The organism is Corynebacterium sp. HMSC078H07, assembly GCF_001812805.1.
GTDB lineage: Bacteria > Actinomycetota > Actinomycetes > Mycobacteriales > Mycobacteriaceae > Corynebacterium.
This window is the reverse complement of record NZ_KV810470.1, coordinates 40,122-97,304: the sequence shown is the minus strand read 5'-3', so window position 1 is coordinate 97,304 and position 57,183 is coordinate 40,122. Positions and strand designations below refer to the sequence as shown.

General features: G+C 59.3%; 52 protein-coding genes and 3 tRNA genes (1 of these 55 cut by a window edge). 20 read left to right on the top strand and 35 right to left on the bottom strand.

The window, feature by feature from the left end:
• The 3 genes in view from HMPREF2875_RS05650 to HMPREF2875_RS05640 are tightly spaced (at most 10 nt apart) and all read right to left on the bottom strand, a layout consistent with a single transcriptional unit that may run on beyond the window.
• On the bottom strand, positions 1–220 hold the 5' end (the start) of the coding sequence (locus HMPREF2875_RS05650; protein WP_070671090.1) for a DAK2 domain-containing protein. Its footprint begins 1,187 nt before the window's first position; only the first 220 of its 1,407 coding nucleotides appear in the window; it begins with the start codon at positions 218–220; its stop codon lies beyond the left edge, outside the window.
• Positions 221–230: 10 nt separating this feature from the next.
• Positions 231–872 (bottom strand): uracil-DNA glycosylase, encoded by a 642-nt coding sequence (locus HMPREF2875_RS05645; RefSeq protein ID WP_070671088.1) that lies wholly within the window; start codon positions 870–872, stop codon positions 231–233.
• A complete protein-coding gene (locus HMPREF2875_RS05640) occupies positions 869–1,903 on the bottom strand; it encodes a thiamine-phosphate kinase (protein ID WP_070671087.1) in 1,035 nt (344 codons plus the stop codon). Before HMPREF2875_RS05640 ends, HMPREF2875_RS05645 begins: the two co-directional genes overlap by 4 nt.
• On the opposite strand from HMPREF2875_RS05640, the gene HMPREF2875_RS05635 reads away from it, so the two are divergent.
• Positions 1,875–2,780: a DUF3515 domain-containing protein gene (locus tag HMPREF2875_RS05635; protein WP_070671085.1), complete on the top strand. Its 906-nt coding sequence runs from the start codon at positions 1,875–1,877 to the stop codon at positions 2,778–2,780. The genes HMPREF2875_RS05640 and HMPREF2875_RS05635 overlap by 29 nt on opposite strands.
• A gap of 10 nt (positions 2,781–2,790) precedes the next feature.
• Here the strand turns inward: HMPREF2875_RS05635 and HMPREF2875_RS05630 are convergent, their stop codons facing one another.
• Together HMPREF2875_RS05630 and HMPREF2875_RS05625 are read right to left on the bottom strand one after the other, a co-directional pair.
• A complete protein-coding gene (locus tag HMPREF2875_RS05630; RefSeq protein WP_070671083.1) occupies positions 2,791–3,861 on the bottom strand; it encodes a D-alanine--D-alanine ligase family protein in 1,071 nt (356 codons plus the stop codon).
• A gap of 21 nt (positions 3,862–3,882) precedes the next feature.
• Positions 3,883–4,881, bottom strand: a complete 999-nt coding sequence (locus HMPREF2875_RS05625; RefSeq protein ID WP_070671081.1) for an NAD(P)H-dependent glycerol-3-phosphate dehydrogenase — start codon at positions 4,879–4,881, stop codon at positions 3,883–3,885.
• 148 nt (positions 4,882–5,029) lie between these two features.
• Here HMPREF2875_RS05625 and HMPREF2875_RS05620 point away from each other — a divergent pair, with 148 nt between their 5' ends.
• The gene (locus tag HMPREF2875_RS05620) at positions 5,030–6,028 is read left to right on the top strand and encodes an NUDIX hydrolase (protein ID WP_070671079.1); all 999 of its coding nucleotides are present in this window, start codon (positions 5,030–5,032) and stop codon (positions 6,026–6,028) included.
• 70 nt (positions 6,029–6,098) lie between these two features.
• Here HMPREF2875_RS05620 and HMPREF2875_RS05615 read toward each other — a convergent pair whose 3' ends face one another.
• From HMPREF2875_RS05615 to leuC, 4 genes are all read right to left on the bottom strand, one after another.
• Positions 6,099–7,079, bottom strand: a complete 981-nt coding sequence (locus HMPREF2875_RS05615; protein WP_141754579.1) for a hypothetical protein — start codon at positions 7,077–7,079, stop codon at positions 6,099–6,101.
• A gap of 160 nt (positions 7,080–7,239) precedes the next feature.
• A complete protein-coding gene (locus HMPREF2875_RS13810) occupies positions 7,240–8,292 on the bottom strand; it encodes a hypothetical protein (protein WP_070671075.1) in 1,053 nt (350 codons plus the stop codon).
• A gap of 115 nt (positions 8,293–8,407) precedes the next feature.
• Positions 8,408–8,998: a 3-isopropylmalate dehydratase small subunit gene (gene leuD, locus HMPREF2875_RS05605; RefSeq protein ID WP_070671073.1), complete on the bottom strand. Its 591-nt coding sequence runs from the start codon at positions 8,996–8,998 to the stop codon at positions 8,408–8,410.
• A 46-nt stretch (positions 8,999–9,044) separates the two neighbouring features.
• Positions 9,045–10,469 carry a 3-isopropylmalate dehydratase large subunit gene (gene leuC, locus HMPREF2875_RS05600; RefSeq protein ID WP_070671071.1) on the bottom strand — a complete coding sequence of 475 codons (1,425 nt, stop codon included), beginning with the start codon at positions 10,467–10,469 and terminating at the stop codon, positions 9,045–9,047.
• A 48-nt stretch (positions 10,470–10,517) separates the two neighbouring features.
• Between leuC and HMPREF2875_RS05595 the strand changes: the two genes are divergently transcribed.
• Entirely contained in the window at positions 10,518–11,216 is a 699-nt protein-coding gene (locus HMPREF2875_RS05595; RefSeq protein WP_070671069.1) for an IclR family transcriptional regulator, read from the top strand.
• Positions 11,217–11,234: 18 nt separating this feature from the next.
• Here the strand turns inward: HMPREF2875_RS05595 and HMPREF2875_RS13925 are convergent, their stop codons facing one another.
• Positions 11,235–11,516, bottom strand: coding sequence for a hypothetical protein (locus HMPREF2875_RS13925; RefSeq protein WP_246817042.1), 282 nt, complete (start codon positions 11,514–11,516; stop codon positions 11,235–11,237).
• 606 nt (positions 11,517–12,122) lie between these two features.
• On the opposite strand from HMPREF2875_RS13925, the gene HMPREF2875_RS13235 reads away from it, so the two are divergent.
• Together HMPREF2875_RS13235 and HMPREF2875_RS05580 are read left to right on the top strand one after the other, a co-directional pair.
• Entirely contained in the window at positions 12,123–12,413 is a 291-nt protein-coding gene (locus HMPREF2875_RS13235; RefSeq protein ID WP_083311863.1) for a hypothetical protein, read from the top strand.
• 106 nt (positions 12,414–12,519) lie between these two features.
• Entirely contained in the window at positions 12,520–13,293 is a 774-nt protein-coding gene (locus HMPREF2875_RS05580) for a hypothetical protein (protein WP_070671062.1), read from the top strand.
• A 64-nt stretch (positions 13,294–13,357) separates the two neighbouring features.
• Here the strand turns inward: HMPREF2875_RS05580 and HMPREF2875_RS05575 are convergent.
• Positions 13,358–13,430: transfer RNA gene (locus tag HMPREF2875_RS05575), tRNA-Glu, on the bottom strand.
• A gap of 669 nt (positions 13,431–14,099) precedes the next feature.
• Here HMPREF2875_RS05575 and HMPREF2875_RS05570 point away from each other — a divergent pair.
• The gene (locus HMPREF2875_RS05570) at positions 14,100–14,504 is read left to right on the top strand and encodes a hypothetical protein (RefSeq protein ID WP_070671060.1); all 405 of its coding nucleotides are present in this window, start codon (positions 14,100–14,102) and stop codon (positions 14,502–14,504) included.
• A complete protein-coding gene (locus HMPREF2875_RS05565; RefSeq protein ID WP_070671058.1) occupies positions 14,497–14,826 on the top strand; it encodes a transcriptional regulator in 330 nt (109 codons plus the stop codon). The genes HMPREF2875_RS05570 and HMPREF2875_RS05565 overlap by 8 nt, the downstream gene beginning before the upstream one ends.
• On the opposite strand, the gene HMPREF2875_RS05560 is transcribed toward HMPREF2875_RS05565, so the two are convergent.
• The 4 genes from HMPREF2875_RS05560 to gltX form a co-directional block, all read right to left on the bottom strand.
• The gene (locus HMPREF2875_RS05560) at positions 14,821–15,387 is read right to left on the bottom strand and encodes an RBBP9/YdeN family alpha/beta hydrolase (protein WP_070671056.1); all 567 of its coding nucleotides are present in this window, start codon (positions 15,385–15,387) and stop codon (positions 14,821–14,823) included. The two genes, HMPREF2875_RS05565 and HMPREF2875_RS05560, sit on opposite strands and share 6 nt — an antisense overlap.
• A gap of 57 nt (positions 15,388–15,444) precedes the next feature.
• Positions 15,445–15,520 (bottom strand) — tRNA-Glu (locus HMPREF2875_RS05555).
• A gap of 56 nt (positions 15,521–15,576) precedes the next feature.
• Positions 15,577–15,648 (bottom strand) — tRNA-Gln (locus HMPREF2875_RS05550).
• Positions 15,649–15,821: 173 nt separating this feature from the next.
• Positions 15,822–17,321 (bottom strand): glutamate--tRNA ligase, encoded by a 1,500-nt coding sequence (gltX, locus tag HMPREF2875_RS05545; protein WP_083311862.1) that lies wholly within the window; start codon positions 17,319–17,321, stop codon positions 15,822–15,824.
• A gap of 165 nt (positions 17,322–17,486) precedes the next feature.
• Here gltX and HMPREF2875_RS05540 point away from each other — a divergent pair, with 165 nt between their 5' ends.
• The 8 genes from HMPREF2875_RS05540 (at position 17,487) to HMPREF2875_RS05505 (ending at position 27,547) form a co-directional block, all read left to right on the top strand.
• Positions 17,487–19,883, top strand: a complete 2,397-nt coding sequence (locus HMPREF2875_RS05540) for a choice-of-anchor M domain-containing protein (protein ID WP_070671055.1) — start codon at positions 17,487–17,489, stop codon at positions 19,881–19,883.
• A 15-nt stretch (positions 19,884–19,898) separates the two neighbouring features.
• Positions 19,899–20,993 (top strand): choice-of-anchor M domain-containing protein, encoded by a 1,095-nt coding sequence (locus tag HMPREF2875_RS05535; protein ID WP_070671053.1) that lies wholly within the window; start codon positions 19,899–19,901, stop codon positions 20,991–20,993.
• Complete coding sequence (locus HMPREF2875_RS05530) at positions 20,993–22,477, top strand: anchored repeat ABC transporter, substrate-binding protein (RefSeq protein ID WP_070671051.1); 1,485 nt, start codon at positions 20,993–20,995, stop codon at positions 22,475–22,477. The genes HMPREF2875_RS05535 and HMPREF2875_RS05530 overlap by 1 nt, the downstream gene beginning before the upstream one ends.
• 12 nt (positions 22,478–22,489) lie before the next feature.
• Positions 22,490–23,407: a choice-of-anchor M domain-containing protein gene (locus HMPREF2875_RS05525; RefSeq protein ID WP_083311861.1), complete on the top strand. Its 918-nt coding sequence runs from the start codon at positions 22,490–22,492 to the stop codon at positions 23,405–23,407.
• Positions 23,400–24,128: an anchored repeat-type ABC transporter ATP-binding subunit gene (locus HMPREF2875_RS05520; RefSeq protein WP_070671049.1), complete on the top strand. Its 729-nt coding sequence runs from the start codon at positions 23,400–23,402 to the stop codon at positions 24,126–24,128. Before HMPREF2875_RS05525 ends, HMPREF2875_RS05520 begins: the two co-directional genes overlap by 8 nt.
• Positions 24,125–25,012: an anchored repeat-type ABC transporter permease subunit gene (locus HMPREF2875_RS05515; protein WP_070671047.1), complete on the top strand. Its 888-nt coding sequence runs from the start codon at positions 24,125–24,127 to the stop codon at positions 25,010–25,012. Before HMPREF2875_RS05520 ends, HMPREF2875_RS05515 begins: the two co-directional genes overlap by 4 nt.
• Positions 25,009–26,364, top strand: coding sequence for a choice-of-anchor M domain-containing protein (locus HMPREF2875_RS05510; RefSeq protein WP_070671045.1), 1,356 nt, complete (start codon positions 25,009–25,011; stop codon positions 26,362–26,364). The genes HMPREF2875_RS05515 and HMPREF2875_RS05510 overlap by 4 nt, the downstream gene beginning before the upstream one ends.
• Before the next feature lie 79 nt (positions 26,365–26,443).
• On the top strand, positions 26,444–27,547 hold the full coding sequence (locus tag HMPREF2875_RS05505) for an isochorismate synthase (RefSeq protein ID WP_070671043.1): 1,104 nt from the start codon (positions 26,444–26,446) through the stop codon (positions 27,545–27,547).
• 2 nt (positions 27,548–27,549) lie between these two features.
• On the opposite strand, the gene HMPREF2875_RS05500 is transcribed toward HMPREF2875_RS05505, so the two are convergent.
• The 10 genes from HMPREF2875_RS05500 to HMPREF2875_RS05455 form a co-directional block, all read right to left on the bottom strand.
• Complete coding sequence (locus HMPREF2875_RS05500; protein ID WP_204100171.1) at positions 27,550–28,359, bottom strand: fumarylacetoacetate hydrolase family protein; 810 nt, start codon at positions 28,357–28,359, stop codon at positions 27,550–27,552.
• Positions 28,360–28,446: 87 nt separating this feature from the next.
• Positions 28,447–29,073, bottom strand: a complete 627-nt coding sequence (locus HMPREF2875_RS05495) for an exonuclease domain-containing protein (protein WP_070671039.1) — start codon at positions 29,071–29,073, stop codon at positions 28,447–28,449.
• Positions 29,074–30,930 (bottom strand): DUF294 nucleotidyltransferase-like domain-containing protein, encoded by a 1,857-nt coding sequence (locus tag HMPREF2875_RS05490; protein ID WP_070671037.1) that lies wholly within the window; start codon positions 30,928–30,930, stop codon positions 29,074–29,076.
• 17 nt (positions 30,931–30,947) lie between these two features.
• Positions 30,948–31,967 carry a 3-isopropylmalate dehydrogenase gene (locus HMPREF2875_RS05485; RefSeq protein ID WP_070671035.1) on the bottom strand — a complete coding sequence of 340 codons (1,020 nt, stop codon included), beginning with the start codon at positions 31,965–31,967 and terminating at the stop codon, positions 30,948–30,950.
• Between the two features lie 124 nt (positions 31,968–32,091).
• Entirely contained in the window at positions 32,092–33,678 is a 1,587-nt protein-coding gene (gene serA / locus HMPREF2875_RS05480; RefSeq protein WP_070671033.1) for a phosphoglycerate dehydrogenase, read from the bottom strand.
• Positions 33,679–33,722: 44 nt separating this feature from the next.
• Entirely contained in the window at positions 33,723–34,550 is an 828-nt protein-coding gene (locus HMPREF2875_RS05475) for a hypothetical protein (protein WP_070671376.1), read from the bottom strand.
• A 61-nt stretch (positions 34,551–34,611) separates the two neighbouring features.
• The gene (locus tag HMPREF2875_RS05470; RefSeq protein ID WP_070671032.1) at positions 34,612–36,405 is read right to left on the bottom strand and encodes a GmrSD restriction endonuclease domain-containing protein; all 1,794 of its coding nucleotides are present in this window, start codon (positions 36,403–36,405) and stop codon (positions 34,612–34,614) included.
• Between the two features lie 561 nt (positions 36,406–36,966).
• Positions 36,967–37,980: a ketol-acid reductoisomerase gene (gene ilvC / locus HMPREF2875_RS05465; RefSeq protein WP_070671030.1), complete on the bottom strand. Its 1,014-nt coding sequence runs from the start codon at positions 37,978–37,980 to the stop codon at positions 36,967–36,969.
• An 87-nt stretch (positions 37,981–38,067) separates the two neighbouring features.
• On the bottom strand, positions 38,068–38,583 hold the full coding sequence (gene ilvN / locus HMPREF2875_RS05460) for an acetolactate synthase small subunit (RefSeq protein WP_039675112.1): 516 nt from the start codon (positions 38,581–38,583) through the stop codon (positions 38,068–38,070).
• Positions 38,584–38,588: 5 nt separating this feature from the next.
• Positions 38,589–40,409: an acetolactate synthase large subunit gene (locus tag HMPREF2875_RS05455; RefSeq protein WP_070671028.1), complete on the bottom strand. Its 1,821-nt coding sequence runs from the start codon at positions 40,407–40,409 to the stop codon at positions 38,589–38,591.
• A gap of 310 nt (positions 40,410–40,719) precedes the next feature.
• Here HMPREF2875_RS05455 and HMPREF2875_RS05450 point away from each other — a divergent pair, with 310 nt between their 5' ends.
• The 3 genes from HMPREF2875_RS05450 to HMPREF2875_RS05440 are packed head-to-tail and all read left to right on the top strand — an operon-like array spanning position 40,720 to position 44,388.
• Positions 40,720–41,253: a PH domain-containing protein gene (locus HMPREF2875_RS05450; RefSeq protein WP_070671026.1), complete on the top strand. Its 534-nt coding sequence runs from the start codon at positions 40,720–40,722 to the stop codon at positions 41,251–41,253.
• A gap of 2 nt (positions 41,254–41,255) precedes the next feature.
• On the top strand, positions 41,256–43,109 hold the full coding sequence (ilvD, locus tag HMPREF2875_RS05445; RefSeq protein ID WP_070671024.1) for a dihydroxy-acid dehydratase: 1,854 nt from the start codon (positions 41,256–41,258) through the stop codon (positions 43,107–43,109).
• A 10-nt stretch (positions 43,110–43,119) separates the two neighbouring features.
• Positions 43,120–44,388, top strand: coding sequence for a glycosyltransferase 87 family protein (locus HMPREF2875_RS05440; RefSeq protein ID WP_070671023.1), 1,269 nt, complete (start codon positions 43,120–43,122; stop codon positions 44,386–44,388).
• 117 nt (positions 44,389–44,505) lie between these two features.
• Here HMPREF2875_RS05440 and HMPREF2875_RS05435 read toward each other — a convergent pair whose 3' ends face one another.
• From HMPREF2875_RS05435 to HMPREF2875_RS05420, 4 genes are all read right to left on the bottom strand, one after another.
• Positions 44,506–44,820, bottom strand: a complete 315-nt coding sequence (locus HMPREF2875_RS05435) for a transcriptional regulator (RefSeq protein ID WP_070671021.1) — start codon at positions 44,818–44,820, stop codon at positions 44,506–44,508.
• Positions 44,817–45,254: a hypothetical protein gene (locus HMPREF2875_RS05430; protein ID WP_070671019.1), complete on the bottom strand. Its 438-nt coding sequence runs from the start codon at positions 45,252–45,254 to the stop codon at positions 44,817–44,819. Before HMPREF2875_RS05430 ends, HMPREF2875_RS05435 begins: the two co-directional genes overlap by 4 nt.
• Before the next feature lie 93 nt (positions 45,255–45,347).
• Positions 45,348–46,376, bottom strand: a complete 1,029-nt coding sequence (locus tag HMPREF2875_RS05425) for a DoxX family protein (protein WP_070671018.1) — start codon at positions 46,374–46,376, stop codon at positions 45,348–45,350.
• Positions 46,377–46,404: 28 nt separating this feature from the next.
• The gene (locus HMPREF2875_RS05420) at positions 46,405–47,289 is read right to left on the bottom strand and encodes a LysR family transcriptional regulator ArgP (protein WP_070671016.1); all 885 of its coding nucleotides are present in this window, start codon (positions 47,287–47,289) and stop codon (positions 46,405–46,407) included.
• Between the two features lie 70 nt (positions 47,290–47,359).
• On the opposite strand from HMPREF2875_RS05420, the gene HMPREF2875_RS05415 reads away from it, so the two are divergent.
• Positions 47,360–48,049 (top strand): LysE/ArgO family amino acid transporter, encoded by a 690-nt coding sequence (locus HMPREF2875_RS05415; RefSeq protein ID WP_070671014.1) that lies wholly within the window; start codon positions 47,360–47,362, stop codon positions 48,047–48,049.
• Here the strand turns inward: HMPREF2875_RS05415 and HMPREF2875_RS05410 are convergent.
• The 6 genes from HMPREF2875_RS05410 to HMPREF2875_RS05385 form a co-directional block, all read right to left on the bottom strand.
• A complete protein-coding gene (locus HMPREF2875_RS05410) occupies positions 48,046–49,470 on the bottom strand; it encodes a YkvI family membrane protein (RefSeq protein ID WP_070671012.1) in 1,425 nt (474 codons plus the stop codon). The two genes, HMPREF2875_RS05415 and HMPREF2875_RS05410, sit on opposite strands and share 4 nt — an antisense overlap.
• A 197-nt stretch (positions 49,471–49,667) precedes the next feature.
• Positions 49,668–50,729: an NAD(P)-dependent alcohol dehydrogenase gene (locus tag HMPREF2875_RS05405; protein ID WP_070671010.1), complete on the bottom strand. Its 1,062-nt coding sequence runs from the start codon at positions 50,727–50,729 to the stop codon at positions 49,668–49,670.
• A 55-nt stretch (positions 50,730–50,784) separates the two neighbouring features.
• Positions 50,785–52,290, bottom strand: a complete 1,506-nt coding sequence (gatB, locus tag HMPREF2875_RS05400) for an Asp-tRNA(Asn)/Glu-tRNA(Gln) amidotransferase subunit GatB (protein WP_070671008.1) — start codon at positions 52,288–52,290, stop codon at positions 50,785–50,787.
• A gap of 43 nt (positions 52,291–52,333) precedes the next feature.
• A complete protein-coding gene (locus HMPREF2875_RS05395; RefSeq protein WP_070671006.1) occupies positions 52,334–53,932 on the bottom strand; it encodes an aspartate:alanine exchanger family transporter in 1,599 nt (532 codons plus the stop codon).
• Positions 53,933–53,964: 32 nt separating this feature from the next.
• Entirely contained in the window at positions 53,965–54,996 is a 1,032-nt protein-coding gene (locus HMPREF2875_RS05390) for a 6-phosphofructokinase (protein ID WP_070671004.1), read from the bottom strand.
• Between the two features lie 22 nt (positions 54,997–55,018).
• A complete protein-coding gene (locus tag HMPREF2875_RS05385; protein ID WP_070671002.1) occupies positions 55,019–56,392 on the bottom strand; it encodes a DHA2 family efflux MFS transporter permease subunit in 1,374 nt (457 codons plus the stop codon).
• 48 nt (positions 56,393–56,440) lie between these two features.
• Between HMPREF2875_RS05385 and HMPREF2875_RS05380 the strand changes: the two genes are divergently transcribed.
• Positions 56,441–56,764, top strand: coding sequence for a hypothetical protein (locus HMPREF2875_RS05380; protein WP_070671000.1), 324 nt, complete (start codon positions 56,441–56,443; stop codon positions 56,762–56,764).
• The last annotated feature ends 419 nt before the right edge of the window (positions 56,765–57,183 follow it).

Genomic DNA, 57,183 nt, shown 5'->3' with positions numbered 1-57,183 from the left:
CGGATCCCAGCGCCAGCGCCTCGGCCACGTCCATCTCGCCTTTATCCGCCTCCGCCAGGGCGGCCTCCATGGTGTGTGCCATGTTGGATCCGGTATCGGAATCGGGGACGGGAAACACGTTGAGCGCGTTAATCTCTGCGCGACGGCGTGTGAGTTCCTCCACGGTGCGCACTGCCCAGGCATGCAGGCCGCGCGCGTCCAACTCGGCGGGATACGACATGTGGGCTAGTTTACAAGCGCCAGTCCACGGGCGTGACGCCGCGGGCCTCAAGGGCGGCGTTGGCGCGGGAGAAGGGCTTCGAACCGAAGAATCCGCGCCGTGCTGACAACGGTGAAGGATGCGGTGAGGTAATGCACTCGGTGTCAGGAAGAAAAGCTTGGCAGCTTTGTGCATCGCGTCCCCACAGGATGGCGACAATGTCACGGCCCGCCAGCGCCCGAATAGCGGCTTCCGTGATCGGCTCCCAGCCAATGCGTCGGTGCGATCCTGCCTGACCAGGCGCCACGGTGAGAACTCGGTTGAGCAACAGCACACCCTGGTTGAACCAGGCGCGTAGGTCCCCGTCTGCACGGCCTTGAATACCCAGGTCGTCGTGAAGCTCAGCGTAAATATTCTTCAGCGACCGGGGTGCAGCCACACCTGGCCGTGTGGAGAAAGACAGGCCCATCGCATGCCCAGGGGTGGGATACGGGTCTTGGCCCACGATGAATACGCGGACCTCCTCAACTGGCAGAGACAATGCCGCGAAAACATCCTCAGCCGGGGGCAGAAAATCCCGGCCGATGCGCTGCTCGATGCGCGGAAGGTTCTCTTCCAGCGCCTCACGGATATGAGGCATCCAGGAATAGTGGATGCGCGAGGTATCAATCATGCAAAGCTCTCCCAACCACCGCTATAACGAGGTTCATCGCCCCCCACGGTAACGCCTGTTCCACGCAGGACCGTACCTATTTTTCGGAAGCCAGAAGGAGCGGCCTTGCACGTCGTGGCCAGCAGCGTGTGATCCTCACCGCCGGTGAGAACCCACTCCCATGGGTCCACGTCCAACACCGCGCCGGCGGCGGCCAGAAGTGGGTCGGGCGCAATAGCTGCCGGATCCAGGTCAATGTGCACCGACGAACGCTGCGCCATGAGGCCAACATCGCGCACCAGCCCATCAGAGTTATCCGTCATTGCGGTCGAACCGGTAGCGCGCGCAATGACGCCTCGCCCCGGGGTGAGGGTGGGGGTGCAGTGGGCGTCGACAAGCGGCCACAGATCTTCTAGTTCCTGCGGCAGTGCCCGACCGAAACGCTCGAGCAAGGCCAAACCGGCGGCAGAGTATCCAATCTTGCCGTGTGCCACGAGGGTTTGACCTGCGCGCGCCTTATCCAAGGTCAACGGTGCGCCACTGCCGCCTAGCGAACCAAGCGCCGTGACGTTGAGCACGAAGTGATCACTGCGGGTGAGATCACCTCCGACGAGCTCGGCGTTATACACTGCGCAGCGCTCGGCAATTCCCTGCGCAATGCCGCGCACAAAATTCACCGGTGTGTCTCCAGGAGCCGCAATGGCGAGGAGGGCAGCAGTGGGGCGCGCACCCATGGCTTCAATATCGGCAAAATTGCGCACAATCGCCTTCTGGCCCACCTCCGAGGCTGTGGACCAGTCGCGGCGGAAGTGGCGGCCTTCGACCATCATGTCCGTGGACGCCACAGTGCGGGAGTTGGGTGCTGCTGGGTACAGCACTGCCGCGTCGTCACCGTTAAGAGCGCTGGGCGCAGCGGCAACGATCTCATGAATGACATGCCTTTCCCCGGCTTGCTCGAGCGTGTGCGACAAACCATTCGCCTCCTTCTCAATTTTCTGGCTTCGGGGGTTAGGATATGCCCCTATGGATACCCAATTTAACCGCACCGCCATCTACGTCTCACTCGGGCTAGCCATCGCCATGGTGTTTGCGGTGTTGTTGGGCGCCAAGCTCGTCTTCACCAACGCCGCGCAGCAGCCGGTAGCCTTGCCTCCTACGCCTTTTGAGGCTGCGGACTCCCCCGAGTGTGCGCAGCTAGTGGAAGCACTTCCTGACGAGCTTCTGGGCCACCCTCGTGCCGAGCTCGCCGAGCCCGCACCAGCTGGCGCTGCCGCGTGGTCGAGCTCCTCCGAGGAGCGCGTAACGCTTCGGTGCGGCGTGGATCTGCCGCAGCAGTACACCGAGTATTCGCACACCGTTGACGTCGATGGTGAGAACTGGCTGCAGGTCATGGACGCCACCCCAGGCTCACAGCTCACCACCTGGTACACCACGGAGCGAAGCCCTTCTATCGCGGTGACGACCACAGGTAATGAGGCACCGCAGGGGCTTAGCGATGCCCTCTCGGCCCTCCCCCAGGAATCCCTACAGCCAAACCCTGCCCCGCTGTCGGCGCTTGCGTCGGGTCCGGATTCCATGTGCCCGGACCTTGAGTCGGCGCTGCCAGAATCGCTCGCAGAAGGCTACACGCGCCGCGAAGACGTGGGCGATGACAACACGTGGGTTTTTAGCTCGCCGGGCCGCGAGGAGATCGTCGTGCGCTGTGGTGTAGCCGCCCCGGAAAACTACGCTGCCGGTGTGCAGCTGCAGCAGGTCAACGAAGTGCCGTGGTTTGAGGACACCACCTTGGGCGAAGGCACGACGGCCGGCACATGGTTTGCTTTGGGCCGCGCAGACGACCTCGCGCTTTCTGCTCCCCAGGATGCCGCACATTCCGCGCTCGTGCGGCTAAGCGACGCCCTGGCAGAAGCCACGCCGGAGCAAAGCTAGGCGCGGGGCATCAACCGCGCGACAGCGCAGTGCGAATCAGCGTATCGAGAAGCTCCGCATAGCTCATACCGCCTGCGGCGAAGACTTGCGGGTACATCGAAATCGGGGTGAAGCCCGGGAAGGTATTGACCTCGTTGATGTAGTAGGTGTCGTCGGTGATGAAGAAATCCACACGGGACAGACCTGCCGCACCTAGTGCGCGGAAGGCCTCGATAGCGCGCTCGCGGATTTCGGTGGTGAGTTCCTCGCTCAGCGGTGCGGGAATTTCAGCGGAGACACCTTCATCAAGGTACTTCGCATCGAAGCCGTAGAAGCCTTCCTCGGACTCGGTGGTCCCCAGAAGCTTGGCCGGGACAGACGCTTGAAGGGTTCCATCCGGGTGTTCGAGTACGCCTACTTCAACTTCGGCGCCGCAGATTTCAGGCTCCACGAGCACCTTATCGTCAGATTCGTAGGCCAGCTTCACAGCTGCCTCAAAATCCTCCCAGGCCGAGACCTTGGAGACCCCGATGGAGGAACCACCACGTGCTGGCTTCACAAAAACGGGAAGGCCAAGGCGGTCTTTCTGGACGTCGTCCAGCGCCGTTTCTCCAGTAAGTACCACCTGCGGTGCCACGGGCAAGCCCTCAGCCACGAGGAGTTTCTTGGTGAATTCCTTGTCCATACCTACGGCCGAAGCCAACACTCCGGCACCCACGTAGGGAATGCCCGAAAGCTCGAAGAGGCCCTGCACCGTGCCGTCCTCGCCGAAAGGCCCGTGAAGGACCGGCACGATGACATCGACCTCGGTGTAATGCTCGTGGCGGGTGACATTGTGGATGCGACCACGGGTGGCCGGATTAAGAGACAGCGCAAGCTCATCGTGGAGCTCGACCTCCGGCATGCGTCCGTTGACAGACTCAAGCCCCTCACGGGTGCCCTGGGTCCACGTACCTTCACGGGTAATACCGATGGGCACAACGTCATACTTCGCCGGATCGAGGTGCTCCATGATGGCACCGGCAGAAATGCAGGACACCGAGTGCTCGGAGCTGCGCCCACCGTACACAACGGCCACGCGCACAGGTTTCGCTTCAGTCATACCCGGCAACTTTACTCGGCTTTACTCCGCCTTCTTGGTGCGACCCATCAGAGCCACGATCATATCGTCCACACTGACCCCTCGATGGCACACGCCATAGACGGCCTGGGTAATCGGCATCTCGACACCCGCGCGCTGCGCAAGGCGGAAAATCGAGTCAGAGGAAATCACGCCTTCCGCTACCTGACCGTTAGTGGCCGCCTTGGCTTCCTCCAATGTCCCGCCCTGGCCCAGGCGGTAGCCGAAGGTGCGGTTACGCGAAAGTGTTGAGCTACATGTGGCCACAAGGTCACCCATTCCAGCCAGCCCGGAGAACGTAAATGGATCTGCTCCCAGCTCCACGCCAAGGCGCGTTATCTCTGCCAAGCCGCGGGTGATGATGGTGGCCATGGTGTTATTGCCCAATCCTTTGCCGGAGGCCATACCGCAGGCGAGGGCGATGACGTTCTTGCAGGCACCGCCGATTTCTGCACCGATGACATCGGTGTTCGTATAAGGGCGGAAGTACGGCGCTGCGGCCGCGTGCTGGACTTCCTGTGCACGGTTCTCGTCGGTACAGGCAATAACGGTAGCGGCTGGTTGCTCCTGGGCCACCTCTTTGGCCAGGTTCGGCCCAGAGAGTACGGCGATACGGTCTTCTTCTACGCCTGCGGCGTCGGCGATGACCTCACTCATCAGGTTCAGCGTTTCCTTCTCCACACCCTTGGAGATGGAGACCAGCGTGGCGTCTTTAGGCAACTTGGGCGCCCAGGTTGTCAGGTTGCTACGCAAGGTCTGGGAAGGCACGCCGAAAATCACAATGGACGCACCGCTCAATGCCTGTGCGGGATCCGTCGTTGCCTCGATGCTCTCGGGCAGTGGCAGGTCCGGCAAGTAGTCAGGATTCTCGTGGCGGGTATTAATAGCTGCGGCCAGCTCTTCACGGCGTGCCCACAGACGGACCTCGTTCCCGGCGTCCGCAAAGACTTTGGCCAGCGTGGTTCCCCACGATCCAGCTCCCATGACAGCCACATTAACCATGTGCTACCTCACTTTTAGAACAGGTTTGTCGGTTTTCACCATTAAAGCACGGTCCGCTTTAGAGCACGTTCGGCGCGTAAGACTGCATCATTGTAGTCAGTGGAGGAAAATGGAATACGCGAAAAACACCGGCGTTTGAAGGAGTAGCATGCCCAAGGCAAAAAACATGCACGAAACGGACAAGGACGTTCAGTCGGAGGTGTTTATTTCCGGCCGTCACCAGGAGGTTCCTGTGGATCCGGCCGATGAGTTCAAGCGCACCACTCTCGCTGCCGGTGCCGTTTTGTGGCGTGGCGATCCGCAAGATCCGGAGGTCGCCCTCATTCACCGCCCGCGTTATGACGACTGGTCCTTGCCCAAGGGAAAGGTTGACCCGGGCGAGTCTCTTCCCACAACAGCAGCGCGCGAAATCCTTGAGGAGACGGGTTACACGGTGCGTCTGGGCAAGCTCATTGGCAAGGTAGCCTACCCGGTCCAAGGCCGTACAAAGGTGGTGTACTACTGGATGGCTCGCGTACTGGAGGGCATCTACACTCCCAACGATGAGACCGATGAGCTGCGTTGGATGAAGATTGATGAAGCCTGCGAACTACTCTCCTACGAAGTGGACACGCAGGTCCTTGCTAAAGCTCAGAAGCGCCTGCGCTTGGCACCCACGACGCGCGTGCTCTACGTTCGCCATGCCCATGCCCATCAGCGCCGTTCCTGGGAGGGAGACGATGACTTGCGCCCGCTCGATAAGAAGGGCCGCCGCCAAGCAGAGATGCTCGTGCCTATGCTTACCCCGTATCATCCCACGGCCATCTACTGCGCCCTTCCGCAGCGCTGTCAGCAGACTGCTGCTCCGCTTGCTGATGAGCTGGGGATGGACATTGCCATCAACAAGGCCTTCGGCGATGAAGTATTTGATGCCAATCCCGATGTCGCGCGCGCGGCCTTTCAGCGCGTCGTCGACGGCGGCGGAGTCCCCGTCATTGTCAGCCAGGGACTTACTATTCCCGGCATCATCGAGTCCTATGCCCCGAAGTTCATCACCACTCCGATTGAGGAGCTGAAGTTTAAGAAAGCCTCGGTCTGGGTTCTGTCCTTCAACGATGGCGAGCTCACCGGCGCGGACTACCTAGCTAGCCCACTACCAGTGCGCTAACTACTCGCTGGAAGGATTACTCACGGGGAGGCATTCCGTCTTTTGGCTCATGCCTCCGCCGCCTTCACGATTATGGCCACAGCCTGCACTGCTGCTGTGAGAGGGCACGAGCGGCAATCGCGTAACCCAACGCTGTAATGGGAAAGGCGGGGATGAAGCCGATCAACGGCATCAGCGAGAAGGCGAACTGTATCAACCCGAGCAGAACGACAATGCCCAAGGAGGTACCGAAGTTCTGGCGCACCATCTGTTGGGACAGGCTCAGGCACTGCCCCACAGAAAGGGAGGGTTCTTTGGCCTTAATGACCGGTGCTGCCCAGAACAGCACCATCGCAATAATGCCGGGGATGATGAGCACAAAGCCCACGGTGACAATAAGTCCAACGCACAGAAAGACCTTCATCAGACCAGCGACGGATTTGAACTGAAAGAAGTCTCCGAAAGTGAGTTTTTCACCGTCCATCGCCTTATTGGCGGCATGGCAAAAGTTTGCCTGCATCCACAACATGCAGGCAAACACGCAACCAAAGATTGCGCCGAACGTCAGCAGCAAGGCGACGACGCCCGCAAAATTCAAAGGCTCAGAGGCCGCGGTTGAGGAAAAGCTGCCCATAACAATGGCGCCGATGAAGGACACCGCCATCACGGCAAAATTGACCGCAAAATAGACTGCAGTAAGTATGCCCAGATGGGCAAGGACACCAACGATCCACTCCGCAGCAGCATCCCCAAAGGCTTTAAAAGATTGCCCAATAATATAACCGGGCTCTGCCTGCGGCACCCCCATCATCACTGGGGGCTGCTGCGGCCATGGCCCTTGTTGATACGGGCCGGTTGCGTTGAAGTGGTTCCCATAGGAGCCCGAGTAGTTTCCACCCCCATAGGGCCCCGGCTGATAGGGGCCACCGTGCCCTGAGTAGGGCGGCACCCCTCCTCCCTGCGCTCCATAACCAGATTGGTGTGGCCCCATGTTGGGGCTGGAGGAGCCTCCGAATCCGCCATTCCCGGCGTACCCGGATGGCCCGTCAAATCCTTCATATGGGTTGGTCATGCACTGGAGTCTATAGGGAGTTTCGGTGTCGGCGCGCTGAAGTGCCCTCCATCCCGGCAATAACAGGGGTCTATTCCCCACACAACGCAGGTGAAGTCATTCCGCCCACGACGAAAGGGGCGCCGTCTTTGACGCACGCCCCTGTCACACAATCCAGATACTAGGCCCAGCGCATGGCCGGACGCTTGCGCACGGTGCGCAAGAAAAGGACATGTCCCAAGCTCATGAGCGGAGGAGCACAGAGTATTCCAACAATGGGAATCAACATGAACAAGTTCACCAAGATCGTGAACACGAGGTAGAAAAGGAACATTTGACCGAAGTTATTCACGACAAGGTTCTTCGATTCTTTGAAGCACTCACCAATGCTCTTTTCGGGGTCTTCAGCTTTGATCACCGGTGCCGCCCAGAAAAGCACGGCCGCCACGATGCCCAGAACGATGGTAAAGGTACCGATAATAACGGCAATGATGTAGCAGATATGCACACCGAAAATACCCTTGACGTTGCCACCCTTAAAGTAGTCGCCGAAAGAGACATTTTGCCCATTAGCAATCTTGCATGAGGCGGAGACGCAGCCGGCATACATCCAAGCATTGAGAAGAATCATCAAGAGGTAAACAACGACCATAGCGAGAATGCTCAATGCCCCAAGGCCCGCAGCGCCGCCGTCGGAAAAGGTGTCAGTCGCTGGGTCATACGACGTCGCGGAAGTAGACGCAGCACCTAAGCTCAGGACCATAATGAGCAGAAAAACACCAAGGGCCACGATTGCGTAGTAAGTTAGAACAGCCAAAGCACCAGGCATAGGCTGCTTGAAATAGCCCTTGAACGCCTGACCGATGGAATCCATGGCGTCGACCGGCGAGACGGTCAGACCACCTTGCTGCTGGTAACCCGCGCCATAGCCACCTTGCTGTTGGTAGCCCGCGCCATAGCCATCTTGCTGCTGGTATCCCTGACCGAATCCGTTGGGATCCTGGTACTCCTGACCGTACATACCCTGGCTGGCACCGTAGGAGTTCTCCCCGTACGAAGTTCCGCCGTAGCCGTTGTTGCCAAAGCTACTCTGGTCGGACCCATAGGAGCCATAGGTATTTCCACCATTGGAGGCCTCGTTGCCGGACCCATAGGTTCCAGAGCTGTTCGGGCCGTTGTTTCCGCCGTGCTGATCGCTGGACGGGTCTCTATTGCTATCAAAAGGGTTGGTCATGCGGAAAACACTAACGGCACCCTGTTAGGGGTGCCATATGAGACGGGGAATACCACCCCTTTCCTACCTCAGAAGGGGTTAACGATATTTACACATTCTCACGCGATGCCGACCATTATTGTGCGCCAACTTTCGGCTTGAACGAGAGACGGCCAGCTTCGAAAGCTTCAATGTCCGCCTCGTTACGCAGGGTAAGGCCAATATCGTCGAGGCCTTCCATGAGGCGCCAACGAGTGTAGTCATCGATGTCGAACGTATAGCTGTTGCCGCCCACGGTCACGGTGCGTGCCTCAAGATCAACGCTCACCTGAGTTTCACCGGCTTCCAACTGCTTCCAAATAAGCTCAATATCCTCCTGTGCCATCAAACCGGTCAACAGCCCGGCTTTGCCGGAGTTGCCGCGGAAGATATCAGCAAAGCGCGAGGAAAATACGGCCTTGAAACCGTACTCCGCCAGCGCCCAGACTGCGTGCTCGCGGGAGGAGCCCGTGCCGAAGTCTGGACCGGCGAACAGGACTGAACCATCCTTGAATTGTGGCTGGTTGAGCACAAAGTTCTCATCCGAGCGCCAATTTGAGAACAGCCCCTCAGCAAAACCCGTGCGCTTGACAGACTTGAGGTAGCGAGCCGGAATGATCTGATCTGTATCCACGTTCGAAGCGCGCAGCGGAACACCAACACCGGTGTGGTTTACAAACTTGTCCATTGTCTTCTGCTTTCTCCCAATCTTCCTTGTACTTCCTCGTGGCTTCTTAGCCGTTGATGTCGGCCGGTGATGCCAGGTGGCCCAGAACCGCGGTGGCTGCTGCGACAGCTGGGGAGACTAGGTGGGTACGCCCGCCAGGGCCCTGACGGCCTTCGAAGTTGCGGTTGCTTGTCGACGCCGACCGTTCCCCCGGTTTCAATTGGTCCGGGTTCATGCCCAGACACATCGAACAGCCAGCCGTACGCCACTCCGCGCCAAAGTCGGTGAAGATCTTGTCCAGACCTTCTTCTTCAGCTTGGGCCTTAACTACAGCAGAGGAAGGCACAACCATCATGCGAGTATCGGCAGCAATGGTTCTACCCTTCACCACCTCGGCGGCTGCGCGCAAGTCCTCGATGCGCGCGTTAGTGCAGGAACCCAGGAACACGGTGTCGATCTGGATGTCTCGCAGCGGAGTGCCCGGCGTGAGATCCATGTAGGCCAGAGCCTTCTCGGTCGCCGCCTTCTCACCTTCATCGCCGAAGGATTCCGGGTCCGGCACTGAGGCGCTCAACGGCAGGCCCTGCCCCGGGTTAGTTCCCCAGGTAACGAACGGGGTCAGTGCGGAGCCGTCGATCTCCACGACGGTATCGAACTCAGCGCCTTCATCAGTCGGCAGCGTCTTCCAGTACTCCACGGCAGCGTCCCAGTCTTTACCCTTCGGGGCGAACTCACGCCCCTTGACGTACTCAAACGTGGTCTCATCTGGTGCTACCATGCCGGCACGGGCGCCAGCCTCAATAGACATGTTGCAAATGGTCATGCGAGCTTCCATCGACATCTTTCGAATAGCTTCGCCGCGATATTCAATAATGTGACCTTGGCCGCCGCCGGTGCCGATCTTGGCAATAATGGCAAGAATCAAGTCCTTGGCAGATACTCCTTCAGCCAGCTCACCGCTGATCTCAATGGCCATGGTCTTAAAAGGTTTCAGGGACAGCGTCTGGGTAGCCATGACGTGCTCGACTTCGGAGGTGCCAATTCCCATCGCGATGGATCCGAACGCACCGTGGGTTGAGGTGTGGGAGTCACCGCACACGATGGTCATGCCAGGTTGGGTAATGCCGAGCTGCGGGCCAACGGTGTGAACGATGCCCTGCTGAGCGTCACCCATCGCATGCAGTCGAACACCAAACTCCTCGCAGTTCTTGCGCAGGGTGGAAACCTGGGTACGGGATACCTCGTCCTTAATCTCCAGCAGGTTACCGGTCTTGATACCCACTGTAGGAACGTTATGATCTTCGGTGGCTAGGTGCAGCTCTGGGTGACGCATCGTGCGTCCAGCCAGGCGCAACCCATCAAAGGCCTGTGGGCTGGTAACTTCATGCAGGAGCTGGAAATCGATAAAGAGGAGATCTGGCTCCCCATTCTCGCCCTTGCGCACAATGTGGTCACGCCACACCTTCTCTGCCAGTGTCAGTTTCTCAGTCATAAGCCTCTCCACTTGAAATCTCAATCAATGGGACGTAGATTTCATTTTATGGGAGAGTATAGCGCAGTATCAGGAATAAAGGTATTGGATCGCGCCGTCGCAATCATGATGGCCGCAACCAACCACCCCTCCACACTCAACGAGCTCTGCGAGACCACAGGTTTACCACGAGCCACCGCCCACCGTCTGGCGACCGCACTGGAAGCACACCGCATCCTCACCCGCACCGCCGACGGCAAGTGGGGCGCGGGCCCTGCCCTGCCGGGAAACCGAGACCGCATCATCGAAACCGCAGGCCCTATCATGGAGGAACTCCTCGAGGCCACCGGTGAATCCGTCCAACTCTACGAGCTCTCTGGCACAACACGCACCTGCATCGCTACCCGCGAGCCGGAGTTTGGACTCCACAATGTGGTCCCCGTTGGCCGCCAGCTACCCCTCACGTCTGGCTCGGCAGCACGCATCTTCGCCGCATTTGGGGACGCCCATGTGGCCGACGCCCTCTTCAGCGAGCGCGATGTTGAGCTCGCACGCGAGAATGGATATTCAGAATCCATCGAAGAGCGTGAGTCTAACCTTGCCTCCGTGTCTGCTCCCGTCTTCGATGGCGCGGGGACGTTTATTGCCGTCCTCTCCGTGTCAGGCTCAGCAGATCGTTTCCGCCCATCGCCTGCGGACAAGTTTGCATCTGTGCTCATCGCCGCCTCCAAGCGGCTCACCGCCGCGCTCTCCAATGATGGCGCCTAAGGGAGCCCGGAAGGCCTGCTACACGCTCAGGCCGAAGTAGGCAGCAAGTCCACGCAGCCCTTCGGGCCCGTTACTACTCGTGGAGGAGAGCGCCTCTCCCCGTTCCTGGACCGATCGCACCACATTGGCTGGTTCACGGTGTGGACGGCGAGGCACATAGCCTTGGTGAGGCAATCGCGCGAGCTCATCCGCATGCGGCATGCGGGCATAGTTGGAGAAGGTCATGTCCTGACCATTGCGGTTGACCACGGTAATGCCCTGATAGATCCCCACCACTCCGGGGCGACCTTCAATAGACACTGGCCCGCCACTATCCCCAGGGGAAAGCGAAAAACCTGCGGCGTAGTGCATCCCTGGAAACACTCCTGGACCACGCACGGTCGGCCCACAGTGGCGTCCTGCGTAGCGGCCATCCATACACACGTTGACACCCTCCCCGGGTGGGGGTGCCATCCCGTCACCCGTCAGTGGATTTCCCCCGGAAGAAGTTCCACCTGCAAATTGGATATAGGCCAAGTCGTGGCTTGCAGCGCCAGACGGCTTAAACCATCGCAACGTACCTACGTGCTGACCGGAATCGGTATAAACCTGCCCACCATCGAGCCCACAATGGGCCGAAGTCCAAGCGCGAGTTGGCTCAACATAGCCGACACTGCATTCCGCGCCGTCCGAGGTGATAACTTTCTGCCCCTGCGTGATCTGAACCGTGGCAGTAGCGGTCGCAACTGGTGCCACCCATGGCACCATCGACACAGCAAAAGCACTCGCAACAGCGGCCAGGCTACGCGTAAGTTTCGTCGTCATGCACTTACTGTAGCACCCCCGATACCCCCGCTATTGAAACTCTAATGAAAACGCAGTTAAATGAAAATGGATTGAAACCCCCACGTTCATGAAGGAGAAGTCATGACCCACACCATCCACGAAGAGCACGCCCACACCCACGGCGAAGGCTGCGGCCACGTTGCTTTCCAGCATGGCGATCACACCGACTACGTTCACGACGGCCACATCCACCGTGAGCACGAGGGCCACTGGGATGAGTGCGAGACGTCTGAGCACCACGTTCACGAGGACCACGACCACGAGCACGGCGAGGGCTGCGGCCACGTCGCCGTCCCGCACGGCGATCACGTGGACTACCTGCACGATGGCCACCGCCACGCCGCCCACGACGGACACTGGGACGATCACTAAATCCCAACCACTTTCCACACGCTGCCCGGCTACAGCACTTCACTGAGCAGGGCAGCGTTCCCCGTTTTCCCACACCATATGGCTAGGCAGGCGTTAGTGTGGGGCCATGACTTCCTCACAGACCCCTTCCTCCGCACGCCGATTCCTCACGGCACTGACCGCCGTAGCCACCGCGGGCCTCCTCGCAACTGGCTGCTCCTCTACCACCACCGAGACCGCCGCCCCAACCACTGCCCCAGCCACCTCCGAGGCAGCAGAGCCTTCATTCAAGAACACCTACCCAGCTTTCAAGCCGCTTAACGACGATTCCCACGTCGAGGTACCTGCAGGCCCTGAGCCCACCATTCCGGGTGGCTCCGCACCAGAAGGACAAGCAGGCGCTCAGCCGCAAGCTGCGCAGCAGCAGGGCGCACAACAACCCCAAGCAGCCCAGCAGCAGGCTCCACAGACTACACCTCCCCACCTCCAGGGAGTAGAGCCCGGACAGTATGTCATGCCACCTGGAAGCCGGAAAACGATTGAATCCGCTCGTATTGGTTCCCTCAACCACATACACGAGCAGCTACCAGAGAACCAGATTAACGGCGCCAAAGTCGATGTGTTCGGCACCCCCGCCACGATGTGCCAGACAGGTGATGGCTACAACATCACCTACGTCCTTGCAGGACCAAATACCAGCTGCGATTTTGCCCGCTCGACCGCTGGCCACCTCATGAGTCTTACTACCAGCTCTTTGGAAGACCTTCGCGGATACGTTCCACCACAGATTTCCGTCACCAGTCCGGTGACCCATCAAACTTACAACCTTGCCTGCAGGACCGACGATCGCGAGATCATCCGCTGTACCGGCGGCAACAACGCCGAAATCATGATTGTCTAGAACCCTAGAAGTCGCGAAAGCAAAAAAGCGCTAAGCCATAGGAATGGCTTAGCGCTTTTCGTTGTACCCCGTACGGGATTTGAACCCGTGTTACCGGCGTGAGAGGCCGGCGTCCTAGGCCGCTAGACGAACGGGGCTCGTTTAGCTGTCCGTTGCGGACCTGCTAAACACTATAGGATCTCCGAAAGATTGCACAAATCGGCAGGTAAATACACTTATAAACAGATAAAATCCCGAACCTCGTTGCCCTGTTGTGGCTGCGGTGACTACTTGAATTCTCTCGGCCTGGGTGCGGATCGAATCAGTGGTTATTCCGCTGGCTTACCGTGGGCAGCTAAGGCCGGAACACTAGTGTGCAACGCTGGAGGTTCGGGAGGACACGTGCGCTAACAGCATGTGGTGCAAGGCTCCTACTTCGCTCGAGAGTTGGCTTTAAGAAGTTATGGATTATGGCGATGCCGCCTCGTACTATCTGCTAGAGTCGCGTCGGCGATAGTGATGATTTTCAGCTTCCGCCATCCGCTCTCCTTTCTTCCGGGAATGTCCTGTACCTGCAGTGTAAGCCCGGCGCACGCACACCGAAAGCACTTAGACCAATTGGACACTGGTTTGCCCCCTGGTCCTTAAATTCAGTTCCCTTGAACCTAGGCTCTCCCCTCACCGGTATGGGGCACAACAAGACCACTGCCCTCCTAAGCCAAGAGAAGCTCCCCCATCTTTCCTGTCAATGCTTCTCACTACATCCCTTTACTTGCACTACTTGCAAGTGTTAGTTTTGCACTAGTTGCAAGTAAGGGAGTTGAGCATTGAACGACGATCTAAAAGTCATTGAGGAAGCCCAAAAACGCACCGCCTGGACTCAAAGTCCGTGGGCGGTTGCGCTTGTCGCGCTCGGCATCGGCGGCGGTCTCGCGCTAACCAAACTGTCATGGTGGTACGGCCTCGCAGTTCTCGTACCGACCTTTATTCTGGGCTATCTCCTCAAGGACAAGATTGCGAACCCATTCGTGCGCCCCGATCCGAATATGGGGCCAAGTAACAACCGCGCGACCTGGTCACGGGTACTGCTGCCCGGTGCAATGATCATGTCCACCACCCCAACTCCGGACTCATGGCCGTGGATGGTGGTCTGCGGCGCAATTGTCTCTGCGGCAACGGCGTGGATGCTGTATGAGAACCGTAATGCCGCCGTCAAGGGCGTCAATGCCTAAGGAATCTACGCACCGTCCAGCCGAACTGGATCCAATCATCCATCCCATTAATCGGCTCAAAATCTGCGCCACGCTATTCTCCGCAGGCGCAACTGCCGGCCTTCAGATGAAGTACAGTCTGCTTGCTGACCTCACGGAACTTCCCGCCGATACGCTGTCGAAGCAGTTGAAGCATCTCGAGAACAACGGGTACGTAAGCCGTACGCGCGAGTACGGCTCCACGCGCGCGAAGGATACCGTGTGGGTCACGCTTACTGAGGCAGGGACTCGGGCCTACACACAGCACGTGGAGGCACTCAAAGCAATGACCAAGGGCCTATAGACCGCGCAGCCACTGCGTGAGGCGCTCCTCCAACTGTGGAAACTCGGTATAGCCGTCGCTTTCGAGGAAATGCCCAGCATCGTGGATGATGATGGGGGTGGCCGAGAGGGCGTCGGCAAGCTGCTGCGTTAAGTCTGGGTCCACGAGGATATCGTCAGTGGACAGGAAGACCTCTGAATGAGCAATGTGGGGCTTGATAGCAGACAGGTCGACATGTGCTTGGCCAATGAACTCGTCGAGTTCTGGAATAACGCGAAGCTTTTCCACGAACCCAGAGACGATAAAGAGACCGGGAAGCTCCCACTCGCCTTCTAATGCCGTGAGATAGTGCAGCAGGGCGATGCCGCCTAGGCTATGCGTAATGACGCAGGTATCAGCATTTGGGCGGCCGATATCGCGGCGTATTGCCTCAACCCACTCATCGAGCGTCGGCGCATTCGGGTCTGGCAACGCAATGGTATGAACAGCGTGTTGCCCATCGGCGGTCAGGCGTTGCTCGAGCCATGGGAACCAATGGCTATCAGGACTGGCTTGGTATCCATGAACGATGTAGAAGTGCATGGTTGACAATCATAGAGAAAAAGAGTGGCAAGCACCTGATGCTTGCCACTCCTTAAGTGGTACCCCGTACGGGATTTGAACCCGTGTTACCGGCGTGAGAGGCCGGCGTCCTAGGCCGCTAGACGAACGGGGCATAGAACTGTGACAACATAGTTTGACGCGAGTTACTGCGTTAAATCGCTATCACTGCTGGCCTACCAGGACTCGAACCTAGAATGACGGTACCAGAAACCGTTGTGTTGCCAATTACACCATAGGCCATTATTGCGGTGAACGTACTTGGGAATCTCCCCTCGCCGCTCGCTGCAACGGTTTATAACTATATCCAGCACACCCGATCCACACAAATCGCCAGGCTAGAGGACAATTTCGGGGCGCTGGGTCGTAACCCTAACGCCCCGAAATTACAGCCCTGTGAGACTGCTTCCGTGCTGTTACTCAGCGCTCCACGGCGTAACGGCCTGTGCCGCCTTAAGGCGCGCCAAGGTGGACTCCTTGCCCAGCAGCTCCATGGACTCAAACAGCGGCGGGGAAACCTGCTGACCGGAGATGGCTACACGCAGGGCACCGTAGGCCTTGCGGGGTTTGAGCCCGAGGTCGTCGATAAGCGCGGCGGAGAGAACCTTCTCAATCTCCTCAGTCTTCCACTCCCCGAGCTCTTCCAGCTTGGCAATAGAGACCTCGAGCGGCTGCACGGCGTCATCCTTAAGATTCTTCTTCGCGGCCTTCTCATCGAGCTTCAACTCCGCATCCGGAGTGGTGAGGAAGGACATGAGGCCGTAGGCATCCGAAAGGGTCTTGATGCGGGTCTGTACCAGGTCAGCAGCGAAAGTGAACTTCTCCTCCGGGTAATCTGCCGGGAAGTCGGTGTACTCGCTCAGGTACTCACGAAGGCGCTGCGCAAAGTCTTCCGGCTTGAGCAGACGAATATGATCGGCGTTGATGGCCTCCAACTTCTTCTGGTCGAAGCGAGCCGGGTTGCCCAGCACGTCATGCACATCGAAGTTGGCAATGAGCTCATCCACCGAGAAGATATCCTGATCCGCAGACAGCGACCAGCCCAGAAGGGACAGGTAATTGAGCATGCCCTCCGGGATGATGCCGTTGTCACGGTGATTAAACAGGTTGGATTGCGGGTCACGCTTAGACAGCTTCTTGTTGCCCTCACCCATCACGAAGGGCAGGTGGCCAAACTCCGGAGTCTGCTTAGCAATCCCCAGCTCGGTAAGTGCCTCATAGAGGGCAAGCTGGCGCGGCGTGGAGGACAGCAGATCCTCGCCACGCAGGACGTGGGTCACGCCCATCAGCGCGTCATCAACCGGATTAACCAAGGTGTAGAGCGGGGCACCATTGGAGCGAGCCACGACATAGTCTGGCTGAGTCTCCGACTTGAAGGTCATGTCGCCGCGAACCAGGTCCGTCCAGGACCAATCCTTATCCGGCATGCGCAAACGCCACACCGGTTTGCGCCCTTCCGCCTCAAAAGCATCAATCTGATCCTGGGTGAGGTCGCGGTCAAAGTTGTCGTAGCCCAGCTGCGGGTCGCGGCCGGCCGCCTTGTGGCGCTCCTGGACCTCCTCGTTGGTGGAGTATGCCGGGTAGACGTATCCGCCATCCTTGAGCTTCTGCAGGACATCGGCGTAGATATCCATACGTTGGGACTGGCGGTAGGGCTCATCAGGGCCACCAACGTTGACACCTTCGTCCCAACCCAAGCCGAGCCAGGTCAGGGAGTCAATGATGGCCTGGTAGGACTCCTCGGAGTCGCGAGCGGCATCAGTGTCCTCGATGCGGAAGATGAGCTTGCCCCCAGTGTGCCGGGCATAAGCCCAGTTGAACAGGGCCGTGCGGACCATGCCCACGTGGGGCGTGCCAGTCGGTGAAGGGCAGAAACGTACGCGGACGTCGGAAGTTTTCTCAGTCATGTTCCCCATCGTAGTTCAGCCCATCTGTCGTGCACCGCCCGCCCCACTTGGGGGTAGATGAAAGCAGTTTCCACTAATTGCATGCAGGGATTTTCCAACAACACTATAGGGAATGATAATCATTACTTATAGTGAAAATCTCCCACTAGAACTCAAGAAAGGTTTCACTCCACCGTGGCACGACTCCGCACTGTGGCGCTTCTTACCTGCGCCACCCTCCTTGCCTCCCCCGTACCTGCGCTCGCTGGCCCTGACGACGGCAAGCACGTGGCCACACAAACCCACATCGACTCACCAAAGTCGTTCTGGGAGAACAATTCCCTCACTCTAAAATCTCACTCGACGGATGCTGATCATGCACTCGACGAGACTGTGGCATGGGTAGGCAAAGGCTGGGGCCAAAACGGCAAGAACCAATACCAGTTCACTGTCCCCGAGGATCCTGCCCTTTCCTTCACAGGTCAGGCTGGAAAGACCTACTACATGGCCCCCGCTAGCGTGAACGGCACCCTCGATCCGGTCTGGATGGGTTTCGGTGCGGACACTGAGCTGCCCGTCGACGACTTCCGCGACAATATCGCCTCTCTCGACCTTCTCAGCGTCGATGGCCCAGGCGAGGTCGAAATGTTTGGCTACTACCCCGGCCCCGGCGGCCTGCAGCGCTTCTTTGGCACCACTGAAGGTGCCCCGCATTCCGCATGGCTGACCAGCGGCACGCACACTCACAATTACACGGTCTTTTCCAAGCCCGGCCGCTACGAGCTCACCTACCGAACCACCGCCCGAGACAAGAATGGCAAGCTCATTGCCTCCGAGCCGGTCACCACGTCTATCCAGGTCGGCGGCGAACGCCCGCTCAATGAGGCCACGCCGTCTTTGCGCGAGCGCTTTGACGCGGCATCGAGCGGTGACGCCTCCGCCAAGGATTACCAGCTCACCATCGCTCCGAAGAAGGACAAGGAGAAGGATGGCGATGAGAACCTCTCCTCCATCGACTTCTCCGGCGGCACGAACGGTACCCTGACACTGCTTATCGACGGCTACTTCCTCACCGACCTCCCCGTCACTGACGGCAAAGCTCACTTTGATGAGTTCCTCGGCCCCGAGGCCTCAAAGATCCAAGCCGTCTACACCCCGGAGGACGACTCACCTCGCTGGGTATCTGAGGAGCTCGACTACGCCGAGGGCGCGAAGCTCAGCACATCATCCAAGAAATCCGCCGATTCCTGGACCGAGACCTCCAACCCTCGCGAGCTTTCCTCCGGTGAGGAAATCTCCGTGTCAGATCCGAGTATCACCGCTCGCGCAGTCCCTGAAGGTGATGATGCTACGCGCATCATCGTTGAGGCTGCCGATAAGAAGCTCGACGGTTATGTCCACGGAGGATTCTTCAGCGGGGACAGCGACTACGCCGACATTCCTTTCGACGGTGTCATCACGGGCGGCCGCGCCGAGTTTGTCGTTGGTGCCGACAAGAACTTCAACGGCAACAAGGTTCGGCTCGATATCCTCCCGCACCCGACGGTGACGCAGAATTCCGGCTCCATTACCCTGACGGATTCCTTTGACTTCGGTCAAAACTACGAAGCTACCGGTGAACTCGGCAAGGAATCCACCGCGCCGGAAACGACACCGGGCGACAAGGGAGATGCCACACCTGGTTCCAGCCCCCGCAGCGGAGTCTGCGCAAACAAGAAGATTCTGGACCACGGCCACGTCGACATCACAGCCGCCCGTGACGGCGACTCCTTCGCCGCGCGTCTCAAGGATGAAACCGCCATCGTGGACAAGAAGACCGTTGAGCGCCCGCTCGATGACGTCGTCCTTGCCATCCACGACAACGCTTTGCGTGCGCGCCCAGAGGTTCTCAAGGGCAAGGAGTTTGATTACTTGGGCGAGGACAAGTTCTACCTGCTGCCGCAGACTCAAGAGCAAGGCATCATCTGGCCCGGTTACAACACCCAGAGCCTGAATTATGACGATTACAAAGACGGCACGGTGACGCTCAACATCAAGCCCACCGACATGCCGGAAGGCGGCAATGTTGGTCTCTTTACTACCGAGGGCCTTGGCAAGTCCTTTACCCCACTGGTGAATTCCGCTGAGGGTGACTATTCCATTGAGACCACCTTCGCTTCTCATACGCACACCAACTGGGCGTTCACCAAGCCGGGCATCTACAAACTCGAGATCACCTACACCGCCACCACGAAGGACGGCAAAGACATCACGTCTGCGCCCCAGGCGCTCACCGTGGCCGCTGGCGACGCCGCGATTAAGGACTGTGTGAGCGCAAAGGGCGAGGGTGGTTCCAAAGACCAGGGTGGCTCCAAAGACGAGGGCGGTTCCAAGGGCCAAGGCGGCTCCACGGGTGACGGCAAGAAGCCAGAAAACTCCAGCAAGCCCGATGCTTCCTCAAAGGACATGAAGTCCTCGAAGCCGAAGCTCCAAGGACTGTGGGGCCTCGTACTTCCTGTTGTTCTCGCCATCGTCTTCCAAGGCTTCCTCAACTTCTACAACGACCACCGCCAGGACATCACGGCCCGTCTCAACGGGCTCTTTCGCCGCTAGATAAGGAGTTTCACCGTGAACTTTATCTCTCACCGCACGGCTGCCGCCCCCGTGGCGGCAACGGCCTCACTATCCCTCATGCTCATGGCTTCCCCGGTGCCCACGGCCCTTGCAGAAGGGGAGGTCTTCGATTCCGGCCACGTCGATGCTTTCTACGTCACCGCCCCGGATGGCGAACTCACGTTGTCCTTAAAGGAGGACATCACCGGCAGTGGTGTTGTCCACCCCGGCAACGATGTCACCCTCAAGGTCACCGAGGAAGCATGGAACGACGCCACTGAGCGTATCGACGGCATCGGAACTCCCACCTACTACCTGCCGCAGACCCAGGACAGCTCGCTTCTGTGGCCGGGATGGGATACCCAGCCAGCGCAGTCCGCAGGGTACAAGGACGTTGACCTTGAGTTCGTTGAAGTCACCGGACCTGGAGACATCTTCGTCTTCGAAACCGCTGGCTTCGGCGACATTCAGCCGGTTACAGTGGAAGGCGCACTGGACCTGGTCAGCGGTGATGTCATCAACCAGGCTTACCCGGCGCACCGCCACGTCAACTGGGCGTTTACGGATCCTGGTATCTACACCATGACAGTTCAGGCGGTCTCTAATGGCGATGCCAGCAACCAGGTGACCTACACGTGGGACGTCGGTGACGGCGAGATGGCACCGCAGGATGCGGATGATGCTGAGCACAGTACTGACGACACCGGTGACACTGGTGACAGTGACGACGCTGTGCTTGGCGACGCCTCCCCCAACCCCCAGTCCCCTTCTGATGCCGGTGGCGAATCCCACGTGAGTTCTGGCAGCGCCCCCGGCGTGGCCAATGGTCCTGCAGCAGCAGCGAGCGCCAAAGGCACTCATAAGCCTAAGGAAACCAAAGACAGGTCGAACCGGAAAGAGCGCACTGATCGAAAGGATCGCAAGGAGCGCAGAGCTGAGCGCACTGCACACACGAGTCCTTCTGCTGAGAATGTCGACACCGTGGCCGCTACCGGCTACTACGACAGCGGACAGAGCCTCCTGCCGTGGGGTATCGGAATCTTGGGCCTCGGAATGCTGGTTCTCGGCCTGGCTGTAGCACGCCTAGCGTTGGCGAGGGGCCGCGACTGATGCCCTTGGCAACTCTACGAGCAGCGCGCCGCGGAGCTCTGCTCATCACGCTAACCACAGTGGCAGCAGTACTTACCAGCTGCGCGAGCACCGCTGTCGGCGATAATGCTTCCGATGGGGGCATGAAGGTGGTGGCGACGACGCCGATTCTGGGGGACGTCGCCAAGCACATCGCCGGACCCGACGCCCAGGTGACCACGCTGATTCCTGCAGGCAAGGACCCACACACCTTCGAGCCGAGCCTGCGCACCGTCAGGGATATCGCCACCGCCGATGTTTTGCTGTCCAACGGCCTGCTCCTGGAGCCGCAGAACCTCATGAAATCCATGAACGAATCCTCCGACGTTCCCGTGACGGAGGTAGCGGACCAAGCGTCGACGCGCGGCGCCACGCTCGTGCCGCTGGTGGAAAATGTGGCACTGGATGCCATCTGGCTGGGTCTGCGCGTGCGCAACGCACCTGCCGGGCGCAACAGTGTCACAATGCAGCTCCTCGACGCCACAGGTCCCGGTGATGTGGCCGCCTACGTGGTCTCCACTTTCGGTACCCCAGAACCGTTGTTCAACACAGCCGATGGTGTCAGCGAGCGCGAAGATTCCACCACGCTGCCAGCCAACGCTCATACCCATGTCTCATGGGCATTCAGCAAGCCCGGCATTTACCGCCTGACCTTCGGCGCAACGGACTCGGCATCACAAGTCATCACGGTCGCCGTTGGCGTTACGCCACCGGAGGGGATGCACTCACTGAGTGAGGGCCACGTCGACATCACCGCGGACTTGGGCACAGGCAAGCTGGGCCTTGAAGATCAGGGTGAACGCTTTGACCCCGCCACCACAGCACTCAGTGTCCCGTCCTCGACCTTGCAAGAAATTCCCCCGGATCCCTCCTACCGCTTCCTCGGTCGGCCCGGCGGCGAGACCTACCTGCTCCCCCAAGCAGTGCTGGGCAAGCACATCCACGGTGAAGTCGACCCACACCTGTGGCACAACGCTAAGAATGTCATTGCCTACGCCGAAGTTATCGCCGACCAGCTTGCCCTGGCGGATCCTTCGCATGGCGCCGAATACCGCGCCCGGGCCCAAGAATATGCCGAGAAGCTGCGAGATACGGACTCTTATGTCCGTGACCTTCTGACTGCTATTCCTGAGCGCCGCCGCCACTTGGTGACCCCACACCACGGCTACGCCTACCTCGAGCAAGGCTATGGCATTGACATCGCCGGATTTGTCACCCCGAACCCCGCCATCGAGCCTTCACCGCGCGACGTCATTGCCTTGCGCCGAACCTTGGAGAACCTACAGCTGCCCGCTGTCTTCATCGAGCCCACGCAACAGGCCAGCACCGATGTCATCAGAGAAGCCGCGCACTCCCTAGGGATTGCGGTGTGCCCCATTTACGGCGACACTCTCGATGACGCTGTCCCCACTTACCTCGACCTCATGCGATTTAACGCCGAGTCACTCAACCGCTGTCTCTCATAAAGGAAATAAGAAATGACCATTACCGTTACCCGTTCACGCTATGCCCCGCGTCTCATGACAGCGCTGGCAGCAACGCTAACCGCTGCATGCCTAGCGATTGCCCCATCCGCCGCCTGGGCTGGAGATCTGGCGCAGGTTGTCAGCGCCGACGAAGACGTCGCTGCACCCGGTACCGAGACCACTATCGACCACGGCCACGTGGATCTAGGTCTGCAGGTCATTGACGGGCAGGCGAACTTTCTAGCCCGCGATGATTCGGCCGAGAAGCCAGTCTGGCGCGAGCTCGATGACGTTGTCTTTGATGTCAGCGACGATGCCCAACTTACTCTGCCGGAGGACGAAGCCTTTTCCTTTGTTGGCGCAGACCCAGGTTCTCACGTCTGGGTAGTTCCCCAGACCGAACAAGCCGACGTTCCGTGGCTGGGGTGGAATACGCAAGCGCCGTCGCTCAACGAGAACGTTGACCGAGGCCTCACCATGGAGTTCATCGGACACCAAGGGCCAGGTGATTTCTCCCTCTTCCTACAAAATGGCGGCTTTGAACCACCGCAGCTGCTGTGGTCCACTGCCGACGCTTCCACCGAGGGTTTCTGGGTGGACTTGGGCACGCATACCCACGCCAACTGGGTATTCACCGAGTCCGGTATCCACCAAGTGCGAGTACGCATGACGGGCGAGGGCTCTGGCGATAGCGCTGGTTCTGAGGTTTCTGCGGAGGCCACATTGACGTTCGCGGTGGGCAACGACACCGACGTGGCTGAAGCACAGGCAACCGAGTGGGATGACTCTGCTGCGGCCATGAATGCGAACGAATCTTCCTCCCCCGGTGCCGTTCCAGTGTGGGTATGGGCTCTTGCGGGCCTTGGTGTGCTTGTGCTCGTAGCTGCTCTCATCGCCGCTTCACGCACGAAGGGTGGCCGACGTGACTAGTCCCCTCATTTCCGTAGAAGACTTAAGCGTCACTCTGGCGGGCCGTCGCGTAATTGAGAACGCCTGCCTGGCTGTCAACCCGGGCGAGTTTATCGGACTGCTGGGGCCCAATGGTGCCGGTAAGACCACACTGTTGCGCGCTATATTGGGCCTCGTTCCATCCACTGGCACGATTGACGTCACCACCTCGCTGGGCTACGTGCCCCAACGCCATGACGTGGAGTGGGACTTTCCCATCTCGGTGGCTAAAGCCGTACTCAGCGGACGCACGGGGCTCGTGGGCTGGCTGCGCCGACCCCGCCGTGCGGACAAGGAGGCAACGCGCCGCGCGATTGAACTCACCAACCTAGAAGAGTTCGCTCGGCGTCCCATCGCGCAGCTTTCCGGCGGCCAGCGCCAGCGCGTTCTCATCGCGCGCGCCCTGGCCACCGAACCGGAGGTGCTGCTTCTCGACGAACCTTTTACCGGCCTCGACGCCCCCAACACCGAAGAGCTGTTGTACCTCTTTGACGAGCTCACCGCGCAGGGCACCAGCGTGGTCATGTCTACGCACAATCTCTCTGAGGCGGCCCACTCCTGCTCACGCCTTGTGCTCTTTAACCGGGGCATTGTGGCCGACGGTCCTGCTGCGGAGCTTCGCCTGCGCCCCGAGCCGTGGAGCGATACCTTCGGTGTGTCGACCTCGTCGCCGCTGTTGTCCGCGATTGGGGTGGCAGCATGATCGACATTTCACTGTTCGAGTTCTTCCACGACCTCGTCAACCCGAACTTGGACTTCCTAGCCCGCGCGGTGGGTATCTCCATCCTTGCTGCCATCGTGTGTGGTGTGGTGGGGTGCTATGTAGTCCTCCGCGGCATGGCATTTATCGGTGATGCCGTCTCCCACGCTGTCTTCCCAGGGCTGGCCATAGCCTTCGTGCTCCAAGGTTCTGTCCTTATAGGCGGTGCCGTGGCTGGCTGTACGGTGGCCCTACTCATTGCGTGTTTCTCACAGCGCCGCACAGTGCGGGAAGATTCGGTCATCGGCATTTTCTTTGCCGCGTCCTTTGCACTCGGCATGGTGATCATCTCCCGTGTGGAAGGCTATACGGCATCCCTGACCAGCTTCCTCTTCGGCTCACTGACCGGTGTATCCCGCACGGACCTCTACACGGCACTCGTTGTCACCGTGCTCATCGTGGGTGTCATCGTCCTTCTCGGCCCACAGCTCACCGCGACGTGCTTGGACAAAGAGACCGCTCGCGCCATGGGCCTGCCGGTCTTCGCTCTGGATATTGTGCTCTACTTGTGCGTGACGGGCGCGGTAGTGATTTCGGTCGGAACGATTGGCAACATCCTCGTTCTCGCCCTGCTCATTACACCGGCTGCCACGGCACGCCTGCTCTGCGACTCACTAGGAACGATGATGCTGAGCTCTGCGCTCATTGGTTCACTGGGCAGTTTTATCGGAATCTACCTGGCGTGGGCCATTGACCTTCCCGCCGGAGCCACCATCGTTTTGCTGCTCACCGCGTGCTTCCTCGTGGCATGGGTAGCATCTCCCTTCCTGAGTTCCCGCCGCACTACTGCTCTTACCCCTCAACCTAAGGAGTCCCTGTCCGCATGAACCGCTTCATCATCCGCCCATTGACCCTCACCACCGCCGCGGCCTTGACGCTCGCAACTCCGCTCTGTGTTGCTGCTTCCCCACTGGCCTGGGCTGCTGACTCTGCCGAAGACAACTCCACGTGCGATGCCGATTCGCAGCACGCCTTTACCCGTGGGCACCAAGACTTGGCGCTTATAGGCAATAGCGGTGATCTAGACTTCGTTGCCCGCGACGATGAATCCGGGCGTGACTATTCCTCGGGCGATTTCTACGTCGAGGTGGGATCGAACGCAGCCTTCGAAGATTCCGCCGGCGCGGACATTCCCTCCCGCGGATGGCAGATTCCTCAAACTCAAGACCCGGACATTCCCTGGCTGGGATTCAACACCAGTTACATCGACGAGGACACCGCACGGGATGCAACGCTGTCGATGACCCTGCACAGTGGGCCTGAGGGTGGGCGCGTGGTGGGTTTCCAGAACGCGCTGGGCGGTGCACCTACAGTGTTGTTTGACTCGGAGAATCCTGATGCGAGCTGGGACTATCCTGACCACTTCCACAGCCATACCGGCATCGTCTTTACCGAGCCAGGCGCCTATGCGGTAACCTTCACCTTCACGCTCAATGACGGCTCTGAGTACTCTATCGACGTGCCCTTCCTGGTCGACGGAGCAGATTCTTCCGAGCTCTGTCAGCTGGACTGGGGTTCGACCGCAGGAAGCACAGAGGGCTCAGGTTCCGGTAACGCCAAAAGCCGCCCGCAGCAGCTGGCTAAGGACATCAACGACACGTCGAAGGCTATTGCCCAGTTAGACAAGACGATGGACAAGACCTTCAAGGAAGCCGATGCCTTCCTCACCGGCGGCTCCCCGTCAGAGTCGAAAGCTCCGCGTGAATCGCGCCGGAGCCGAGAGTCTCGCGACTCGGAGCGCTCCAAGGCCAAGGAACCAGCACAGCAAGAGAACAAGGCGACGCAGGAAGAAAAATCGGACAATAAGGGGAATTCTAGCCGGAGGCAAGACAGCAATGCCGCTCCCCGTCCAGCATCACAGCGCCAGGAAACACAGCGCAACGCACCAGCCCACAAAGAAAGGGCACAGAGAGATTCCGCACAACGCGACCGCTCTGAACGCAACCCCAAGGACGACGATAAGAAGACTGCTCGCGACTCCCAGCCGGCACAAAACCGCGCAGCTGGAGAAGACAGCGATACCATGCCGCAGGCTGAAAACATCCAGGCTATGAGCTATGGCGCACCGATGGTGGGCTTCTGGGCGGGGTTCCTCGCCGGTATGGGAGCGCTGTCTCTTTTGCTGGGAATCGGGCTGTTTATCGCAGTGCAGTTCTTCCGGCCTCGTCGTCGTGACTAGCTTCGCAAGCAAGGCTTCGCAAATATAGCTGCCGATCTCGTTTTAGCAGGAACAGTTAAAGGAACTAGAATTGTTCCTCATGTGTGTTCACAGACCCTCCACCGCCCCAGACTTCCTCCTGTCCCGTGCGACGGGGTCTGTGCGTACCCAAGGATCGGTAGCCACCTTTGACGAAGTAGATGCCGCTGTGTCCGCACTGCGCAGTGGTGAGGCGGAGATGGTCGTCGGCGCCCTTCCTTTTCACAAGGGAGAGGCTGCGGCACTCACCGTGCCTGAGAGCATCATCCGCGAAGATGGGCCGCTGGAGCCGCATGCCTACTACCGTAGTGGCGCGCTCGAAGCTCGCGTTACCGGATTCGATCCGGAACCCGAAGAACACCTGCGCCGCATTGAAGCAGCCATCGCCACGATTGAAGCGTCCAAACTGGATAAGGTCGTGCTGGCACGCGCGGTCGATATCGAGTTCTTAACCCCCGTGGATCCGCTGTTCGTGGCGGCACGCCTTATCGATTTGTCCTCGCACCGCGATGGATTCATCGCCGACCTCAGCCCTGCAGGACGCCCAGGCGCAATGCTGGTGGGTTCCTCCCCGGAGGTGCTCATCAAGAAGCAAGGCTCGACGGTAACGGCCTTCCCCCTCGCGGGTTCTGCTCCGCGTCATGCTGACCGCGCACGCGACATCGTAGCCGGTCAAGACCTCCATAATTCCGCCAAGGATCTGCGCGAACACGCCTTTGTGGTTGACCACATTCGCCGCATCCTACAGCCGCTGTGTGAGAGCCTCGATGCGCCTAGCTCACCGCAGCTCACCTCCACCAACGAGATGTGGCACCTGGGTACCCCGATCGCGGGCACGCTCAATGATCCCAGCATCACAGCACTAGAGCTGGCCGAGCTTGTGTACCCCACTCCTGCCATTTGCGGCACGCCGACCGAGGCCGCGCAGGCGCTCATCGAAACTGCCGAGACTGACCGTGGCTTCTATGCCGGCGCGGTGGGATGGTGTGATAGCTCCGGCGATGGCGAGTACATGGTGGCCATCCGCTGCGCGGAGGTCGCTGGCGATGGTCTCTCGGCACGCGCATGGGCCGGCGGCGGCATCGTCGTGGATTCCGATCCCGAGGCTGAACTCCAAGAAACCACGGCGAAGCTGCGCACCATCCTGCGCGCGCTCAATCTATAGCGCTACGCGCGGGTAATCGGGTTAGTGAGGCTGCCCACTCCCGGAATCTCAATTTCAATCGTGTCGCCCGGAACCATCGGCGCGGTACCTGCGGGCGAACCCGTCGTGATGACGTCGCCCGGCAACAAGGTGTAGGACTGGGAAATTTCGGCGATGATGCCGCCCATCTTCACGATCATCTGGTCCGTGTTGGAATCCTGCTTCTGCTCACGCTTGCCATCGTGAGTCAGGTAGGCATTGATCTTCTGATCATCCAGGTTGATGCAATCCAAATCCGTCTCAATCCACGGGCCGAGCGGGCAGAAGGTGTCAATGCCCTTGGCACGTGCCCACTGACCGTCCTTAAACTGCAGGTCACGGGAAGAGACATCATTGCAGATGGTGTAGCCCACGACGTGATCGCGCCAGTTCTCTGGGTCGATGTTCTTCGACACCTTAGAAATCACGACAGCGAGCTCGCCTTCAAACTCCACATTGGTGGCGAATTCCGGAATCTTAATTGGTGCGCCCGGCCCAATGACAGCGGTGGAAGGCTTGATGAAGATGGTCGGCGGCAGATGCTCCGCAGACTCCTTGAAGACCTCCGCCACGTGGTCGGCATAGTTACGACCCAAGGCCACAACCTTCGTGGGCAGGGTCGGAGCCAAGAGGCGAACCTCACTGAGAGGCCACTCGCGGCCGGTGGGCTCGGGCGGGGTAAACGGTGTACCAGCGATCTCCTTGGCAACTAGCTGCTCCAGTGGGGCGTCAGCTGGACCATCAATGATGGCGAAACAGATTCCTTCAGTATGGGCAATTCGTCCTAAACGCATAACGGACATACTACTCGCGAGGATCATTCACACCGCATCGAGGCTATGGTGTAAATCCTGTTAATGTTTCGCGTCTAGGGAGAAAAGCTAACGCAGTGCCACCTCCCGAAGTGTGACAGCGCGGGTGTTACCTCGCTGGGCTACATACAGCTCAGCACAGGCGAGTGCATCACTCAGCGCATTGTGGCTGCCATATCGCGGCAGGCCATAGCGTTGGCGCACGCGCGCAAGGCGCAGATCTTCTCCGCGCGGGTAGGTTCCCATGCGCTCCATGTGGCGTCGTTCTAAGGCAAACGTGTCAACGACGGCCAGCTGCGGGCGCTCACCAAAGACCCGTTGGGACAGCGTCTCAATAAACCCCACTTCGAGGTGTGCAAAGTGTGCAAGGAGCGCGCGGCCCTCCAGCGCTTGCCGCAGGTGTGTTGCCGCCTCCTCCAATTCAATGCCACCGTCCACCATGTCTTGGGTCAGCATGTGCACGTGGGCATCCTCCCCTACCTGGGCGCCACGAACGATGTAGTATCCGGCACCAGAGAGGTCAATTGTTCCGCCATTGACCGGCACCCAGCCGATGGAGACGATGTCGCCTGTGCGGGGTTCGAGGCTTGTGGTCTCCATATCCACTGCAAGCAGAGCCAGATCATCGATTGGGGTCGAGGAGGCCGGCGCTCCCCAGTCAGCGCGGCGTCGCGTTCGGCTCCATCTCCCCCACATCTAGATGCTCCTCACCGGGTACTTGGTGGCCAGTGCATTCTGCATTGACTTGATGGCGCGGAAAGCATCACGCAGGCGCTCGCGCTCAAGGCGGCCGAGGCTCTTTGGATCGATGTGGTAGTCCGGCGGAACGCCTTCGCGCAATTGGCGGGCTTGGTGCTGAAAGGATAGGGCGCGGAGAAAGTCGAAGGCGTCGACAAGCTCTTGGGCTCCCTGGCGGCTCACCGCATCACCCGCAGCTTCACGGAGACGCTGCCGCGTATCCACTACAGGCGAGCCAGACGCCAAGGCAAAAAGCCTCCCCATCTGCACGATGCCCGCCGTACCGCCCTTCTTGATGTCGAGAGTATTGGCATAATCACCGTCGCGCTCGACGACGAGCCCGCGGAAGAATGTCAGTGGTGGCTCTCGTCGCGCAGCCAAACTAGCCAGGTGGGCATGCAACCGGGTCGCCCCCTTACCCATGTCCACGGCAGCATTGTGGACGAGGCGACCAAGGCGCTCGTTGCCATAGAGGACGCGGAAGTCGAAGAAGATTTGTGCGTTGAGCAAAGCATCCGGCTGTGGGTCACGAATCCATCGGCGGAAGGTCTCGATCCATTCCGAGCACGTCATACGCCATTCGGGCGTCTTGGCCATCATGTCACCAGGGCACAAGACTTGGCCAGCGTCAGCGAGGCCTTCGCACACAAAGGTGCTCAGCGCAGCAAAGTACTCACCGTGAACAGAAGCGTCGTAATCATCCGCAAGGACGAGGGCGTTATCCTGATCAGAGGCCAGAGCCATCTCGCGGCGGCCTTGAGACCCCACGGCCACGAAAGCATACTCCACCGGCGGCGGACCCAGTTCCTCCTCAGCCAAGGTGCACAGGCGGCGCGCCACGGCATCCGCAGCGAGGGTCACCAAGCTGGATGTCTCCGCAGGAGTGGATCCGCGTTCCACGAAACGACCTGCCAGCCGTGTGGCCTCAGTAAACGCACCGGTGAGTTCCTGCTGGCTGCTGCGACGTGACAGATCTGCAGCCAAATAGACGGGGTCATTGTGGAGCAAACGTGTCACATCGGACTGGGTAACAATGCCGTGAAGGCGGCCTTCGTCAACGACCGGAAGATGATGGATGCCGCGCTCCGCCATGTGGAGCAGAGCTTCCATGGCGGGCGCCTCCGTGGAAACGGTGAGCGGGTTGGGGGTCATAATCTCCCCCACCGGCTGTGTCGGATCGAGTCCGGCTGCGATCACGCGTGAGCGCAGGTCACGGTCGGTCACAATTCCCTCTAGTTGGTTGTCTGTGCGTGTCACCAGCAAGGAGGAAACTCCGCGGTCGGTCATCAGTTGAGCCGCTTGGCCAATCGAGGTGTCCGCTGAAGACGTCAGGACATCGGTACGGATCAACTCGCCAAGGGGCGTGCGGAGGACGTCGGTCGGGGCGGCGTCAGCAAGCTCCCGCGCTGCTGCGCGCACCTGGCGTGACTGCGCTGAGAAGAAGCGCGCGATATCCGGATTGCGCTGGGCAAGCGTGCTGAAAGCCTCCTGCGACAGGGTAAAGATGAGGCTGTCCTCCACCGCGACCATGTCATAGGCGGAGAGTGGCTCGCCCTGCAGAGTGGAATACCCAAAGGTCAGTCCAGCTTCGCGGCGGTCCAGCAAGACCTCATCCTCACCGAGCACATCGATGGCGCCCGTACGGATGATGTGAAGCTTGTCGTTAGTTTCCCCACGATGAACAGGTCTCTCCCCTCGGCGCAGGTACACGATGCTGAGCTGGGTGGACAGGGCGGAGAGCTCCTCCTCCGGCAGGTGGGAGAAGGGCTCGTGCTGGGCGAGGAAGCTTACTACCTCGTCTAATTCGACGCTCATGCGCCAAGACTACAGGGTTAGGATGCCAGTGCGGAGGCGATTCGGTCACCAATCTCAACAGTGCGCACCGGCTCATCGCCCCGGGAGGAGACATCCTGCGCGACTGCTTCTTCCACACGCGCCGCATTGTCTTCATCGCCAAGATGACGCAGCAACATAGCCGCAGACAGGATGGCGGCGGTGGGATCGGCAATACCCTGGCCCGCGATATCGGGAGCAGAACCATGGACAGGTTCGAACATGGACGGGTTGGTGCCGGAGGCATCAATGTTGCCGGAGGCTGCCAGTCCAATGCCACCGGTGACAGCACCAGCGAGGTCAGTGAGGATATCGCCGAAGAGGTTATCGGTAACAATGACGTCATAGCGTGCCGGGTCAGTCACCATGTAGATAGTGGCGGCATCAATGTGGTTATAGTCCACCGTCACCTCAGGGTAATCCCGAGCAACCTCATCGACGGTGCGCTGCCACAAGCCACCAGCATTGACTAAAACATTGGTCTTGTGCACGAGGGTGACGTGCTTGCGGCGCGTCATGGCGCGATCGAAGGCGTCGCGCACAACTCGCTCCACACCAAAGCGGGTGTTCTGAGAAACCTCCGAGGCCACCTCGTGCTCCGTGCCTTCACGGAGGGTACCGCCGTTGCCGCAGTACAGGCCCTCAGTGCCCTCACGAACAACGACGAAGTCGATGTCGCCCGGGTTCGCTAGCGGCGAGGTGGCCGTGGGATAGAGCCTGGACGGGCGCAAGTTAACGTGGTGATCCAGCGCAAAGCGCATCTTGAGCAGAAGGCCGCGCTCCAGTACACCCGGCGGAACCTCACCAGGGGCGCCGATAGCGCCGAGCAAGATGGCATCGTGCTCGCGCAAGGAGGCCAGATCCTCCTCGGTGAGAAGCTCGCCATTGCGCAGGTAGCGACGAGCGCCGAGGTCGTAGTCGGTAACCTCAATGTCGTCGCGCACGGCGCGAAGAACCTTAAGCGCCTCCGCGGTTACCTCGGGGCCGATACCGTCGCCGCCAATCACTGCCAATTTCATATTGCGGGATTCCTTTCTCACCTGTTGGATACAAGTGAGAATACCACGGCACCGGCTACCAGACGGTGAAATCACTCAACCGCATGTACCGCAGACAACGCGAACGGCGCGTTGCGACAACGTCTTAAGCGCCGAAGTCGATCTGGCGGCAGCTAGCGCCCAGCGCAGCGTTGATTTCTTCGATGAGTTCTTCCGGAACCTCGCGCTCGACGCGGAGGATGAGCACCGCATCATCAACCTTCTTACCTTGGGTCAGCGCCGCAGCAACAATGTTGATGCCGGCCGCTCCCAGCTTGGTGCCCACCGTGCCAAGAGCGCCCGGGGCATCCTTGTAAGAGAAGAAAAGGTTGCGGCCCGTTGCGCGCATGTCCACGCCGCGGCCGTTGATGCGAACGATCTTCTCAACGCCATCAATACCAATGAGCGCACCGGTCAGCTGTGACACTTCACCGCCAGAGCCGATAATCTTTACGACGACGGACGAGCGGTGGCCCTTCGACTCGACGTTCGTCTTGACCTCCACGTCGACGCCGCGACTCTCCGCGATTTGCATGGCGTTAACGAAGGTCACGGATTCCGTGACCACACCGGAAAACAGGCCACGCACCGCTGACAGGCCCAACGCGGAGACGTCTTCGTTCGCAAGCTCGCCGCAAGCTTCCACCTCAACTGCCACAGGAGCGGAGCCCAAGAGGCTGCCAGCAACGAGACCGAGCTTGCGGGTAAGGTCCAGCCATCCAGCGACCTCCTCGCCTACCTTGCCGCCTTCCACGTTAACGGCATCCGCCACAAACTCACCAGCGAGTGCTTTGAGCACAGACTCGGCCACGTCAGTACCAGCACGGTCTTGGGCTTCCACGGTGGAAGCACCTAAGTGCGGGGACACGGTCACTTGCGGGAGCTCAAAGAGCGGGGAATCCGTGCACGGCTCGGTGGCATACACGTCGAAACCAGCACCGCGGTGATGGCCCGACTTGATGGACTCTGCCAGGGCTGCTTCATCCACGAGGCCACCGCGGGCAGCGTTGATGATGATCTGCCCCTTCTTAGCCTTGGCTAGGAGCTCCGCGTCAAACATACCGGTAGTTTCCGGAGTCTTGGGCAGGTGGATAGTAACGAAGTCAGCGCGCGCCATGAGCTCCTCTAGGCTCACCAGTTCCACACCAAGTGCGGCGGCACGGGCCGGGTTCGCGTACGGGTCGTGTGCGATGACGACAGTTTCAAAAGCCAGTAGACGCTGAGCAAACAGCTGGCCAATGTGGCCGAAGCCGACGATGCCAATGGTCTTGCCAAAAACTTCCACGCCCTTGAAAGAAGAGCGCTTCCATTCGCCCTGACGAAGCGACTGATCAGCTGCCGGAACCTGGCGGGCGGTAGCCAGCAGCAAAGCAATGGCTTGCTCACAAGCGGAGTGAATATTGGACGTCGGTGCATTGACTACCATGACACCACGCTCAGTAGCCGCGGGGATGTCGACGTTATCCAGGCCGACGCCAGCGCGGCCAACGATCTTTAACTTGCCTGCAGCACTAAGAACCTCTTCATCAACGGTTGTGGCAGAGCGCACGAGGAGTGCATCGGCTTCTGGGACCGCGGCGAGGAGTTCCTCACGGTTGGGGCCGTCGACCCAACGGACCTCAACAGTGTCTCCCAACGCGGAAACGGTGGATTCTGCAAGCTTATCGGCGATGAGTACGACCGGCTTCGACATAACTTCCTTCACTAGGCTGATGAGTGGATGCCGTGAAGTGTAGTTTATTCTTTCCAACCCTGATCTATTTTATGCGTGAATTCTGTCACTGAACCGAATTCCGGTCCGAGTGCCACGATAGGCCCCTCTGAAAGCCCCGCGGTCATTGCCGCCCCGACCTTCGTCGCCGACGGATCAGGATCCGGCATGACCATCACGGAACCGCCATAAGCATTAGCGTTCACAACATTCGCCACTGGGCTATCCACGGTGGCAACGATGACGGGGGCCATTTGCGCATCGCGCCGCGCTTCAGCAGGGATCGCTGGCATCTTTTCCTTTGTCATGTACTGCGGCAAAGGCTCCCAAGCCGCCTTGAGCTCAACTTTCGCGGAGGAATCCAAATGCGCAATGTTATCCACCATGCGGCTTGGATCTTTCACGACCTTTGAGGTGAATTGAAAGGCCGTGTACTCCCCTAAAGCTTTCGTATTGCCTGGGTCATGGATGACCTCCTGGAGGCCCGATTGACTAGCCCAGGGAACATCGCCGACGACAACGATGCGTTCCACCCCCAGATCCGTCGCTAACTCCGCAGTTTGTCCCCGAATGGACTCGTCATACGTCACCATAGGAACGCGTTGGGACACGCTCAGCGTTGCCGCACGCAGAGCAGCAGCGTCTGTATCTTCGGCCAGAATGAGTGTGTTGGTGTTCTTAAAGAAAAGCCGTGCGGATTCCACTCCCCAGGGGTCGTCGAGGACGGCTACCATATCAGCGAAGGCGGGATCAATCAGCCGCAGACGGTTCTCTTCGCTTGCACGAGCAAGGTCAATCTCAGCGTCAGGCACTGCCGTAATGTCCTGGGTAACAAGCTGTTCGCCCCGGCCCATCGACGAACAGCTAGAAGCGCTCGCAGCGAGACATCCCACTGCGAGCGCCACCACTAGTGCTTTAGTGTGCAAAAGCCTGCGGGCCCTCCTCACCACCAGACAGGTTGGCTTCATCGACGTCACGAATGACGGCCTTATTCAAGGCATATTCTACGATGCCCACGAAACGTTCGCGGCGATCGGCAAAGAACTGATACGCACTCTTGGATGTCAGCAGCTCCGGTTGCAGCTCATGGGAGGCCAGCACGCTATCGAACTCGGCATCCTCCATGATGGACTTGGACTGCACGCGCGGAAGGTAGCGCTCCGGCGAATGCCCATCGAGGACAACTTCGGTGCGCTTGCCCATCGGCGTGCGGTTGAGCACAGAGTTAGCCAACACAGCGCTGACCCCATGACGCTGGCACCACGACAGCGGGAAGATTGGGAAAAAGCCCGGCTTAAGGTCCTCAAAGGTGTGGCGGGTGAAGGGTTGGCCGGTGCGCCAATCCTTCGCACCGCGCGCCATGAGCAGCGCATAGAGGCCATGCCACACGCCGTCGTTCTCGCTGACAGATAGAAGGCGGGATTCGCGGAAGGAAGCATCGCGCACAGTCTGGGGCACGACTTCGGTCTCCCCCGCTACCCATGCGGTGACCTCGTCAACATCACGTGCGGCACGCAGCTTGACGGCCGAAGAACCATAGAGTTCACCAAAGACACCGCTCCAGAACCACTGGTTGAGGCGGTCCCAGGAGTCCTGTGTGGCGAGCACACCATTTCGCTCAGTTAGGCGGGCAAGGATAACCGCGAGCGGGATAATCTGCTCGTTGTACGGCACCTGGTCCAAGGACAAGATGCAACGCTCAGCCAAGAATTCCGCCACCTCACGGAAGGTAATGACGAGTGTCGACGAAGCAGCGCGGTACTCAGCCAGGGAAAGCTGCAGGATATCCTCGCGCTGCCCGCCAGCTGTGCCTTTCTTGCCCGAGACCAGCAAGGAGACCGCGGAGAGGAACTCATTGCGACCAATACCGTCGAGTGCCGGGAATGCACGCAGTTGCTTCTCGACGTCCCCCCAATGCTCCGCCAAGTGGAAATCCGGATCCTCGGACGCGAAAACCGCGGTAAGGAGGTCAAAGACGTCCATCTGCAAACCAGCGGAGTTCACTTGGGCAAAGATCGAGCCAATGCCTGCTTGGGCAGTCTCACGGGACAGGCGAATCATGGGCACGTCATAACCCGAAAGCGGGCGCAAAATGCGGTTGTTAAAGGCTGCGACAACATCGCGATTCACACCATTATCGGCAGCGGCCAACTCGAAGAGCATGCTCGTGCCTTCTTCGCTCAGCAGCGCTGAAACGGGGATGCAGCAAGCATCAATAGCAGCCTCGCGGTTTGCCAGCGAGCCCTCAATCTCTGGCGCAAAGTGAGACTTCAGCTCGCCATGCTGGTTCACCGCAAAGACAGCCTCATCCGGCATGATGTCCTCACTCGTGGCCGTGCGTAGATCGACGTAGAACTTGCGGGAGACTTTCTTGGAGCGAAAGTCCGTCGTGTCCACGTAACCATCGCCGCGGAAGCAGTGGTAAAGCGAGGTAAGGCGCTGCTGACCATCCAGGAGAAGAAGGCCTGGGTTCACTCCGGTATCCGGCGCGCCCGCGAGCGGGCGGGGGCGGAAACGCATCGTCTCGTTGCGAGTATCCAGCGCCAAGAAGGCGCCCAGCGGATAGCCGCGCAGGACGGTCACGATGAGAGAGCGGATACGGTCTTCGTCCCAGGAGTAAGCACGCTGGAAATCTGGAAGCTGGATATCCCCGCGATCAATGCGAGCAAAGAGGTCAGAAAGGTCATAGCTTGGCGTGGTGTAACCCATGGTTCTGAGCCTACTCGCAGATGTGAGATCGTGCCCGTTTATGAGCGAATCTTACATGGCAACCCGAAACCATATCCCTACGTCGCGTTGGTCGGGCGCCCCCATGTCCAAGCCTTCTGATTTCATCACCATTGAGGAGCGAGTCATCTCAATGAACCTATCCCGGTAGTCGAGAAACTGGCCCTCCCCTCTACATCGAAACTTGCAGAGTAAGAACGATGAAACAACAATGCCTCGACCTCGACTACTCGCAAAGCACAGGAAGCAAAGTTAGGATATGAACCATGAATCTTCGGACGGCACTCAGCGACATGGGAAAGATCCACATGTCTCAATCAGAAAGAGTTAGCTCAGCCGCCAACCAGGCGCGTCTTCGCAACCAGACCCGCAGAACCCGCGCATATCGGAAGACAGCATCAACGATCCGCAGACAAATAGCGATTCGCTCCCTAGGCTAGGTTTACACCTTGTAAAACGCCGAAACCGCCCCTCGTGCTTGGCTGTTAAAAGTCATCAGCACCAGGGGCGGCAGGGTGTCATCAACCAGAGGTTGACTCGTCCTTAGGCAGTAGCGTCCAGTGGGTTCTTAACCCAGCTCATGAGGTCACGCAGCTGGGAGCCGGTCTTTTCAATCGGGTGGTTGTTAACCTTCTCGCGCAGCTCCTCAAGCTCCTTGTTGCCGCCTTCAACGTTGGCGACGAGACGCTTGACGAAGGTGCCATCCTGAATGTCAGTCAGGACATCCTTCATGCGCTCCTTAACGGACGCATCGATAACGCGCGGGCCGGAGAGGTAGCCACCGAACTCAGCGGTATCAGAGCAGGAGTAGTTCATGTTCTGGATGCCGCCCTCAACGATGAGGTCAACGATGAGCTTCAGCTCGTGGCAGACCTCGAAGTAGGCCATCTCCGGCTCGTAGCCGGCCTCGGTGAGGACCTCGAAACCGTTCATGATGAGGTATTCCACGCCACCACACAGGACTGCCTGCTCACCGAACAGGTCGGTCTCAGTCTCGTCCTTGAAGGTGGTCGGAATGACACCGGCGCGAGCGCCGCCGATTGCGGCCGCGTAGGACAAGGTCAGCTCGCGGCCCTCACCTTTCGGGTCCTGCTCGGTAGCGATGAGGCAGGGAACGCCCTTGCCGTCGACGAATTGGCGTCGGACCAAGTGGCCTGGCCCCTTCGGAGCGACCATACCGATGGTGATGTTCTCAGCTGGCTTGATCAGGCCGAAGTGAATGTTGAGGCCATGGCCGAAGAACAGGGCATTGCCCTCCTCCAGGTTCGGCTCGATGTCGTTGGTGAAGATGGATGCCTGGGAGGTATCGGGGGCCAAGAGCATGATGACGTCGGCCCACTTAGCAGCCTCGGCGTTGGTGAGAACCGTGAAGCCAGCTTCTTCTGCCTTTGCGCGGGACTTGGAGCCTTCGCGCAGACCGATAGCAACCTCAACACCGGAATCGCGCAGGTTCATTGCGTGGGCGTGGCCCTGGGAGCCGTAGCCAATGACGGCCACCTTGCGGCCCTGGATGATGGACAGGTCGGCGTCGTCGTCGTAGAGAGTTTCAATTGCCATGATTCTTAAGTTCCTTTACTTGTGTAGGAAATCGTTCTAGTGAAGTTGTACCACATTTTGAGACGCAATGTCCACAATGTGAGATTCTTATTTCGATGGTGCCATTGCCTTCGGACCACGGGCCAGCGCCACGTGACCAGATTGCACTAGTTCGCGGATGCCGAAAGGCTCGAGGACGTCGAGAAGCGCACGTAGCTTGCCCGGCGTGCCAGTGGCCTCAATGACCACGGATTCCGGAGCCACATCTACGATGCGGGCGCGGAAGATGTTGACCGCGTCGACCACCTGGGGGCGATTCTCGTTGTCCGCAGTCACCTTCACCAGCATGATGCCTCGCGCAATAGTGCTCTCCTCCTCTAGCTCCACCACTTTGAGGACGGGCACAATTTTGTTGAGCTGCTTGGTCACCTGTTCAGTGACCACCTCTGAGGCATCGACAACGATAGTAAGGCGGTTAATACCTTCGGTCTCCGTCTTTGCTGAGACCAGGGAGATAAGGTTGTAGCCACGGCGGGTAAACATACCGGTCACGCGGGAGATGATGCCCTCGATATCCTCGACCAGTACGGACAGTGTGTGGCGGGTGATGTCGTCTTTCGCCATTGTTCTTAGGCCTCCTCGAGGGATTCGTGGATCTCGGCCGGTTCCTCGGCCGCGGACTCGTTTTCATCAAATAGCGGGCGCAAACCCAGCGCGTACTGAATTTCCTCGTTCGAGGCACCACCGCCAATCATCGGCCACACCTGAGCATCCTGTCCCACGATGAAGTCAATGACGACTGGGCGATCGTTAACCTGCCGGGCACGCTTAATTGCGGGCGCAATCTCCTCTTCCGTGGTGACGCGAATCGCCTCGCACCCCAAGGCCTCACTCAGCTTCACAAAATCGGGCACATATTCATCGTGCTCGCGCAGCTTGGTGTGGGAGTACTTGTTGTCATAGAACAGCGTCTGCCACTGGCGCACCATGCCCAGGTTGCCGTTGTTAATAACGGCCACCTTGATCGGGAATCCTTCGACCGCCGCGGTGGTGAGCTCCTGGTTGGTCATTTGGAAACAACCATCACCGTCAATGGCCCAGACTTCCCGTTCGGGCATGGCCGCTTTCGCACCCAGCGCTGCCGGCACCGCATAGCCCATGGTTCCCGCACCACCAGAGTTGATCCAGCTGCGTGGGTGCTCGAAATCCAAGAACTGGGCGGACCACATCTGGTGCTGGCCCACACCGGCACAGTAGATGGCCTCCGGCCCAGCAATTTCGCTGAGCTGTGAAATAACCTGTTGCGGGTTAAGCAGCCCATCTGGCGTCGGCTCGAAACCGCGTGGGAAGCGGCGCTGCATGTCAGTGAGATAGTCCATCCATTCCTGAATCTGCGGTGCAGAAATCTCACTGTCGTTTTCATAAGCCTTGGTCAAGCACAGGAGCACCTCACGGGCATCACCCACAATTGGAATGGCAACCTCACGGATCTTGCCCACCTCGGCCGGGTCGATGTCAGCGTGAATAACCTCGGCATGCGGAGCAAACGTGGCGGTATCACCAGTAACACGGTCATCGAAGCGCGCACCGATAGCGATGATGAGGTCAGAGCGCTGCAAGGCTGCAACTGCCGGCACAGTGCCGTGCATGCCCGGCATACCCATGTGCAGCGGGTGCGAATCCGGGAAGGAACCCAAGGCCATGAGGGTGGTGACCACGGGAATTCCGGTCAGCTCAGCAAACTCACGCAGCTCGCGGGAGGCACCAGCTTTGATAACGCCACCACCGATGTAGAGCACCGGCTTCTTCGCCCGGGCAATTCGCTTCACCGCCTGCGAGATCTGTCGTGGGTGCGGCGTAGTGGTGGGCTTGTATCCTGGCAGGTCCATCATCTGTGGACCCGTGTACTCCATATAAGCGTTTTGGACGTCCTTGGGAATATCCACGAGAACCGGGCCAGGCCGCCCGGTTGAGGCCAAATGGAAGGCGGCGGAAATGGCGGCGGGGATGTCAGCCGCATCGGTAACGATGAAATTGTGCTTCGTAATCGGCATCGTCACACCGCGAATATCGGCCTCCTGAAAAGCATCGGTTCCCAGAAGGGAACTACCCACCTGACCGGTAATCGCGACGACGGGGACGGAGTCCAGGTTGGCGTCGGCAAGCGGCGTCACCAGGTTGGTAGCACCCGGACCCGAGGTGGCAATCATGACGCCCACCTTTCCCGAGGCCTGGGCATAGCCCTCGGCCGCATGGCCGGCACCTTGCTCGTGGCGGGTAAGCACGTGGCGCAGCTTCGTCGATTCGAAGAGCGCGTCATAGAGCGGAAGCACGGCGCCGCCCGGAATACCAAAGACGAGTTCAGTACCAAGATCTTCAAGGGTGCGAACGATGGCGTGTGCGCCCGTGATGCGCTCGGGCGCCTGATGTGGCGGAGTGGAAGCTGTCACGGTGGGTGCGCTCCTTCTATGGGGTGGATATCGGAGAGACCATTGCCTATAACTAACGCCCCCGTCTGTCCTTCTGGGTGTGAAGGAAGCGGGGGCGCTGCAGGTCGACGTCACTGTGGACTCGTTACGGCTCGCGCCGCCCGGGTACTACGAGGTGAAGTCGAATAATGATCATGCGACAAACTGTACACTGATAGAAAAGCCACCGCAGGCAGTTACCCCCATTTTTGGGATCTTTTTCTCATTTTATGAGATGTCACAGGTGGGGCGGTTCGCCACTGCGCCACATAGTCAATTACGATGACCCACTATGACGTCCTCACACCCGCAGAACGCATCTTCCCGCGCCGACCACTCCCCGGCCGAAACATTCAAGCCCACCCGCGAACACCTCCTCGGCATTGGGCTGCTCGCCGCCATCGCGCTGCTCAGCATCGGCTGGGCGCCGAAGTACCTGTTTTGGATTCTCATTTTCCCGATACTTGGTTTCTGGTGGGTCTTGCGCTCCCGCACCACGGTGGATTCACATGGCATCCACATCGCCTACGGATTCCGCGGGCCCAAGGACATCGCGTGGAAGGATTTTGCAGGAATCGGCTTCCAGCGCTCCCGCGCCTTTGCCCGCACTACCAATGGCGAAAACTTCAACCTCCCCGGCGTGACCTTTAACTCGCTGCCACGCTTGGCCGAAGCATCCCAAGGCCGTATCCCCGATGCCCTCACCGCGGGACGCAACGCCGCCGATGACAAGGTGGTCATTGTCCACCGCGACGGCCAGCAAGTCCTCCTCACCAAGGAGGAATACGCCGACTACCTCGAAGCACACCCCGAACTGAAAGACTAACTATGTACCCGCTGCGCTCTAAAGTCACCACCGTTGGCCGCCAGGCATCTGGTGCCCGCGCCCTCTGGCGCGCTACCGGCACTAAGGAGAACGACTTTGGCAAGCCGATCGTGGCCATCGCCAACTCCTATACCCAGTTCGTGCCAGGCCACGTCCACTTGAAAAACGTCGGTGACATCGTGGCCGATGCCGTGCGCGAAGCGGGCGGTGTACCCAAGGAATTCAACACCATCGCGGTTGATGATGGCATTGCCATGGGCCACAGCGGCATGCTCTACTCCCTTCCCTCGCGTGAGATCATCTCCGACTCCATCGAATATATGGCCAACGCACATACTGCCGACGCCCTGGTCTGTATCTCCAACTGTGACAAGATCACCCCGGGCATGCTCAACGCTGCACTGCGCCTCAACATCCCCACCATCTTCGTCTCCGGCGGCCCGATGGAGGCAGGCAAAGCCGTCGTCGTCGATGGCGTGGCACATGCACCGACGGATCTGATTACGGCTATCACGGCGTCGGCAAGCGAGGCCGTCTCCGACGAAGACCTAGCACAGGTCGAGGAATCTGCCTGCCCCACCTGTGGTTCCTGCTCCGGCATGTTTACCGCCAACTCCATGAACTGCCTGACCGAAGCCCTAGGCTTGGCCCTGCCAGGCAACGGCACTACCCTGGCTACCCACGCCTTCCGCCGTCGCCTCTTTGAGCAGGCGGGACGCACCATCGTCGAGATGTGCCAGCGCTACTACGGCGAAGAGGACGATGCAGTCCTCCCACGTTCCATCGCCACCAAGGAAGCCTTCACCAACGCCATGGCCCTCGATATGGCCATGGGTGGATCCACCAACACCATCCTCCACACCCTCGCTGCGGCCCAGGAGGGCGAGGTGGACTTCACGCTCGAGGACATCAACGAAATCTCCTACCGCGTGCCTTGTCTGTCCAAGGTTGCCCCGAACGGCACGTATCACATCGAGGACGTGCACCGCGCCGGCGGCATCCCCGCTATCCTGGGCGAGCTGCGCCGCGCTGGCCACCTCAACCTCAAGGTGCACACGGCACTCTATGACAATGCCGAGGAATGGCTCGATGACTGGGATATCCGCGGCGGCAAGGCTACCGACGCCGCCCGCGAGCTTTTCCTGGCTGCTCCCGGCGGCGTGCGAACGACCGAGCCCTTCTCCCAGTCCAACCGGTGGGATGAACTCGACACGAATACAGTTAATGGCTGCATCCACGATGCCGAGCATGCCTTCTCCTCTGATGGTGGCCTCGTCGTACTGCGCGGCAACCTGGCACCTAACGGTGCCATTGTGAAGGCTGCCGGCGTGGAGGAAGAACTGTGGACCTTCACCGGCCCTGCCCGCGTGGTGGAGTCCCAGGAAGAGGCCGTCTCCATCATCCTCAAGAAGGAAGTCCAAGCGGGCGATGTCATCGTCATCCGCTACGAGGGCCCAGCCGGCGGCCCGGGTATGCAGGAGATGCTGCACCCGACGTCCTTCCTCAAGGGCTCTGGCTTGGGCAAGGCGTGTGCCTTGATTACGGATGGCCGCTTCTCCGGCGGTACCTCCGGCCTCTCCATCGGCCACATTTCCCCCGAAGCAGCTCACGGCGGCCTCATCGGTTTGGTGGAGAATGGCGACCCCATCACCATCAACATCCGCGAGCGCCAGCTCACCCTAGATGTGGATGAAGACGTACTAGAGCGCCGCCGCGCCGCCGAGGAGCAACGTGAGAAACCCTGGACACCGAAGGACCGTAACCGCCCAGTCACCAAGGCTCTGCGCGCCTACGCCAACATGGCTACGTCAGCGGATCGTGGTGCGGTGCGCGTAGTGGACGGTCACGTCAATTAGAGTAAAGGCGATGAAATTCGCCACTAACGCCTTTGGGCGCACGCTTTTAACCGCCGCGGGGCTCATCGTGGGCTTTATCGGTATGGTCCTCCACATCACGGACACGGACTTCCCGGTCGACATGATCATCTACCGCGAAGGCGTGCGCGCCTTCCTGAACGGCACGGAGGTGTACTCCGTTCCTATGCAGGCTGGCGATATTGCCCTGCCGTTTATCTACCCGCCTTTCGGCGCGCTGGTCATGGTGCCTCTCACGGCCTTTGAGTGGATGAGCGATGATATGGCGGGCAACATCATGATCGTCATCTCGGACGCCCTCGTGTTGGCTTGCCTGTATGCCATTTTCCGCGCGCTAAAGGTCAAACCACTGTTGCCCGTAGTGGCGCTGGTGTGGGCGGCGACGATGTTCTTTGAGCCCATTCGCCTCAACAATGGCTTTGCCCAGATCAACATCGTCATCATGGCCCTGGTCATCTTTGATCTCGTGCCGCGCAAGCGTTGGCTGCCCCAAGGATGGCTCATTGGCCTTGCAGCGGCCATCAAGATTACGCCGTTGGCCATGCTGCTGTACTTCCTGCTGCGCCGCGAGTGGAAGCCGATTCTTACTGCTTTCATCTCCGCGGTTGTGGCCACGTTACTTGCCGCTGCCTACCGCTGGGATGCCTTCGTGGAGTTCTTCACGTCAAAGCTGCTGGATATGGGCTCCGGCGGGGACTTTGGCGTGGGCACGGCCTATCAGTCCAATTCCTCCCTCAAGGGCGTCATCCAGCGCCTCTTTACGTCTCAGGAAGCCATGGACAACCACGGCACGCTCATCAACGTTGTGTGGCTCGTGGCGGCACTCACCGTTATCGCTGGAGGTTCCGCGCTCATTGTGGCGCAGGTAAAGCACGGGCTGCTTGTCGACGCCCACCTCACCACCGCTACCGTCATGCTGCTCATCTCCCCCGTCTCGTGGTCCCACCACTGGGTCTGGCTTTCCCTCATCGTGCCGGTGTTGGTGTACCGCGCGTGGACTTGGCGCCAGTCCACCTGGGTCGCCGGCAGCCTGCTGGCAGTGCTCGCGGCCTGGGTAGGCATGCTCGTCACCGTCCCAGGAAAATGGTGGTTCGGCGATAACATCGATGTTTACACGATGCCGCTGTATCAGAAATTTCTCGTCGATGACTTCGTGTGGCTCGCGCTTGTGGCATGGGCGCTCTACGCCATCTGCCTCAAGGTTAAGGACGCCCAAGCAGACAAACCTCATGCTGCACTCGCTGCGACCCCTACCAGCTAAGCCAAGCGCAGATTCGGGGTGCAAACTGCCCTACCTGCCAAAGTTTTGCGCCGTCCTTGCCGCGCGAAGGAAAACTTTGGCAACTTGGGCACCTCATTCATTAGCACGATTCAGATCTCAGCCCTCGGCTAGAGCCTTGAGCGCTGCTAAGTGACCTTTAAAGGCCACTGCACCTTTCTCCGTGAGCGCAACCCACACTGAATCTTTAGCGCGGCTGGTGCCGTACTCGCGGAAACGGGTCACGTAGCCGGCTTGTTCCAGGGCTCCGAGCTGCTTGGACAGGGAGGCATCGGAAAGCTCCGTGCGGTCTCGCAACATAGCGAATTTCATTTCACGGTTGATGTCCCCGCCCTGTGTGGCCCCAAAAGCATTGAGTGTGGCGCAAATCTTAAAGCGATTGAGCGGGTGGATTACCGGATCGATTTCACTCATCGCGGCATCCTATCCAGCGCGCCGGTGTGCAGCGTCCAAAAGACCGCCACTGCGCACAGCACACCTGCGATGCACGAGGCAATAACGTGTCCTTCAACGAAGGGATTGAAGAGTGCCGGCAGAATCATAAAGCCCAGCCCTGCGTAGTAGCGCCAGGTCACGCTTCGGGAGGCATGCGGATCCACCTTCTGGCGCATCGAATCCCGCACCCCCATGCGGTAAAAGAAGGCTAGCCCCACCAGTAGCCCGACTACAAGGAGCAGTCCGCCAACAAGGACGAGCGGGTGAACGTCATCCTTGATCCACATGTAAGCAAACCACGCGCCGTACGCTACCGCCGCGAGCAGGCTCAGCCAGATAGGTGGCCGCTTCGCCGCGGCCGCCTTCTGTTGCGCCTCAAATGCAAGTGCGTCCCGAACATCCTGATCCGGCATACCGAAAACTCCCCTCTCGCGGTTTCAACCGCATTGTTTTCCATTGCGTAAAACAACTTACTTTATGCAATGGAAAACAACAAGAGGGAGAGCTTAGCTCAGCGGATTAACACCTGCTCCGAACCACCAGATAGCAACGAGTGCCGCGACGCCAATGACGATGAAAATCCAGGACGTCGCCAGTGGGCGGCGCGTCCAGGAACGGTTGAAGTCTAGGGAGATGAAACCCGGACCGGTGAACTGCAGTGCTACCGCGATGGCGAACAGAACGAGGCCCAGCCAAACACTTTCGTTCCAGGCAAAAACATCGAGGCCATCGCCCGAGGCATTGAGGCCGTGAATGGCCTCGAAGCCAGTCACAATAAGGCCAAACATGGCCGCCAGCGGGGTCACCAAGCCGAGCAGCAGGAAGGCGCCTGCGATGAGCTGGACGGTCGGAACACCAATGGCCAGCGCGGCCGCCATGGTGTACTCGCCGTACTCATTCTCAAGTCCTGACAAGCCCTCATTGCCGCCAAGCTTGAAGAATGTCGATGCACCCGCTACGAGCAGGTAAATGCTCAGCGCCAAGCGCACAAAGAGCAGGCCGAAGTCGATGGTGCCGCGACGAGCGCGCTGAGGCTCCTCCTCAGCCACTGTAGTCTCGGCGTCAGACTCGATAGCCGGGTCAGCCACAGCGACGGTGCTCGGTACGTCATCGTAGGTCTCAGCCGCTGGCTCTGACGTGGCCTCCGCTCGCGGAAAAGCGGTGGTCTCAGTATCTGTAGCAGCGCTATCGAACGACAGCGAGTCACGAGTGTCACGAGGGGCACTCTCAAAGGTTTCGGTCTTGGCCTCAGCAGCAGGATCAGACGAAGGTGCGGTGTCGGTCGTGGCGGCCTCCGCTGGCTTCGGCTTAATAACCGTCGGCTCAGCGCGGCCAGCACGCTGGAAGAGACGGCTCTTCTTCGGCTCCTCAGCAGAAACTGTATCGGAAGCCTTATCAGTCACCGCGTCAGTGGTGGCGTCAGTGGTGGTCTCCGCTTCGTCGCGCTTGCTGGCCTTTACGGAGTTAGCGCCAGAGTTGTAGGTAGGGATGTCATCGTCGATGTCGGTTGCTTTATCAGGAGTCTTATCGCTCATGCCTCCAACTTAAGCCAGCACACGGCACTTATGGTGCATTCTGTGCGGCGCGGCGTGTAGCTAAAACTGCCCGGCCAGCGGCAAGGACGTCAGCGGTGAGGTCTGCAAGCACCTCAGATTCGAGGCGCCATCGCTGCCAATAGAGGTCGATATCGAGCGGGAAATCGTCGAGAAGCACCAGCTCCCCCGAATCCAGCAGAGGTTGCGCCTGCAGCCGCGGCACGAGGCCCCACCCCAACCCACAGCGCACTGCCTCGACATAGCCCTCTGAGGAGGGGATCTGCGACACCCGCGCACGAAGAACACGGGAATCAATAAACCGCTCACGCATCGCATCATCAAGGGTGGCATCATTCGGACCAAAGCCCACGATGGGAAGCGTGTCCCAATCCGAGAACCCCTCCGCCAAACTCGGTGCAGCGACGGCAAAATAGCGCATGGTGCCCAGGTACGTCGACTCGCAGCCGGACACCGGCGTGTGCTCGCGGGTCACCGCACCGAGGACATCGCCGCGACGCAACATGGCCAATGTACGGGCCTCATCCTCAATGCGGATACGCAGAGCTGCTTCCCCACGCGCAGCGGTCTTCTGCACAACAGACTGAAACCACGTAGCAAGTGAATCGGAGTTAATAGCAACGGTCAGCGGCACTCGAGAAAGGCGCTCAGTAAGGCGGGCATCCGCCTCCGCTTGGACGAGCGCCATACGGCGCGCGGCTTGGGCTACGATCTCGCCGGCTTCGGTCACGGTGACGGGATTTCCGCGACGAAGCAAGATTCGTCCGGTCGAGACCTCAAGCGCTTTGATGCGCTGACTCACAGCAGAAGGAGTGATTCCCAACACACTTGCAGCTGCCTCAAAGGAGCCTTCATCGACGATGGCCAGCAGAGTTTCGGTATGAAGTGGGTTCATGAAGCTATTTTAAACCAGCTGTAGAACACTTAACTGGACTTCATATGCATTCTTCCGCACACTGGATGCCATGTCAGTATTGCTCGCAGGATTTGCGCTGGGACTCTCCCTCATCATCGCCATTGGACCGCAAAACGCCTACATCATCAAGATGGGCATCAAACGCGATCACGTCGGTGCGATTCTGCTTGCTTGTTTGCTGTCCGACGTCGTCCTGATCAACGCCGGCACCGCTGGTGTGGGCATTCTGGTGGAGCGCTTCCCCACCGCTCTGACCGTGGTGAAGTACCTCGGCGCTGCCTACCTCATCTACTTTGGCTTCACCTGCTTCCGCGATGCCTTTAAGAAGGAGCAAGAGGCACTCGTCGTCCAGAAAACCGAACCCGTCGCCGCATCGGTTGACGCTAACGGCGGCAATAGCGATGCGCCGGGAGGCTCAGTCCTGACGAAGATTCGTCCCCGCGTACGCTCCAAGTCTTGGGTCAAGCCCGTCATGGCAGCAATGGCGCTGACGTGGCTTAATCCCCTGGCCTATGTCGATGCGCTGGTCATGCTCGGCGGTATTGCCAACCAATACGGCGAACAGCGCTGGGTCTTCGCCGCCGGCGCCGTTCTCGCGAGCGCCGTCTGGTTCCCCTCCCTCGGCTTCGGCGCCTACAAACTCTCCAACGTACTGGCAAAGCCGACGACGTGGCGCTTCGTCAACATCATCATCGGCTGCGTCATGATTGCGCTAACGGCAAAGCTGCTGCTGCACTAATTCTGAGCGGGGCGCCCCTCTACGGGCTCGTCCTCAGCGGGGTCGCCGACGGCGCCTGTCTCCTCGACCCACTCCTTGATTTCTTCCTCGCTGCGATCTTGCTCCACGCCGTCGCGCTCGGTGTAGTAGGTGTGGTCGTTGCGGCTTTCTTCCCACTTCTCTTTGTCGAAGTCCACGTCCTCGTCGCCGTGCAGCTCGTCCACGACCTCCGTGACGAGATCCTCGTACAACGCTTCATCGTCCATGTTGGAGTCAGCAATCTGCTGACCAATTTCGTCGTCGTAGCGCTCGGCATCGTAAGCCTCATCTGGGTGCAGCTTGAGGTGCAGCAGCGCGCGAATGCGCTCACGACGCAGGCCTTCGTCCTTAATCTGGCCCAAGGAACGCAGCCACCCAAAGACCAAGATCGCCACGAGGACGATTCCCATGTAGCCCAACACCGGGTAGACGTACTGCATCAGTGCCTTGAAGCCAGCGAAGGATACCGCGAAACCTGCAAGGCAGCCGGCAATGAAGATAATGCGGTACTTCGACTCGTTGCCGGAGGACAGGCGCTTGCCCAGCGCATAGAACATGCCGATAGCCGTGTTAAAGATCATCAGGTAGATAATGACGGCCATGATGAGGCCGAGAGTCGGGTGAATCTCATCGACCAAAGTAAGCATCGGGATATCAGAATCACCAACAGATTCCGCGTTCATCAGCAAGGAGAAGCCGGCGATGCCCATGAGCAGGGCATAGACCGCGCCACCCACGATGCCGCCCCAGCCGGCTTCGCGCGGGCTGATGTTGTCACCGCCGATGACCAGCGACATAGAGACTGCCAGGATGAGGGCCAATCCGTTGTAGTTGAGTGCGGAAATCAGCCAGTTCGGAATCGGCGATTCAATGGCCGCGGAGGCGTCGATGGCAGCGGAGACGTTCTCCGGCATGTGCATCAAGGTGTAGCCGCCCACAAACAGCACCGCAATGATGATGCTCGGGGTCAGCAAACCGATTACTTGGGAGACCTTGTCCACGTCCATCATGCCTGTCACCATGACGAGCACGAGCATCAGCAGTGAGCCGACCCACGCCGGCCAACCGAACTGCTGCTGCATGTTGGAACCCGCGCCAGCCAGCATGACGAAGCCCACTGCAAAGAGGGTAAGAATCACGGCGACGTCGAGAATGCGAGAGATGATGGGGTGGGTAATGTTTCGGAACACCTGATTGTGTTCGCTGGCATGGAAGTAGCTGCCCAATTGAAGGAACACCGTACCGGCCAAGGTCATAACAAGACCGGCCACCACGATGCCCCAGATACCGTTGATTCCGAAGGACGTAAAGTACTGGACAACTTCCTGGCCCGTTGCGAAGCCTGCTCCCACAAGCAAGCCGATAAAGGACAGGGCAATGCCCACAACGTTTTTATACGACACGTATATCCATCTTCTTTTCTGATTGTGAAGGAATAAAAGCGCGCCACACCTCCCGTCAGAAGCATGGCGCAAGACTTATGTCCACGGTACGCCCCGCAGAAAAGAATATGTAGATACGACGGCCGAGATATTACTCCAAAATACTTTCACCAATGAGCAATATCACCGCCGCCTCCGTTCTAGGTCACAGAGCCCTTCTATCCTTGGTGGTCCGCAAACGTCGCAGTATCAATAACACAGCGGAACCTGACGTCACCGGCTACGACGCGGTCATAGGCGGCGTCAACCTCATCGACGCTGACCTTTTCAATAACTGCACCGAGGTTGTGCTTCGCGCAGAAGTCCAGCATCTCTTGGGTTTCTGCAATGCCACCGATGTTGTTGCCGGTGAGCACCTTGCCGCCGCCGACGAGACGGTTAAGGCGCAGTGAGAGAGCTTCTGGCGGAAGGCCGACGACAGACATGATGCCGCGCGGCTTGAGCAGACGCAAGTAGTCTTCGAGGTCATACTCAGCGGAGATGGTGGACAAGATGAGGTCAAACTCGCCGCGGTGGTTCCTAAAGAAGTCCTCTTCCTCCGTGGTGGCCAGAAGGCGGCTGGCTCCCAGCTTCTTGGCATCCTCAGCCTTGCGCGAGGTACGGGAGATCACGGTAACATCCGCGCCCTTCGCGGCAGCGATCTGCACGCCCATGTGGCCCAGTCCGCCAAGGCCGACGACGGCGACCTTCTGGCCTTCCTTAACGTCCCAGCGCGCCAGCGGCGAGTACGTGGTGATACCAGCGCATAGCAACGGCGCCGCCACGTCAAAATCAAGGGAATCCGGGATGCGGAGAACGAAGTTCTCGTTGACGACGACCTTCTCGGAGTAACCGCCTTGCGTAATCGTACCGTCGACGTCCGTGGAGTTATACGTGCCGACGTTGCCGTTCAGGCAGTTTTGCTCCATCCCGGCCTGACACTGCTCGCACTCGCCACAGGAGTTGACCATGCAGCCAACACCAACGCGGTCACCGACCTTGAACTTTGTGACGTCCTCCCCCACGGCCGACACCACGCCGGCAATCTCATGGCCAACGGTGAGTGGAAAGTGCGCCTCACCCCACTCATTGCGGATGGTGTGAATATCCGAGTGGCAGATACCGGCTGCCTTAATATCGATGACGACGTCATCGGCGCGCGGATCGCGGCGCTCAATAGTCACGACCTTGTAGGGCTCGTGAGGGCCGGTCTTCTGCAGTGCTTTCGCTCTAATAGTCATGGCGCCCACGGTACTCCGCAGGCGCCTGACCTCGCATAATGGAAACTTTTACCAATTAGGAGAGTTTCTTAGCGATGAGCTGGTTGACCTGACCCGGGTCTGCCTTGCCCTGGGTAGCCTTCATGACGGCACCGACGATGGCACCGGTGACCTTCTTGTTGCCGGCCTTGTACTTCTCCACGATGTCGGGATTGGCAGCCAGCGCCTCGTCGACGGCCTTTTCAATGGCGCCGTCATCACGTACGACCTCGAGGCCACGCTTGGCGACGACCTCATCGACGTCACCTTCACCTTCCAGTACACCGTCGACCGCCTGGCGTGCCAGCTTGGTGGTGAGCTTTCCTTCCTTGACCAGTTCGACGACGCGTGCAACCTGAGCCGGGGTAATGCTCAGCGCGGTGAGCTCTACGCCTGCCTCGTTGGCCTTACCGGTGAGGTAGGACACCCACCAGGAGCGGGCTTCATCCGGAGTGGTGCCGGCTTCCACGGTCTCGATGATGAGGTCGAGTGCCCCAGCGTTAACCAGGTCACGCATCTCCTCATCCTTAAGCCCCCACTCTTCCTGGATGCGGGCGCGGCGAATCCACGGCATCTCCGGCAGGGTCTCGCGGATCTCTTCAACCCACTCGCGGGACACGATGACCGGCGGCAGGTCTGGGTCATTGAAGTAGCGGTAATCTTCCGCGGTCTCCTTCGGGCGGCCCTTCGACGTGGAGCCGTCCGTTTCTTGGTAGTGACGGGTTTCCTGGACGATCGCTCCGCCGTCGACAAGCACCTGCGCCTGACGCTGCATCTCGAAACGCACCGCCTGCTCTACCGAGCGCAGCGAGTTAATGTTCTTGGTTTCAGTGCGAGTACCGAACTCCTCCTGGCCTACCGGGCGCAGCGACACGTTAGAGTCCACGCGCATCGATCCCTGGTCCATGCGGGCATCGGACACACCCAAGGCAGCCACGAGCTCGCGCAGTGCGGACACATAAGCGCGGGCTACCTCGGGGGCGCGCTCGCCAGCGCCAATAATCGGCTTCGTCACGATCTCAATGAGCGGAATACCGGCACGGTTACAATCCACCAGCGACGTCGTGGCGCCATGAATGCGGCCATCGGCGCCACCCAGGTGGGTCAGCTTGCCGGTGTCTTCCTCCATGTGAGCGCGTTCAATCTCGACGCGCCACTCGGTGCCGTCGTCCAAGACGACGTCCAGGTAGCCGTCGTACGCAATGGGCTCATCGTACTGGGAAATCTGGTAATTCTTCGGCTGGTCTGGGTAGAAGTAGTTCTTGCGGGCAAAGCGCGAAGACTCCGCAATAGAGCAGTTCAGCGCGAGGCCAATCTTGATAGCGCCTTCCACACCTTTGGAATTGACCACAGGAAGAGCACCCGGCAGGCCCAGGGACACCGGGTCAACGTTGGAGTTGGGGGCTGCGTTGAAGTTCGTGGGCGAGGTGGAGAACATCTTGGTCTCCGTGTTGAGCTCCACGTGGACTTCCATGCCCATAACGGGTTCGAACTTTTCTAGGACCTCGTCATAGTCCATCAGGTCATACATCGCAGCAGTCATGCGTGCCATCTTAGTATGTCAGCGCGACTCCATGCGCAACCGGCTAGCCCAAGACGGTAAGGGCATGCGTGATGAGAATCTTGGCAATCATTGCCGCCGGATACACCATGGCGTATCCCAGTGCTACGCGCTGGTCAGTGCTGGTGCGGTTGTTGACAAAGGCCAACACTGCCGGCTGCGTTTGCGCACCCGCAAGTGCGCCGGCAGTTTTGGTGGCACCCACATGCAAGAACCTCCGCAAGACAAAGGCATACCCTGTCGCCACAATGGTGGTGACAATGATGCCGAGCAGAAGAATCTTCCACCACGAGCCACTGGTAAAAGCGCTGGCAATTTCACTACCGGCATTCGTGCCTGCCTGGGCTAGGAACAGCAAGAGCCCCAGTTCCGCCAAGATGGTGTTTGCGGAGTGCGGCAAGGCCGTCACCGTGCTACCAATGCGCCCGATGCGCGCCATCACGAGTGCCACGATGAGCACTCCTGCCGCTGCACCTAGGTTGAAGGAAGAACCACCCGGGATCGGAATATCGATGTGGCCCAGGAAAATACCCAATGCAAGGCCCAAGCCGAGGGACACCGGGTTTATGTCGGTCAGTCCCTGGGAAGAATCACCCAGAAATTCTGAAATCTCCCGCATGACACTCTGGCGGCCAACCACACGTACGCGGTCGCCTAATTCCACGATGTGCTCGGGGATAGCCACCTGGTCGTTGTCAGCGCGGCGGACACGAGAAATGCGCGCTCCCCACCTATCAGAAAGCTGGTTGTTGAGCTCCGCAATGGTCTGGCCCGCTAGATTGTGCTCAGAAATGGTGATGCGGCGGAAATCAAGGTCATGGCGGTCGTCGTTGAGAATCTGTGGGGACTCACGTCCGGAGCGCTCAATAATGTTGTCAAGGTCCTCCGGTGCGCCCACCAGCGTCACAACGTCACCTGGATGCAGTACATCAAAGTACTTGGGGATAACAATGTCATTGCTGCCGACGCGACGCAGACGCGTGACCTGAATTTCCCCATTGCCAATGTCGGCAATTTCAGCGATCGACGTTTCGCGCTGCAATTGCATGTGCTGACGGGTCACCGGTGAAAGGGTGTCGTCGTCATTGCCGGCATCCCGAAGTACGACGATTGTCGCTACCAGCATGCCGATAACACCAAAGAGGTAGGCCACCGCATACCCCACGGTCGCAGCACCAGGATCGCCCGTGGCTTCCGACGCCGCCGCCAGTGCCGGCGTATTCGTCACGGCGCCGGCAAACGTGCCCGCAATCGTGGCGAGGGGAAGCTCAAAGACAAACGTTCCCAGGCCCCACGCGGCGATGGCGGCAATGATGAACACACCAATCATGGACAAGACTGGCCCGGTGGCCGTCTTCAGAGATTTGAAGAAAGACACACCAGAGTTGTTACCGATTCCGAAGGCAAACAACACGAGGCCGAACATGCCCAGAATCGGCGGCACCGATGCTTCCACTCCAGCTGCCGAGGCCGCTGCCGAAAAGGCGATGCCCAAAAAGAGCACCGCCGCCGCACCTAGACTAATGCCGCGGCTTTTGATGCCGCCCAAGGCCATGCCGACACCAATGAGCAGAAAGACCAACAGGACGGGTTGCTCAGCAAAATAAGCGAGGACGCTCGTCATTACTTCCTTTAAGACGTGGTTCTGCGCATCCTTTAGCCGAACAGGGCCTGCGCGTTGGCGTAGCGCTTTTCCGGAACCACCTTGAGCTTGCCGACGGCCTCTTCGAGAGGCACCAAGTTAATATTCTCGCCGTGCAGGGCCACACACATTCCGGACTGACCGTTGTGTGCCGCGCGTGCAGCGTGGGTGCCGTAGCGAGTAGCAAGGACGCGGTCATAGGCCGTCGGCGTTCCACCGCGCTGGATGTGACCAAGGACCGTGGTACGCACGTCGTAGCCCGTACGCTTCTTAATCTCCTCGCCGATGACCTGGCCGATGCCGTTGAAGGTCTGGTGACCAAACTGGTCCACGCCGCCCTCTTCGAAGTCCATCGTGCCTTCCTTGGGAAGGGCACCTTCTGCGACGCAGACGATGCCGTACTTCTCCCCCATCTGGAAACGGCGTTCCATGGCCTTGGTGATATCAGCAATATCGAAAGGCACCTCAGGAATCACCGTGTAGTGTGCACCGCCGGCCATACCTGCATGCAGCGCAATCCAGCCCACGTGACGGCCCATGACCTCAACGATGAGAATACGGTCGTGGGATTCTGCCGTGGTGTGCAGACGGTCGATAGCATCGGTGGCTACAGACACCGCAGTATCGAAGCCGAAGGTGTAGTCCGTTGCGTTGACGTCATTGTCAATGGTCTTCGGCACGCCCACAACTGGAATTCCGTTGTCAGAAAGCCACTTGGCACCCTTGAGGGTTCCCTCACCGCCGATGGCGATGAGCGCGTCAACTTCGGCGTCGGCCATATTTGCCTTGATGGTATCCAGACCCGCCTTGAACTTGTCTGGATGCAGGCGGCCCGTACCGAGGATGGTGCCACCGCGTAGAAGAATGCGGTCAATCTCTGCATCATCATAAAGGTCACGACGACGGTCCTCCATGAGACCAACCCAACCGTCCTCGTAGCCGACGACCGTATCGCCAAATTCGTTAGATGCGGTACGAACGACCGCGCGGATAACAGCATTTAGACCGGGGCAATCACCACCGGATGTCAGTACAGCAAGACGCATGAGTCCCAATCTACCCCCTTCCCTATAGCTGTGCAGGTTCCGTAACCGCATGCAGGGTGTCTCGGAAGAAGAGTGACGCGCCCCACCCTACTGCCAGCATCATCACAATGATGATGAGGGAATTCGCAGCGCCGGCCACCTGCATCACGGCTGAGACCGCCGCGACGCCAATGACGGAGCCTACTTGGCGCGACGTGTTGTACACGCCCGATGCCGCTCCCATGAGCTGTGGCTCGATGTCTCGCATGGTAGTGGCTGCATTAGATCCCCAAATAAAGGACTGCCCTGCCCCCAACGCCGCGCATGGCAGGGCCAACCACCACGCGGTGACATCAGCGCGCATAAGGAACCACAATGAGATAAACGTGGCTATTAGAATTCCAAAGCCGGTGGCTGCCAGACGCCGTGGATCCAGCTTGTCCGCAAGGATCCCTGCCAAGGGCGATACGCACAACGACACTAGCGCCATAGGTGTCACCACGAGGCCCGCATCCCGTGCAGATAGCCCTTGCGAGTCCTGCAGCCACATCATGATGGGAATCATCATCGACGCTGCCATAAATCCCATCGCCACAATTGCGACCGAGCCCGCAGAATAGTTACGGTCTGCGAATAGCTCGAGCGGAATCAAGGGTTCGCGGCTGCGCTTTTGCAGTCGGACGAAGACCGCGATGCCGACGAGACCTACGCCAAGGAGCACCCAGATCCACCACGGCCAGCCTGTCTCTGGGCCCTGTTGGACGGCAAAGACAAGACAGCTCAACGCAACAAATGACGCCGCCACTGAAACGTAATCAATCTTCCTTGCCGTAGTTGGCAGCGACGGCACCCACAGCGCTGCCAGCACAACCGCCGCGATAACGAAGGGCACGTGTACCCAGAAGACTGCCTGCCAGCCAAAGACCGCAACAACGAACCCACCCATCAAAGGCCCTGCCAAAGACGCTACCGAGCCCACAATGCCCCAGACTCCCAGCGCACGACCGCGCCGCTCACGAGCAAAGACCCGATTAATCACCGCCATAGTCTGCGGCATCTGAATGGAAGCTCCGAAGCCCTGAACCGCGCGAGCCGCAATGAGAAACTCCACGTTAGGCGCCAACGCACACAGGAGAGCTCCAATGCCAAAGAGACCTACGCCGAGCTGGAACATACGTTTTTGTTCGTAAATATCCCCGAGCCTGCCGGTAAACAGCAAGGGCACTACAACAGCCAGCAAGTAGATAGCAGACACCCACAGCACCTGATTGACTCCAGCGTTGAACTCACGACGGACGTCGGGAAGCGCAACGGCAATCATTGTCTGGTCCAGCAGAGAAATGAAAAATCCCAGGGACAGCGCGGCCATAGCGCGCCAAGCTTGGCTTTCAGGCGGTAGCGCAACGGGTTGATTCATGCAGCGAAGTCTAGCCGTCGCCTCGGACACCGGCCTACACTGGGCGTCATGGGAATGATTGATATTAAGAAACCACAGGACGTTTCAACTGCCACTACCGTGGCTCTTGGTCTCATCGGCGGATGGCTCACGGCTAGGGAGACTGGAATTCGTCCACTCGGTGGCGTTGTCCTCGCCGCCGCGGGTGCATGGGCTGGCCGCAGTTGGTGGACGAAGACGAACCCAGCAACCACTGCGGGATTGACCGCACTGTACGCAGGCGCGTTCGGCCTTTCTCACCCGCTAGCTAAGAAGATTGGTGCTTGGCCGTCTGTCCTCACTGTCACCGCCGCGAGTGCCGGCGCCGCCTACGCGCTTTCCGACGCCCAGTAAGCTCCCACAATAAAACGCCCAGCGTGCACCCATTTAGGGAATGGCGCTCGCGGGCGTTTTATTTGTCTCTCTCACAGTGTGATCCGCACCCAGCAGATGCAATCACTAAGTTCACTCTAATACGCATTTACGCAAATGGAAAGTAGTGGGCAAATTATTTTTTGCACACCACCCCCATTTAGCCCGCAAAACACTGGCCACTCCTTGGCAAGGGAGCACCCCCTCAACCAGTCCGGCACCTACCCCCGTTGTTGTGTATGAGTAGAACCTATACCCCCAGCTCGATAAGAATCGAACACACAACCTAAAGCACTGCTTGACACCCCATGCTTCTTGGTTTGTGAAGTTTATCCCCGCAGGCTATAGGCCTATTGTGGCGCTACCACTAGGATTGGTTGTAGAACACTTCTTCTAACTAG

Bases quoted from the DNA above. Each gene is read 5' to 3' on its own strand.
- HMPREF2875_RS05580 (WP_070671062.1), top strand. From the start codon at position 12,520: ATGACTTCCTCACAGACCCCTTCCTCCGCACGCCGATTCCTCACGGCA.
- HMPREF2875_RS05560 (WP_070671056.1), bottom strand. From the start codon at position 15,387: ATGCACTTCTACATCGTTCATGGATACCAAGCCAGTCCTGATAGCCAT.
- HMPREF2875_RS05440 (WP_070671023.1), top strand. From the start codon at position 43,120: ATGAAATTCGCCACTAACGCCTTTGGGCGCACGCTTTTAACCGCCGCG.
- HMPREF2875_RS05615 (WP_141754579.1), bottom strand. From the start codon at position 7,079: ATGACCAACCCATATGAAGGATTTGACGGGCCATCCGGGTACGCCGGG.
- HMPREF2875_RS05515 (WP_070671047.1), top strand. From the start codon at position 24,125: ATGATCGACATTTCACTGTTCGAGTTCTTCCACGACCTCGTCAACCCG.
- HMPREF2875_RS05565 (WP_070671058.1), top strand. From the start codon at position 14,497: ATGCCTAAGGAATCTACGCACCGTCCAGCCGAACTGGATCCAATCATC.
- HMPREF2875_RS05420 (WP_070671016.1), bottom strand. From the start codon at position 47,289: ATGAACCCACTTCATACCGAAACTCTGCTGGCCATCGTCGATGAAGGC.
- leuD (WP_070671073.1), bottom strand. From the start codon at position 8,998: ATGGACAAGTTTGTAAACCACACCGGTGTTGGTGTTCCGCTGCGCGCT.
- HMPREF2875_RS05415 (WP_070671014.1), top strand. From the start codon at position 47,360: ATGTCAGTATTGCTCGCAGGATTTGCGCTGGGACTCTCCCTCATCATC.
- HMPREF2875_RS05430 (WP_070671019.1), bottom strand. From the start codon at position 45,254: ATGCCGGATCAGGATGTTCGGGACGCACTTGCATTTGAGGCGCAACAG.
- HMPREF2875_RS05500 (WP_204100171.1), bottom strand. From the start codon at position 28,359: ATGCGTTTAGGACGAATTGCCCATACTGAAGGAATCTGTTTCGCCATC.
- ilvN (WP_039675112.1), bottom strand. From the start codon at position 38,583: ATGGCGAAAGACGACATCACCCGCCACACACTGTCCGTACTGGTCGAG.
- HMPREF2875_RS05530 (WP_070671051.1), top strand. From the start codon at position 20,993: ATGCCCTTGGCAACTCTACGAGCAGCGCGCCGCGGAGCTCTGCTCATC.
- ilvD (WP_070671024.1), top strand. From the start codon at position 41,256: ATGTACCCGCTGCGCTCTAAAGTCACCACCGTTGGCCGCCAGGCATCT.
- HMPREF2875_RS05380 (WP_070671000.1), top strand. From the start codon at position 56,441: ATGGGAATGATTGATATTAAGAAACCACAGGACGTTTCAACTGCCACT.
- HMPREF2875_RS05635 (WP_070671085.1), top strand. From the start codon at position 1,875: ATGGATACCCAATTTAACCGCACCGCCATCTACGTCTCACTCGGGCTA.
- HMPREF2875_RS05505 (WP_070671043.1), top strand. From the start codon at position 26,444: ATGTGTGTTCACAGACCCTCCACCGCCCCAGACTTCCTCCTGTCCCGT.
- HMPREF2875_RS13810 (WP_070671075.1), bottom strand. From the start codon at position 8,292: ATGACCAACCCTTTTGATAGCAATAGAGACCCGTCCAGCGATCAGCAC.
- HMPREF2875_RS05510 (WP_070671045.1), top strand. From the start codon at position 25,009: ATGAACCGCTTCATCATCCGCCCATTGACCCTCACCACCGCCGCGGCC.
- HMPREF2875_RS05525 (WP_083311861.1), top strand. From the start codon at position 22,490: ATGACCATTACCGTTACCCGTTCACGCTATGCCCCGCGTCTCATGACA.
- HMPREF2875_RS05435 (WP_070671021.1), bottom strand. From the start codon at position 44,820: ATGAGTGAAATCGATCCGGTAATCCACCCGCTCAATCGCTTTAAGATT.
- HMPREF2875_RS05450 (WP_070671026.1), top strand. From the start codon at position 40,720: ATGACGTCCTCACACCCGCAGAACGCATCTTCCCGCGCCGACCACTCC.
- ilvC (WP_070671030.1), bottom strand. From the start codon at position 37,980: ATGGCAATTGAAACTCTCTACGACGACGACGCCGACCTGTCCATCATC.
- HMPREF2875_RS05640 (WP_070671087.1), bottom strand. From the start codon at position 1,903: ATGGCGGTGCGGTTAAATTGGGTATCCATAGGGGCATATCCTAACCCC.
- HMPREF2875_RS05390 (WP_070671004.1), bottom strand. From the start codon at position 54,996: ATGCGTCTTGCTGTACTGACATCCGGTGGTGATTGCCCCGGTCTAAAT.
- HMPREF2875_RS05395 (WP_070671006.1), bottom strand. From the start codon at position 53,932: ATGACGAGCGTCCTCGCTTATTTTGCTGAGCAACCCGTCCTGTTGGTC.
- gltX (WP_083311862.1), bottom strand. From the start codon at position 17,321: ATGGGGAACATGACTGAGAAAACTTCCGACGTCCGCGTACGTTTCTGC.
- HMPREF2875_RS05475 (WP_070671376.1), bottom strand. From the start codon at position 34,550: ATGGGCCGGGGCGAACAGCTTGTTACCCAGGACATTACGGCAGTGCCT.
- HMPREF2875_RS05425 (WP_070671018.1), bottom strand. From the start codon at position 46,376: ATGAGCGATAAGACTCCTGATAAAGCAACCGACATCGACGATGACATC.
- leuC (WP_070671071.1), bottom strand. From the start codon at position 10,469: ATGACTGAGAAACTGACACTGGCAGAGAAGGTGTGGCGTGACCACATT.
- HMPREF2875_RS05495 (WP_070671039.1), bottom strand. From the start codon at position 29,073: ATGTGGGGGAGATGGAGCCGAACGCGACGCCGCGCTGACTGGGGAGCG.
- HMPREF2875_RS05490 (WP_070671037.1), bottom strand. From the start codon at position 30,930: ATGAGCGTCGAATTAGACGAGGTAGTAAGCTTCCTCGCCCAGCACGAG.
- HMPREF2875_RS05620 (WP_070671079.1), top strand. From the start codon at position 5,030: ATGCCCAAGGCAAAAAACATGCACGAAACGGACAAGGACGTTCAGTCG.
- gatB (WP_070671008.1), bottom strand. From the start codon at position 52,290: ATGACTGCTGCGATGTATGACCTGATGGACTATGACGAGGTCCTAGAA.
- HMPREF2875_RS05405 (WP_070671010.1), bottom strand. From the start codon at position 50,729: ATGACTATTAGAGCGAAAGCACTGCAGAAGACCGGCCCTCACGAGCCC.
- serA (WP_070671033.1), bottom strand. From the start codon at position 33,678: ATGTCGAAGCCGGTCGTACTCATCGCCGATAAGCTTGCAGAATCCACC.
- HMPREF2875_RS13235 (WP_083311863.1), top strand. From the start codon at position 12,123: ATGACCCACACCATCCACGAAGAGCACGCCCACACCCACGGCGAAGGC.
- HMPREF2875_RS05485 (WP_070671035.1), bottom strand. From the start codon at position 31,967: ATGAAATTGGCAGTGATTGGCGGCGACGGTATCGGCCCCGAGGTAACC.
- HMPREF2875_RS05630 (WP_070671083.1), bottom strand. From the start codon at position 3,861: ATGACTGAAGCGAAACCTGTGCGCGTGGCCGTTGTGTACGGTGGGCGC.
- HMPREF2875_RS05645 (WP_070671088.1), bottom strand. From the start codon at position 872: ATGATTGATACCTCGCGCATCCACTATTCCTGGATGCCTCATATCCGT.
- HMPREF2875_RS05385 (WP_070671002.1), bottom strand. From the start codon at position 56,392: ATGAATCAACCCGTTGCGCTACCGCCTGAAAGCCAAGCTTGGCGCGCT.
- HMPREF2875_RS05595 (WP_070671069.1), top strand. From the start codon at position 10,518: ATGGGAGAGTATAGCGCAGTATCAGGAATAAAGGTATTGGATCGCGCC.
- HMPREF2875_RS05470 (WP_070671032.1), bottom strand. From the start codon at position 36,405: ATGGGTTACACCACGCCAAGCTATGACCTTTCTGACCTCTTTGCTCGC.
- HMPREF2875_RS05625 (WP_070671081.1), bottom strand. From the start codon at position 4,881: ATGGTTAATGTGGCTGTCATGGGAGCTGGATCGTGGGGAACCACGCTG.